This window comes from Pantoea trifolii (assembly GCF_024506435.1).
In the GTDB taxonomy this organism is placed as follows: domain Bacteria; phylum Pseudomonadota; class Gammaproteobacteria; order Enterobacterales; family Enterobacteriaceae; genus Pantoea; species Pantoea trifolii.
Map to the genome: position 1 here is coordinate 921425 of NZ_JANIET010000001.1, position 55292 is coordinate 976716.

At 55.7% G+C, this 55292-nt stretch carries 58 protein-coding genes, 1 tRNA gene and 4 pseudogenes (2 of these 63 running past the window's edge); 38 read left to right on the forward strand and 25 right to left on the reverse strand.

Annotated features, from left to right (window positions below):
- On the reverse strand, positions 1-745 hold the 5' portion of the coding sequence (gene gloB / locus NQH49_RS04105) for a hydroxyacylglutathione hydrolase (RefSeq protein ID WP_256695680.1). Its footprint begins 11 nt before the window's first position; the window shows 745 of its 756 coding nt (coding positions 1-745); the start codon lies at positions 743-745; the stop codon falls past the left edge of the window.
- 40 nt (positions 746-785) lie between these two features.
- On the opposite strand from gloB, the gene NQH49_RS04110 reads away from it, so the two are divergent.
- On the forward strand, positions 786-1520 hold the full coding sequence (locus tag NQH49_RS04110) for a class I SAM-dependent methyltransferase (RefSeq protein ID WP_008105214.1): 735 nt from the start codon (positions 786-788) through the stop codon (positions 1518-1520).
- Here NQH49_RS04110 and rnhA read toward each other — a convergent pair.
- Positions 1505-2072 (reverse strand): annotated as a pseudogene (gene rnhA / locus NQH49_RS04115) (ribonuclease HI). The gene NQH49_RS04110 and the pseudogene rnhA overlap by 16 nt on opposite strands.
- On the opposite strand from rnhA, the gene dnaQ reads away from it, so the two are divergent.
- Together dnaQ and NQH49_RS04125 are read left to right on the forward strand one after the other, a co-directional pair.
- Positions 2026-2757: a DNA polymerase III subunit epsilon gene (dnaQ, locus tag NQH49_RS04120; RefSeq protein ID WP_256695681.1), complete on the forward strand. Its 732-nt coding sequence runs from the start codon at positions 2026-2028 to the stop codon at positions 2755-2757. The pseudogene rnhA and the gene dnaQ sit on opposite strands and share 47 nt — an antisense overlap.
- 135 nt (positions 2758-2892) lie before the next feature.
- Positions 2893-2969, forward strand: a tRNA-Asp gene (locus NQH49_RS04125).
- A 91-nt stretch (positions 2970-3060) separates the two neighbouring features.
- Here the strand turns inward: NQH49_RS04125 and NQH49_RS04130 are convergent.
- Complete coding sequence (locus NQH49_RS04130; RefSeq protein WP_256695682.1) at positions 3061-4554, reverse strand: NCS1 family nucleobase:cation symporter-1; 1494 nt, start codon at positions 4552-4554, stop codon at positions 3061-3063.
- A gap of 145 nt (positions 4555-4699) precedes the next feature.
- Between NQH49_RS04130 and NQH49_RS04135 the strand changes: the two genes are divergently transcribed.
- Genes NQH49_RS04135 through puuE form a run of 3 tightly spaced genes read left to right on the forward strand, consistent with a single transcriptional unit; the run spans position 4700 to position 7139 of the window.
- Complete coding sequence (locus NQH49_RS04135) at positions 4700-5422, forward strand: GntR family transcriptional regulator (RefSeq protein WP_256695683.1); 723 nt, start codon at positions 4700-4702, stop codon at positions 5420-5422.
- Positions 5419-6150, forward strand: coding sequence for an allantoin racemase (gene hpxA / locus NQH49_RS04140; RefSeq protein WP_256695684.1), 732 nt, complete (start codon positions 5419-5421; stop codon positions 6148-6150). The genes NQH49_RS04135 and hpxA overlap by 4 nt, the downstream gene beginning before the upstream one ends.
- A gap of 29 nt (positions 6151-6179) precedes the next feature.
- Positions 6180-7139, forward strand: coding sequence for an allantoinase PuuE (puuE, locus tag NQH49_RS04145; RefSeq protein WP_008105220.1), 960 nt, complete (start codon positions 6180-6182; stop codon positions 7137-7139).
- Between the two features lie 108 nt (positions 7140-7247).
- On the opposite strand, the gene hpxZ is transcribed toward puuE, so the two are convergent.
- The 4 genes from hpxZ to NQH49_RS04165 are packed head-to-tail and all read right to left on the reverse strand — an operon-like array spanning position 7248 to position 10812.
- Positions 7248-7631, reverse strand: coding sequence for an oxalurate catabolism protein HpxZ (gene hpxZ, locus NQH49_RS04150; RefSeq protein WP_008105221.1), 384 nt, complete (start codon positions 7629-7631; stop codon positions 7248-7250).
- A 2-nt stretch (positions 7632-7633) separates the two neighbouring features.
- The gene (locus tag NQH49_RS04155) at positions 7634-9031 is read right to left on the reverse strand and encodes an AtzE family amidohydrolase (RefSeq protein ID WP_256695685.1); all 1398 of its coding nucleotides are present in this window, start codon (positions 9029-9031) and stop codon (positions 7634-7636) included.
- Complete coding sequence (gene hpxX, locus NQH49_RS04160) at positions 9028-9213, reverse strand: oxalurate catabolism protein HpxX (RefSeq protein ID WP_256695686.1); 186 nt, start codon at positions 9211-9213, stop codon at positions 9028-9030. Before hpxX ends, NQH49_RS04155 begins: the two co-directional genes overlap by 4 nt.
- Positions 9214-9225: 12 nt before the next feature.
- Positions 9226-10812 (reverse strand): gamma-glutamyltransferase family protein, encoded by a 1587-nt coding sequence (locus tag NQH49_RS04165; RefSeq protein ID WP_256695687.1) that lies wholly within the window; start codon positions 10810-10812, stop codon positions 9226-9228.
- A gap of 121 nt (positions 10813-10933) precedes the next feature.
- Here NQH49_RS04165 and hpxU point away from each other — a divergent pair, with 121 nt between their 5' ends.
- The 10 genes from hpxU (at position 10934) to katG (ending at position 20477) form a co-directional block, all read left to right on the forward strand.
- Positions 10934-11773 carry a MurR/RpiR family transcriptional regulator HpxU gene (gene hpxU, locus NQH49_RS04170; protein ID WP_256698372.1) on the forward strand — a complete coding sequence of 280 codons (840 nt, stop codon included), beginning with the start codon at positions 10934-10936 and terminating at the stop codon, positions 11771-11773.
- 192 nt (positions 11774-11965) lie between these two features.
- A complete protein-coding gene (locus tag NQH49_RS04175; protein WP_256695689.1) occupies positions 11966-12751 on the forward strand; it encodes a transporter substrate-binding domain-containing protein in 786 nt (261 codons plus the stop codon).
- Between the two features lie 3 nt (positions 12752-12754).
- The gene (locus NQH49_RS04180) at positions 12755-13420 is read left to right on the forward strand and encodes an amino acid ABC transporter permease (RefSeq protein ID WP_061717544.1); all 666 of its coding nucleotides are present in this window, start codon (positions 12755-12757) and stop codon (positions 13418-13420) included.
- Entirely contained in the window at positions 13420-14076 is a 657-nt protein-coding gene (locus tag NQH49_RS04185) for an amino acid ABC transporter permease (protein ID WP_097097590.1), read from the forward strand. The genes NQH49_RS04180 and NQH49_RS04185 overlap by 1 nt, the downstream gene beginning before the upstream one ends.
- A complete protein-coding gene (locus tag NQH49_RS04190) occupies positions 14057-14788 on the forward strand; it encodes an amino acid ABC transporter ATP-binding protein (protein WP_007887180.1) in 732 nt (243 codons plus the stop codon). The genes NQH49_RS04185 and NQH49_RS04190 overlap by 20 nt, the downstream gene beginning before the upstream one ends.
- A 21-nt stretch (positions 14789-14809) precedes the next feature.
- Positions 14810-16045 (forward strand): (S)-ureidoglycine--glyoxylate transaminase, encoded by a 1236-nt coding sequence (locus NQH49_RS04195; RefSeq protein WP_256695690.1) that lies wholly within the window; start codon positions 14810-14812, stop codon positions 16043-16045.
- Positions 16042-17307 (forward strand): allantoate amidohydrolase, encoded by a 1266-nt coding sequence (gene hpxK, locus NQH49_RS04200; protein WP_256695691.1) that lies wholly within the window; start codon positions 16042-16044, stop codon positions 17305-17307. Before NQH49_RS04195 ends, hpxK begins: the two co-directional genes overlap by 4 nt.
- A 2-nt stretch (positions 17308-17309) precedes the next feature.
- Positions 17310-17804 carry a 2-oxo-4-hydroxy-4-carboxy-5-ureidoimidazoline decarboxylase gene (gene uraD / locus NQH49_RS04205; RefSeq protein WP_256695692.1) on the forward strand — a complete coding sequence of 165 codons (495 nt, stop codon included), beginning with the start codon at positions 17310-17312 and terminating at the stop codon, positions 17802-17804.
- Positions 17801-18136: a hydroxyisourate hydrolase gene (gene uraH, locus NQH49_RS04210; RefSeq protein ID WP_256695693.1), complete on the forward strand. Its 336-nt coding sequence runs from the start codon at positions 17801-17803 to the stop codon at positions 18134-18136. The genes uraD and uraH overlap by 4 nt, the downstream gene beginning before the upstream one ends.
- A 142-nt stretch (positions 18137-18278) precedes the next feature.
- Positions 18279-20477: a catalase/peroxidase HPI gene (katG, locus tag NQH49_RS04215; RefSeq protein WP_154195080.1), complete on the forward strand. Its 2199-nt coding sequence runs from the start codon at positions 18279-18281 to the stop codon at positions 20475-20477.
- Positions 20478-20519: 42 nt separating this feature from the next.
- Here the strand turns inward: katG and NQH49_RS04220 are convergent, their stop codons facing one another.
- The 4 genes from NQH49_RS04220 to NQH49_RS04235 all read right to left on the reverse strand — a co-directional run bounded on the left by NQH49_RS04220 (position 20520) and on the right by NQH49_RS04235 (position 23295).
- Entirely contained in the window at positions 20520-20936 is a 417-nt protein-coding gene (locus NQH49_RS04220; protein ID WP_256695694.1) for a helix-turn-helix domain-containing protein, read from the reverse strand.
- A complete protein-coding gene (locus tag NQH49_RS04225; RefSeq protein ID WP_256698373.1) occupies positions 20933-21244 on the reverse strand; it encodes a type II toxin-antitoxin system HigB family toxin in 312 nt (103 codons plus the stop codon). Before NQH49_RS04225 ends, NQH49_RS04220 begins: the two co-directional genes overlap by 4 nt.
- 132 nt (positions 21245-21376) lie before the next feature.
- Positions 21377-22147 carry an amidohydrolase gene (locus NQH49_RS04230; protein ID WP_256695695.1) on the reverse strand — a complete coding sequence of 257 codons (771 nt, stop codon included), beginning with the start codon at positions 22145-22147 and terminating at the stop codon, positions 21377-21379.
- On the reverse strand, positions 22135-23295 hold the full coding sequence (locus tag NQH49_RS04235) for a pyridoxal phosphate-dependent aminotransferase (protein WP_256695697.1): 1161 nt from the start codon (positions 23293-23295) through the stop codon (positions 22135-22137). Before NQH49_RS04235 ends, NQH49_RS04230 begins: the two co-directional genes overlap by 13 nt.
- Positions 23296-23426: 131 nt before the next feature.
- Between NQH49_RS04235 and NQH49_RS04240 the strand changes: the two genes are divergently transcribed.
- Genes NQH49_RS04240 through NQH49_RS04250 form a run of 3 tightly spaced genes read left to right on the forward strand, consistent with a single transcriptional unit; the run spans position 23427 to position 25265 of the window.
- Positions 23427-24041: a methylthioribulose 1-phosphate dehydratase gene (locus NQH49_RS04240; protein WP_256695698.1), complete on the forward strand. Its 615-nt coding sequence runs from the start codon at positions 23427-23429 to the stop codon at positions 24039-24041.
- Complete coding sequence (mtnC, locus tag NQH49_RS04245; protein WP_256695699.1) at positions 24038-24721, forward strand: acireductone synthase; 684 nt, start codon at positions 24038-24040, stop codon at positions 24719-24721. Before NQH49_RS04240 ends, mtnC begins: the two co-directional genes overlap by 4 nt.
- 1 nt (position 24722) lies before the next feature.
- Positions 24723-25265: a 1,2-dihydroxy-3-keto-5-methylthiopentene dioxygenase gene (locus tag NQH49_RS04250; RefSeq protein WP_256695700.1), complete on the forward strand. Its 543-nt coding sequence runs from the start codon at positions 24723-24725 to the stop codon at positions 25263-25265.
- 56 nt (positions 25266-25321) lie between these two features.
- Here NQH49_RS04250 and mtnA read toward each other — a convergent pair whose 3' ends face one another.
- Entirely contained in the window at positions 25322-26341 is a 1020-nt protein-coding gene (gene mtnA, locus NQH49_RS04255; protein ID WP_256695701.1) for an S-methyl-5-thioribose-1-phosphate isomerase, read from the reverse strand.
- A 105-nt stretch (positions 26342-26446) separates the two neighbouring features.
- On the opposite strand from mtnA, the gene mtnK reads away from it, so the two are divergent.
- Both mtnK and NQH49_RS04265 read left to right on the forward strand, forming a co-directional pair.
- Positions 26447-27646, forward strand: a complete 1200-nt coding sequence (gene mtnK / locus NQH49_RS04260; protein ID WP_256695702.1) for an S-methyl-5-thioribose kinase — start codon at positions 26447-26449, stop codon at positions 27644-27646.
- A 9-nt stretch (positions 27647-27655) separates the two neighbouring features.
- Positions 27656-28033: pseudogene (locus tag NQH49_RS04265) on the forward strand (IS4 family transposase); the annotation flags it as partial.
- Positions 28034-28078: 45 nt separating this feature from the next.
- Here NQH49_RS04265 and NQH49_RS04270 read toward each other — a convergent pair.
- From NQH49_RS04270 to NQH49_RS04285, 4 genes and pseudogenes are all read right to left on the reverse strand, one after another.
- Entirely contained in the window at positions 28079-28306 is a 228-nt protein-coding gene (locus tag NQH49_RS04270) for a hypothetical protein (protein WP_256695703.1), read from the reverse strand.
- Between the two features lie 43 nt (positions 28307-28349).
- Positions 28350-28841, reverse strand: coding sequence for an Hcp family type VI secretion system effector (locus NQH49_RS04275; protein WP_101762526.1), 492 nt, complete (start codon positions 28839-28841; stop codon positions 28350-28352).
- Entirely contained in the window at positions 28842-29114 is a 273-nt protein-coding gene (locus NQH49_RS04280; protein WP_256695705.1) for a hypothetical protein, read from the reverse strand.
- Positions 29089-29609 (reverse strand): annotated as a pseudogene (locus tag NQH49_RS04285) (DUF2778 domain-containing protein). The gene NQH49_RS04280 and the pseudogene NQH49_RS04285 overlap by 26 nt, the downstream one beginning before the upstream one ends.
- A 214-nt stretch (positions 29610-29823) precedes the next feature.
- Here NQH49_RS04285 and NQH49_RS04290 point away from each other — a divergent pair.
- On the forward strand, positions 29824-29964 hold the full coding sequence (locus NQH49_RS04290) for a hypothetical protein (RefSeq protein ID WP_256695706.1): 141 nt from the start codon (positions 29824-29826) through the stop codon (positions 29962-29964).
- Positions 29916-30305: pseudogene (locus tag NQH49_RS04295) on the forward strand (IS4 family transposase); the annotation flags it as partial. The gene NQH49_RS04290 and the pseudogene NQH49_RS04295, both read left to right, overlap by 49 nt.
- A gap of 36 nt (positions 30306-30341) precedes the next feature.
- Here the strand turns inward: NQH49_RS04295 and fadE are convergent.
- Positions 30342-32786, reverse strand: a complete 2445-nt coding sequence (gene fadE, locus NQH49_RS04300; RefSeq protein ID WP_256695707.1) for an acyl-CoA dehydrogenase FadE — start codon at positions 32784-32786, stop codon at positions 30342-30344.
- A 243-nt stretch (positions 32787-33029) separates the two neighbouring features.
- Here fadE and lpcA point away from each other — a divergent pair, with 243 nt between their 5' ends.
- Complete coding sequence (lpcA, locus tag NQH49_RS04305) at positions 33030-33611, forward strand: D-sedoheptulose 7-phosphate isomerase (RefSeq protein ID WP_256695708.1); 582 nt, start codon at positions 33030-33032, stop codon at positions 33609-33611.
- 48 nt (positions 33612-33659) lie between these two features.
- Positions 33660-34427 carry a class II glutamine amidotransferase gene (locus NQH49_RS04310; protein ID WP_256695709.1) on the forward strand — a complete coding sequence of 256 codons (768 nt, stop codon included), beginning with the start codon at positions 33660-33662 and terminating at the stop codon, positions 34425-34427.
- On the opposite strand, the gene dpaA is transcribed toward NQH49_RS04310, so the two are convergent.
- Positions 34398-35141, reverse strand: a complete 744-nt coding sequence (gene dpaA / locus NQH49_RS04315) for a peptidoglycan meso-diaminopimelic acid protein amidase (protein WP_154153769.1) — start codon at positions 35139-35141, stop codon at positions 34398-34400. The genes NQH49_RS04310 and dpaA overlap by 30 nt on opposite strands.
- A gap of 315 nt (positions 35142-35456) precedes the next feature.
- On the opposite strand from dpaA, the gene NQH49_RS04320 reads away from it, so the two are divergent.
- Both NQH49_RS04320 and dinB read left to right on the forward strand, forming a co-directional pair.
- Complete coding sequence (locus NQH49_RS04320) at positions 35457-36254, forward strand: FkbM family methyltransferase (protein ID WP_256695710.1); 798 nt, start codon at positions 35457-35459, stop codon at positions 36252-36254.
- Positions 36255-36345: 91 nt separating this feature from the next.
- Complete coding sequence (gene dinB / locus NQH49_RS04325) at positions 36346-37398, forward strand: DNA polymerase IV (RefSeq protein ID WP_256695711.1); 1053 nt, start codon at positions 36346-36348, stop codon at positions 37396-37398.
- 78 nt (positions 37399-37476) lie between these two features.
- Here dinB and NQH49_RS04330 read toward each other — a convergent pair whose 3' ends face one another.
- From NQH49_RS04330 to pepD, 4 genes are all read right to left on the reverse strand, one after another.
- Positions 37477-38541: a sugar ABC transporter substrate-binding protein gene (locus NQH49_RS04330; protein WP_256695712.1), complete on the reverse strand. Its 1065-nt coding sequence runs from the start codon at positions 38539-38541 to the stop codon at positions 37477-37479.
- Between the two features lie 27 nt (positions 38542-38568).
- Positions 38569-39567: an ABC transporter permease gene (locus NQH49_RS04335; RefSeq protein ID WP_256695713.1), complete on the reverse strand. Its 999-nt coding sequence runs from the start codon at positions 39565-39567 to the stop codon at positions 38569-38571.
- Positions 39564-41069 (reverse strand): sugar ABC transporter ATP-binding protein, encoded by a 1506-nt coding sequence (locus NQH49_RS04340; RefSeq protein WP_256695714.1) that lies wholly within the window; start codon positions 41067-41069, stop codon positions 39564-39566. The genes NQH49_RS04335 and NQH49_RS04340 overlap by 4 nt, the downstream gene beginning before the upstream one ends.
- Before the next feature lie 347 nt (positions 41070-41416).
- A complete protein-coding gene (gene pepD, locus NQH49_RS04345) occupies positions 41417-42877 on the reverse strand; it encodes a beta-Ala-His dipeptidase (protein ID WP_061717590.1) in 1461 nt (486 codons plus the stop codon).
- A 255-nt stretch (positions 42878-43132) separates the two neighbouring features.
- Between pepD and gpt the strand changes: the two genes are divergently transcribed.
- The 3 genes from gpt to crl all read left to right on the forward strand — a co-directional run bounded on the left by gpt (position 43133) and on the right by crl (position 45468).
- Entirely contained in the window at positions 43133-43594 is a 462-nt protein-coding gene (gpt, locus tag NQH49_RS04350) for a xanthine phosphoribosyltransferase (RefSeq protein ID WP_008108942.1), read from the forward strand.
- A 121-nt stretch (positions 43595-43715) separates the two neighbouring features.
- Positions 43716-44963 carry an esterase FrsA gene (frsA, locus tag NQH49_RS04355; RefSeq protein ID WP_256695715.1) on the forward strand — a complete coding sequence of 416 codons (1248 nt, stop codon included), beginning with the start codon at positions 43716-43718 and terminating at the stop codon, positions 44961-44963.
- Between the two features lie 103 nt (positions 44964-45066).
- On the forward strand, positions 45067-45468 hold the full coding sequence (gene crl, locus NQH49_RS04360; RefSeq protein WP_256695716.1) for a sigma factor-binding protein Crl: 402 nt from the start codon (positions 45067-45069) through the stop codon (positions 45466-45468).
- 84 nt (positions 45469-45552) lie between these two features.
- On the opposite strand, the gene ompC is transcribed toward crl, so the two are convergent.
- Positions 45553-46644, reverse strand: a complete 1092-nt coding sequence (gene ompC, locus NQH49_RS04365; RefSeq protein ID WP_008108948.1) for a porin OmpC — start codon at positions 46642-46644, stop codon at positions 45553-45555.
- A 246-nt stretch (positions 46645-46890) separates the two neighbouring features.
- Here ompC and proB point away from each other — a divergent pair, with 246 nt between their 5' ends.
- The 3 genes from proB to NQH49_RS04380 all read left to right on the forward strand — a co-directional run bounded on the left by proB (position 46891) and on the right by NQH49_RS04380 (position 50343).
- On the forward strand, positions 46891-47994 hold the full coding sequence (proB, locus tag NQH49_RS04370; RefSeq protein ID WP_256695717.1) for a glutamate 5-kinase: 1104 nt from the start codon (positions 46891-46893) through the stop codon (positions 47992-47994).
- Positions 47995-48004: 10 nt separating this feature from the next.
- Positions 48005-49258 carry a glutamate-5-semialdehyde dehydrogenase gene (gene proA, locus NQH49_RS04375; protein WP_256698374.1) on the forward strand — a complete coding sequence of 418 codons (1254 nt, stop codon included), beginning with the start codon at positions 48005-48007 and terminating at the stop codon, positions 49256-49258.
- A gap of 353 nt (positions 49259-49611) precedes the next feature.
- Positions 49612-50343, forward strand: a complete 732-nt coding sequence (locus NQH49_RS04380; protein WP_305961163.1) for a S24 family peptidase — start codon at positions 49612-49614, stop codon at positions 50341-50343.
- A gap of 73 nt (positions 50344-50416) precedes the next feature.
- Here the strand turns inward: NQH49_RS04380 and NQH49_RS04385 are convergent, their stop codons facing one another.
- Positions 50417-50716, reverse strand: coding sequence for a hypothetical protein (locus NQH49_RS04385; protein WP_256695719.1), 300 nt, complete (start codon positions 50714-50716; stop codon positions 50417-50419).
- 42 nt (positions 50717-50758) lie between these two features.
- On the opposite strand from NQH49_RS04385, the gene NQH49_RS04390 reads away from it, so the two are divergent.
- The 5 genes from NQH49_RS04390 to NQH49_RS04410 all read left to right on the forward strand — a co-directional run bounded on the left by NQH49_RS04390 (position 50759) and on the right by NQH49_RS04410 (position 54273).
- Entirely contained in the window at positions 50759-51037 is a 279-nt protein-coding gene (locus NQH49_RS04390; protein ID WP_256695720.1) for a transcriptional antitermination N peptide, read from the forward strand.
- Positions 51038-51220: 183 nt separating this feature from the next.
- Positions 51221-51688, forward strand: a complete 468-nt coding sequence (locus NQH49_RS04395; RefSeq protein WP_256695721.1) for a lysozyme family protein — start codon at positions 51221-51223, stop codon at positions 51686-51688.
- Positions 51685-52035, forward strand: a complete 351-nt coding sequence (locus NQH49_RS04400; RefSeq protein ID WP_008108960.1) for a DUF7940 domain-containing protein — start codon at positions 51685-51687, stop codon at positions 52033-52035. The genes NQH49_RS04395 and NQH49_RS04400 overlap by 4 nt, the downstream gene beginning before the upstream one ends.
- Positions 52032-52325, forward strand: coding sequence for a hypothetical protein (locus NQH49_RS04405; RefSeq protein WP_256695722.1), 294 nt, complete (start codon positions 52032-52034; stop codon positions 52323-52325). The genes NQH49_RS04400 and NQH49_RS04405 overlap by 4 nt, the downstream gene beginning before the upstream one ends.
- A 202-nt stretch (positions 52326-52527) precedes the next feature.
- Entirely contained in the window at positions 52528-54273 is a 1746-nt protein-coding gene (locus tag NQH49_RS04410) for a putative phage tail protein (RefSeq protein WP_256695723.1), read from the forward strand.
- A 159-nt stretch (positions 54274-54432) separates the two neighbouring features.
- Here the strand turns inward: NQH49_RS04410 and NQH49_RS04415 are convergent, their stop codons facing one another.
- Positions 54433-55292 carry the 3' portion of an ABC transporter ATP-binding protein gene (locus tag NQH49_RS04415; protein ID WP_256695725.1) on the reverse strand. It continues 211 nt past the right edge of the window, so 860 of the gene's 1071 nt are visible here — the last part of the coding sequence; its start codon lies off the right edge, out of view; it ends in the stop codon at positions 54433-54435.

The following is a 55292-nucleotide window of genomic DNA, read 5'->3' on the forward strand; positions in this document are numbered from 1 at the left end:
CTTTCTTCTCGCGTAGAACAGCGAAAGTTTGCCATAACGCTGACGATGAGACATTAGTGCCTAAAGCCTTTTTTAAATCAGTATCTTGCGTGCGTAAAAATAAATTTATTTCCCGCTCTAAGGCCAGTTTTGTCGGTAAAGTAATGCGGTTTTCTGCGCGTAAGTCCTTAATTTGCTGATACCTTGCCAAAATTTTAGGGTCATGGGGCAGAATAGCCGCAGCAAACTTCATATTGGATAAAGTGTACTCATGCGCACAGCAAACAAGCGTATCTGCAGGGAGTTGATTAAGTTTTTGAAATGATTCGAACATTTGTTCCGCAGTGCCTTCAAATAAACGCCCGCAGCCACCGGAAAACATGGTGTCTCCACAGAAAAGATAAGGTGAGCTGAAATATGAGATATGTCCTAAAGTGTGACCGGGTGTTGCGATGACACGGAAATTTAGCCCAAGGACGGCAAATTCATCGCCTTCGGCCACAATACGCTTTGCTCCTTTATCTGCCGTTTCCTGAGGACCGAAAACCATCAAATCGGGATAGTGCTGCAGCAGTTCATCCACGCCTCCGACGTGATCGTGATGATGATGCGTCAGCAAAATCGCCACGGGTTGCCAATGATTGGCCCTGATTTTATCCAGCACGGGCTGTGCTTCGCCGGGATCGACAATCAAACACTTATTGTCATCATCTGTCAGTGTCCAGATGTAGTTATCCTGCAATGCGGGAATGCTGATAAGATTCATAAACACCTCTCAGGTCGTAGAAAAAGGAAAATGGTAGAGCATGAAGCCGGCTAAAACACGCCAAATCCTGACTGCACCGCGCTCCTGGCGCGATATGCCAATGGGAGACTATTTTCGCGACGCGCTCACTCAGCAACTGCAGCCTTATCTCGGCAAGCTGTATGGCTTCCATATGCTTAAAATTGGCAGCCTCAGCGCAGAAATCAACACCAGCCAGTGTGCCATATCGCATCAGGTGAATGTGGGCATTGAGGGCGATGAGTTACAGGTTATCGCCAATAACACGCAATTACCCTTTGAATCTAAATCCGTTGATGCCTGTTTGCTGGCGCACACGCTGGCGTGGAGTCAGGATCCGCACCGCGTGCTGCGCGAAGTCGATCGGGTATTGATCGATGATGGCTGGATGATCATCAGCGGCTTCAATCCTTTCAGTCTATTAGGGATCAGCAAAGGCATTCCGGGGTTACACTCGCGCGCGCCGTGGAGTGGACGCATGTTCAGCCAGGTGCGGCTGCTCGACTGGCTGAGCCTGCTGAATTATGAAGTGGTGTACCGCACGCGTTTTCAGGTGGTGCCGTGGCATCGGCAGGGCGGCAGGGTGATCAGCGCGCATTTACCGGCGCTCGGTTGTTTGAACATTGTGGTGGCACGTAAACGCACGTTCCCGTTAACGCCCACCAAAATGAAGAAGAATCTCAGTCAAAGCCAGCTACGGCAAACGGTTAACGTTACGCGCCAGTTTCGTGAAGTGAAGGATCAGGATTCAACCTGATAACCGATATCATCCTGAGTAGGATTTCCCGCCGCGCTGCGCGCCAGTTCGTCGCAGCGTTCGTTCTCCGGATGCCCCGCGTGACCTTTTACCCATTCCCACTTAATTTCATGGTTGCTGAGCGCTACATCGAGGCGTTTCCACAGATCGACATTTTTCACCGGTTTTTTATCGGCGGTTTTCCAGCCGCGCTTCTTCCAGTTGTGGATCCAGCTGGTGATGCCCTGACGAACATATTGGCTGTCGGTGCTAAGCACCACCTCACACGGCTGTTTTAACGCTTCAAGCGCCACGATAGCCGCCATCATTTCCATGCGATTGTTGGTGGTGAGGCGATAACCCGTACTGAACTCTTTTTCATGCGCGCCATAACGTAAAATGGCGCCGTAGCCGCCGGGACCGGGATTGCCCAGGCAAGATCCATCGGTGAATATTTCTACCTGTTTGCGCATCTCTGGTAGACTTCCTTCTGACAAAACGCCAAGTCTGACATAAAACGAGTCCTATGAGCACTGCAAATAACCGCCAGATCGTCCTCGATACCGAAACCACCGGCATGAACATGATCGGTGTGCATTATGAAGGACATCGCATCATTGAAATTGGTGCGGTTGAGGTGATCAACCGTCGCCTGACCGGCAACAACTTCCACATGTATCTGAAGCCCGATCGGCTGGTGGATCCGGAAGCGTTCGGCGTTCACGGTATCGCCGATGAATTCCTACTCGATAAGCCGATGTTTGCGGATATCGCCGACGAATTTCTCGAGTACATCCGTGGCGCGGAACTGGTGATCCATAACGCATCGTTCGATATCGGCTTTATGGATTACGAATTCGGCATGCTGAAGCGGGATATCGGCAAAACCGACACCTTCTGCCAGATCACCGATAGCCTGGCGATGGCACGTAAGATGTATCCCGGCAAGCGCAACAGCCTCGATGCATTGTGCAACCGTTATGAGATAGACAACAGCAAGCGTACGCTGCACGGCGCACTGCTCGATGCCGAGATTCTGGCCGAAGTGTTCCTGATGATGACCGGCGGTCAAACCTCGCTGGCCTTTTCACTCGATGGCGAGCAGAACAATCAGGGCGGCGGTGAGAATATTCAGCGCATTGTGCGTCCGAGTTCAGGTTTGCGCGTGGTCAGCGCCAGTGATGAAGAGATTATTGCGCATGAAGGTCGTCTGGATTTAGTGCAGAAGAAGGGCGGTAGCTGCCTGTGGCGTGTGTAAAAACGGCTGATTTTGCGTGGAAAATCGACGTTAAGCTGAAAAAAACGCCAAACGAAACATTCCCACATAAAAAGCGTTGACGGGTACGAGAGCTGCAATTAATATGCGCCTCGTTCTCGACGGGGAACAAAGCGCGGAGCGGTAGTTCAGTTGGTTAGAATACCTGCCTGTCACGCAGGGGGTCGCGGGTTCGAGCCCCGTCCGTTCCGCCAATCTATTTAAAGAAGCCGATGCAGAAATGCATCGGCTTTTTGCTTTTTCCAAACCGGCGTAGGGTCGCCATTCATGGCGACCATTACCAACTTAATCCTCCTGCACCGCCACCGTCGCGCGATACGCCGCCACTGACTCTTCGCGATCAGCACGCGCCAGCCAGCGATAGCAGCCTGCACCCAGCGCCACGCCGATAAACCAGCTAAAGTTCGCCACCGCATGCAGTGAAGGAATAAAGCTGATCACCAGACAAATGCCCACCGACGGCAGCAGCGCAGCAATTGCTTTCGGGTTAAAGCCGCCGCGATACCAGTAACGGCCTTTCGGCGTGTCATCAAACAGATCATCAACGTAGACTTTGCTGCGTTTAATCAGATAGAAATCAGCAATCAGGATGCCGAACAGCGGCCCAATAAACGAGCCGAGCACATCCAGCGTGTAGTGAATCAGTTCTGGCGACTGGAACAGGTTCCACGGCGTTAGTAACACCGATCCGACCGCAGCGATCATGCCACCAGTGCGGAAGCTGATTTTCTGTGGTGAGCAGTTAGAGAAGTCGAACGCTGGCGAGACAAAGTTCGCCACGATGTTAATGCCGATAGTGGCGATAATCATGGTCAGCAGGCCAATCGCCACCGCCACGTCGTTACCCACCATGCTGACGGTTTCAATCGGATCGGTGATCATTCTGCCGAACAGTGATTGCGTACCCGACACGATTACCACGGTCACAATTGAGAACAGCAGGAAGTTGAACGGTAAGCCCCAGCGGTTGCCGCGACGAATTTCGCCCATGCTTTTGCCATAGCGTGAGAAGTCACCAAAATTCAACAGCGGACCGGAGAAGTAGGAGACCACCAGCGCGGTGGCGGTGATCATCTGCCAGGTTTGCTCGCCGGTGCTCAACTGCTTGCTGGCCAGCGTGAAGGAGATACCGTCAAAACCGGTTTTGTATACAATCCAGCCCGCCAGCGCCACCATCACCACATACACCGCCGGACCGGCGACATCGATAAAGCGTTTGATCGCGCTCATGCCGTGCCAGAACACCATCGCCTGCAGCAACCACATCACGCCGAAACAGCACCAGCCCAGCTGTGATAAGCCGAGCCAGCTGCTTTGCGTCATGCTGCTCAGGGTGGGGAAGAACTTCAGCAGCACCAGCATCAGCGCGTTGGCCGCCAGATAAGTCTGGATGCCGTACCACGCGAAAGCGATCAGCCCGCGAATAATCGCCGGGATATTCGCGCCGAACACACCAAAGGCCTGGCGCGAAATTACCGCGTAGGGCACGCCCGCCATCTGGCTCGGTTTGGCCACCAGATTGGCACATAGCTGCACAATGCAGATGCCCACTAACAAACACAGCAGCACCTGCCAGCTCGCCAGTCCAAGGGTAAAGAAGCTGGCGGCCACCACATAGCCGCCCATGCTGTGCACGTCCGACATCCAGAAAGAAAAGATGTTGTACCACGACCAGTTCTGGTCGCGCGTCGGCGCCAGATCTTCATTACACAGGCGTGGACTGTATTGCGCGTTGGCTTCAGAGGCCACCGCAGAGGTCACTTCAGAATGATTTGGCATGAAACCTGCTCCTCTCTACATCATGGAATAATAATCACAGCGTGAAACGGTATTGCAGGATCCAGGCCAGAATTGATTTCTTGTATACAAAAATTTAATTTCACGTATACGATGTGCAACACCCAGTCACTTACCGGAGCAGGTAATGAAGAGTGAAACAGGCCAGAAAACGGCTGCCGATCTGAACGATCGCGATGAACCTATCTATCAGGCGCTGCTGACCGCCATCGTTGAGCATCAGTTGCCGCCGGGCAGTAAATTGCCGGAAGAAGCGTTATCAGAGGTCTTCGGCGTGAGCCGCACCGGCATCCGCAAGGTGCTGCAACGCCTCGCCGCGGTGCAAATGATCACCTTGTCGCCCCGACGTGGTGCACAGGTGGCGACGCCGGGCGTTGATGAAGCCCGCGACATCTTTGCCACCCGCAGTTTATTAGAGTGCGCCAATCTGCCGGCGGTGCTGAGCCACGTGCAGGCGCCACACTTAGCGGCACTCGGCGTGCTAATTGAAGAAGAGCAGCAAGCACACGACCAGCACGATGGTGCCGCCGCGATTCGTCTCTCGGCCGCTTTTCATATTCAGCTGCAGGCGATCTCCGGAAACGAAGTGCTCACCGATATGGTGACGCGCCTGACGCAGCGTTCGTCGCTGGTCATTGCCGCTTACGGTGCACCGTGGCAGCGCGGCTGCCGTTGCGATCATCACGATCGGCTGGTGGATCTGCTGCGGCAAAAAGATCTGCCGGCGCTGACGGCGGCGCTGCAGCATCACTTCGAACACATTGTTGCCAGCCTGCACTTTGAGCGCAGCGGCGAAACCTTGCCTGATTTCACCCGATTATTTGGCGGTAACAAAGGAGCGGCATCATGAGCCTGATTCAGGTTATCAATCCCAACACCAGCTTAGCGATGACGGAAACCATTGGCGCCGCCGCGCGCGCCGTCGCCGCACCGGGCACCGAGATTCTGGCGGTGTGTCCAACGCACGGTGTGGAGTCGATTGAAGGCCATTTTGATGAAGCCATCGCGGCAATTGGTGTGCTGGAGCAGGTGAAGCGCGGCAAAGCGCAAGGCGTGAGCGGTCATATCATTGCCTGCTTCGGCGATCCGGGATTGCTGGCGGCGCGTGAACTGGCGAGCGGACCGGTGATTGGCATCGCGGAAGCGGCCATGCACACCGCCACGCTGATGGCGACGCGCTTTTCGATTGTCACCACCTTGCCGCGTACGCTGGTGATAGCGCGCCATCTGCTGCAGCAATATGGCTTCACTCACCATTGTGCTGCGCTGCACGCCATCGATCTGCCGGTGCTGGCGCTGGAAGACGGCAGCGGCGTGGCGCAGGAGAAAGTCCGTCAGCGCTGCATGCAGGCCAAACGCGAAGATGGCAGCGGTGCGATTGTATTGGGCTGCGGCGGCATGGCCACGCTGGCGCAGGATCTCACCAAAGAGCTGGGCATGCCGGTGATCGACGGCGTCAGCGCCGCAGTAAAAATGGTGGAGTCGCTGGTGGCGTTAGGCTTTGGCACCAGCAAGCACGGCGATCTCGATTATCCCCTCGAAAAACCGCTCAGCGGAGCCTTTCAGCACCTAAACTAACCACTGGTTGAGCGACAGGAACTTACAGAATGAATGATGTATCTGGAAAGAAAGAGTACAGCTTCAACAAAAACTATCCACGCGATCTGATCGGCTATGCCGGCAACCCGCCGCATGCGCAGTGGCCGGGCAAAGCGCGCGTCGCGGTGCAGTTTGTTCTTAATTACGAAGAGGGTGCCGAGAACAACGTGTTGCATGGCGACGCCGGTTCCGAGCAGTTTCTTTCCGATATTATCGGTGCGGCCAGCTACGCCGATCGTCATATGTCGATGGATTCGCTGTATGAATACGGCTCGCGTGCCGGTTTCTGGCGTATTCACAATGAGTTTCAAAAGCGCGGTTTGCCGCTAACGGTATTTGGCGTGGCGATGGCGCTGGCGCGGCATCCGGAGATCGTCGAAGCGATTAAAGCGGCGGATTATGACGTGGTGAGTCACGGCTGGCGCTGGATCCACTATCAGGCGATGGATGCCAAAACCGAGCGCCAGCACATGCAACAGGCGGTGGACGTGTTAACCGATCTGTTCGGCAAAGCGCCAACCGGCTGGTACACCGGCCGCGACAGCCCAAACACCCGACGTTTGGTGGTTGAGCAGGGCGGCTTTAGCTATGACAGCGACTATTACGGCGACGATTTACCGTTCTGGACGCAGGTCACTTGTCAGGACGGCACGGTCAAACCGCATCTCATCATCCCTTACACGCTGGAGTGCAACGACATGCGCTTCGCCTCGCCGCAGGGCTTCAACACGGCGGAGCAGTTCTTTACCTATCTGCGCGACACCTTTGATGTGCTGTACGAAGAGGGCGAAACCGCACCGAAGATGATGTCGATTGGCATGCACTGTCGTTTGCTGGGACGTCCGGGAAAATTCCGTGGCTTGCAGCGCTTCCTCGATCACATTCAGCAGCATGAAGATGTGTGGGTGTGTACGCGGCAGCAGATCGCCGATCACTGGATCGAAACGCATCCGGCACCGAGCGCTTAGCCCCTCATCCCAACCTTCTCCCGCCCCGATTCAACAAATCGCACCACCTAATCATTCCCTCTCCCGCCTGCGGGAGAGGGCTAGGGTGAGGGACAAACCGCACCCAACTTAACTCATCAAACTCACCTGCGCCGCGACAATCCGCCAGCCGCACGGCAATCGCACCCATGTCTGCTGCTGGCGTCCAATCTTCTCGACACCTTCACGCGTAAACTCGGTGCTGCACACCGCATAGTCATCGCCAAAAGTGGTAATCACCGTATTACGTAACTCGCGCTCCAACCCTTTCGACGGACGCGCCGCGCGAAAAGCGCGAATCTCATCAATGCCATACAGATTCTCGCCCGCGCCCAAACGCACGGTGCGTTTGTCGTGCCAGAACAGTTCATCCAGCACTTCAACGTCATTGCTGATCAGCGCCTGCTCGTAGCGGTAAAAGGCGGCGGTAACTTCGGCGAGCACTGCCGGGCGATCGATATGTTCAGGTGTCATCTTCAGGCGTCCATTAAGGTGGTTTGTGGCAGTGTCAGCCCTTGCTGTTGCAGCGCCCAGGCGGCGCGCAGTGCCAGATGTTCTTTGAACGGTGCGGCGATCAGCTGTAAACCAATCGGCAAGCCGCTGGTGGTTTGCAGCGGCACGGTGCAGACCGGTAAGCCGAGGAACGAAATCGGCTGGGTCAGCATGCCCATGCTGGCGCGTGTCGGTAAATGCTGGCCGTTGATGTGAATGGTTTCCTGGCCGATGGTGGTGGCGGTGCAGGGCGTGGCGGGCGCAATCAGCACTTCGAACTGCTCAAACAGCGGCAGCACCTGCTGCTGGAAGTGACGGCGGAAACGCTGCGCCTGCACGTACCACGCCGAGGGCAGCATCGCACCGGCCAGCAAGCGTTCACGCGAGTTGGGCTCGAACTGCTCGGGCTGCGTGCGCAGCATCGGCAAGTAGTGATTTCCGCCTTCTGCGGCGGTCATGATAAAGGCCGCCGAACGGGCGATCTCTGCATTCGGTAAGGTTACTTCGTCGATGGCCTGCAGCGCCTTAGCCGCAACGGCCACGGCGGCACGCGCGTCACCGCTGCACCAGGTTGAGAAGAAGCCGCCGAGTACCGCGCTGCGCACGCCTTCTGCGCCCTTGCTTAGTCCCATGCTGACTGGCGCAACGGGCTGCGCGGCCTGGAAGGCATCGCTGGCATCGGCACCTTGCAAGGTGTCGTACACCAGGCTCAAATCTTCAACCGAACGGGCGAATGGGCCGATGTGATCGAGGCTGGCGACAAACGGATGGCTGCCGCTTCGCGACAGGCGGCCAAAGGTCGGTTTCAGACCGAAGATGCCGCACAGCGAAGCCGGCACGCGGATTGAGCCGTTGGTGTCGGTGCCGAGCGAGAAGTGCACCAAACCCGCCGCCACCGCCGCTGCCGAACCGCCGGACGATCCGCCCGCCACGCGGGTTAAATCGCGCGGATTGTGCGTCGCGCCGTAATGGGTGTTTTCGGTGGTAAAGCCGTACGCGTAGGCGTCCATATTCAGCATGCCGGAGAGCAGCGCGCCAGACTGGCTCAGTTTGCTCACCGCCCACGCATCCTCGCGGGCCGCCGCGCGTTCGCTGAACAGGCTGGCTCCGGCTAAGGTGCTGTGTCCAGCGACATCAAACAGGTTTTTCACCGCGTAAGGGATGCCGGCCAACGGCGGCAAGGTTTCGCCGCGCTGGCGCTGCTGATCGATTTGATCGGCTTCGCGCAGCATGCGCTGACCGGTGACTTCGGTCCAGGCGTTGATCGCCGGATTATGTTGTTCAATCGCCGCCAGCGTATGTTGCGCGATATCGCGGGCGCTGATCTCGCCCTGGCCCAGCGCCTGCTGCAACGCGTTAATCGATAAAGACGACAGTTTCATGGATGAAAGACTCCCGCCACTTCCAGCCGATCGTCGAGCGGCAGCGCCATCAGCGGCTGGGCCATCGCGGCGATAAGGTTGAACTGCGTCAGCAGCTCGGCGCGACGCGCATCATCCAGCTCCAGCGCCAGAATCTGCTCCATTTGGGCGATATAGGTGGCCCAGTCCGGTTGTGAACTCATCAATAATCTCCGTTAGAAACCGGCGGCGCTGCCGTTGCTGCGCGGATCGAACGCGCCTTCCAGCATGCCGTTGTTGTGTCTGACGATCGCGCCTGCATGGCCGACCACTTCACTGAAATCGGGCAGCAGTTCAACCTCATGGCCGAGTGCGCGCAGCTGCTGCACCGTTTCCGGTGCGATGCGCGCTTCGAGCTTAAGCGAATCGGATGATTGTCCCCACGTGCGACCCAGCAGCCAGCGCGGTGCGCTCACCGCCTGTTGCAGCGGACGCCCCTGAATCACGTGACGGGTGAATATCGCTGCCTGGGTTTGTGGTTGACCGTCGCCGCCCATCGAACCGTACACCATGGTGCGACCATCTTTGAGGCGCGCGGCGGCGGGATTAAGCGTGTGGAACGGCTGTTTGCCCGGCTGCAGCGCCAGCAAATGGTCGGGTTGCAGGCTGAAAGCCGCACCGCGGTTTTGCCAGGTGATGCCGGTGCCAGGCAGCACCACGCCGCTGCCGAATTCGTGATAGACGCTCTGGATAAACGAAACGGCCAGCCCGCTGCTGTCCATCACGCCCATCCACACGGTATCGCCCGGTCCGCGTCCTGTGCCCCACGCAGCGGCTTTGTGATCATCCACCTGCGCCGCCAGCGTGCTGAGATGTTCAGCATCCAGCAGGCTCTGCACATCAATGTCGATGTGGCGCGGATCGGTGATGTGCTTGTCGCGCAGCGCAAAGGCTTTTTTGGTGGCTTCGACGATGCGGTGCACGGTTTGTGCTTCATTGGCGTCAGCCATGTTAAGTCGATCGGTAATGCCGAGGATCGCCAGCGACACCAAACCCTGCGTTGGTGGCGTCATGTTCCAGATATCGCCTTCACTGTGCGCCAGATGCAGCGGCGTGCAGCGGCGCGCTTTATGCGTCTGCAAATCTTCCAGCGTAATTGGCATCCCCAGCGCGCTCATTTCGCGCGCCAGATGGTGCGCCAGTTCACCGCGATAAAAACTCTCGAGTCCGTAATCGCACAGCATGCTGAGCGTGTTCGCCAGCGCCGGTTGGGTGAAGCGGCTGCCTGCAATTGGCACGCTGCCGTCCGGTAAAAAGGTGGCGGCAAAACCGGGTTGATGCTGCAACTCGTGCTGTTTGGCGGCGGTAGCGGCGGCCTGCGAGGCGGTGACCGGAATCCCGTCGGCGGCATAGCGAATCGCATCGCGCAGCAAGCGGGTTAATGGCAGCGGCGTAGCGCCGAGTTCCTGCGCCAGCGTCAACGCTTCCTGCCAACCGCTCACGGTACCCGCCACGGTTAAGGCGGCTTTGGGGCCGCGATGCGGAATCTGCGTTTCGCCATGGTAGAAATCAAGATGTGCCAGCGAACCGGCTGCGCCGCTGGCGTCAATGGCGATGGGATCGCCGTTGGGCGGCACCACCAGCCAGAAGCCGTCGCCGCCCAAACCGTTCATGTGCGGGTAAACCACGGCGATGGTGGCAGCGGCGGCCACCATCGCTTCCAGCGCATTGCCGCCTTCGCGCAGCACCGCTAAGGCGCTTTCGCTGGCGAGATGGTGCGGCGTAACGGCCATGCCTAACGGCGCCATGTTGCTCTGTATCATAAAGAACTCTTTTTCTGGGTACGTGGTTAATGGGAAGCAAGAGCTGTTCCAGTTTTGAACGGACATCAATCTGGATCGATTTATGCTAGCTTGTGATGAAACGAAAGTTACAGGACCGATGATGAAACAACTTGATGAACGCCTTCGTAGTCACTATCCGCAACTGTCGCCGCAGGAGCAGCGCATTGCCGACTTCGTGTTTGACCATTTTGATGACCTGATCAGCTACAACAGCGCCGAGCTGGCGCGACTGAGTGGCGTGTCGAAGGCGACGGTTAGCCGTTTGTTCAAGCGTCTCGGTTACGAGAAGTACAAGGATATGCGCGATGAGCTGCGCATCCTGCGCCAGAGCGGCATGCCGCTTACCGACAACCGCGATGCGGTGCAGGGCAACACCTTGCTGTCGCGGCATTATAAGCAGGAGATGGCCAATCTGACGCAGTGGGTTAACAGCATCGATCCGCAACAGTTTGGCGAGGTGATTAGCGCGCTGGGCGCGGCAAAACGGGTGTTTATCATCGGCATGCGTAACGCCTATCCGGTGGCGCTGCACCTGCGTCAGCAGCTGATGCAGGCGCGTCCACAGGTGCATGTGCTGCCGCAGCCGGGTCAGACGCTGGGCGAAGAGCTAGTGGATATCACGCCCGACGATATCGTGGTGGTGATGGCGTTTCGCCGCCGACCACGCATCATTCGTCCGCTGATGCAGCAACTGCAGCAGAACAACATTCCCGTGCTGGCGCTGTGTGAGCCGCAGGCGCAGGGCATTATCACGCTGGCGCGCTGGCAGCTTTGCGCACCGCTCGACAGCGTTTCCGCCTTTGATAGCTACGCCTCCGCCATGAGTCTGGTTAACCTGCTGGCGAATGCGTTGCTGCATGAAATGTTGTCGCAGGGCCGTCAGCGCATCCATCAAATTGCCGATCTTTATCAACATCTCGACGAGCTGGAACACCGATAACGGGCGCCATCATGGTGCAATGCACTGTTTTTGATCGTTAATTCTAACGGGCGCGATGCCCGTTTTTGCTGCCTGCGACGCGGTAAATCCACGTTTTTTTCCCTTTCTTCTCCCGGCACTGCGGTTGGCACATTAGTTGCAGAATGATTCACTAAGAATCTTTTGTTTCACGTAAACTCACCGGGGTGCATAATGAAAAAAGTATTATTAGCGGTAGCGAGCGCGGCATTGCTGATGGCGCAGGTCGGAAGTGCGATGGCCGATCAGCTGCAGGATATCCAGAAGCGCGGCGTGATCCGCGTGGCGGTTCCACAGGATTTCCCGCCGTTCGGTTCCGTGGGTACTGACCTGCAACCGCAGGGCTACGATATCGACATGGCGAAGTATCTCGCCAAACAGATGAAACTGAAGTTGCAGCTGGTGCCGGTTTCCAGCGCCAACCGCGTGCCGTATCTGCAGACCGATAAAGTCGATCTGGTGATCTCCAGCATGGGCAAGAACGCCGAGCGCGAAAAAGTGATCGATTTTACCCAAGCGTATGCGCCGTTCTTCCTTGGCGTATTTGGCCCGAAAGGTGAAACCCTGAAAGATGCGGCAGCGCTGAGCGGCAAATCCATCGGCGTCACGCGCGGTGCGGTAGAAGACATGGTGTTAAGCGATACCGCGCCGAAAGATGCCCAGGTGAAGCGTTATGAAGATAACAACACCACTCTGTCGGCTTATCTGTCGGGACAAGTGCAGTACGTTGCCACCGGTAACCTGGTTGTCGCCGCCATTGCGCGTCAGAACGCCGCGAAAGCACCGGTTGCCCAGTTCATGCTGAAAGATTCACCGTGCTACATCGGCCTGAAAAAAGATGAGCCAGCGCTGAAAGAGAAAGTGAATGCGCTGATTGAGCAGGGCATCAAAGACGGCACGCTGAACAAGCTGTCGGAAGAGTGGCTGAAAGCGCCGTTGCCAGCCAACCTCGGCGCATAAAGCATGGCGCAACTTAACTTTGCCGATCTCTGGCCGCACTGGCCAGAGTTGCTGGCCGGACTGTGGGTCACGATTCAGATCACCGTGCTCGCCACCGTGGGCGGCGTCAGCCTCGGGATTCTCGGCGCGGCGCTGCGCAGCGGTAAACCGAGCTGGGCGAGCCGCATCTGGGGCCTGTATGTCGAGCTGATCCGTAATACGCCGTTTGTGGTGCAGCTGTTTTTTATCGTCTTTGGTTTGCCCAATCTGGGTCTGAAACTAACGGCGGGCGAAGCGGCGCTGCTGGCGATGTTGATTAACCTTGGCGCGTACAGCACCGAAATTATTCGCGCCGGGATTCAGGTGACGCCGCGCGGCCAGTGGGAAGCGGGGCGCGTGCTGGGATTGACCCGCACGCAAACCTTTATCCGCGTGGTGCTGCCGCCGTCGCTGCAGCGCATTTATCCGGCGCTGGTCAGCCAATGCATCATTGTGATGCTGGGTTCATCGGTGGTGTCGCAGGTGTCGTACGAAGAGTTGACCTTTGCCGCCAACCTGATTCAGTCGCGCACCTTTTTGAGTTTTGAAGTTTATTTCGTGACCACGCTGATCTATCTGGCGTTGTCGATCGCCATGCGCCAACTGCTGCTGGCGCTGGGACGTAAATGGTTGGGAGCGCAGCCGGCATGATGACGCAATTTACCGACTGGGACATCCTGCGCAACCTGCTGCTGGCAGCGCGCTGGACAATTTTACTCTCGCTGGTGGCGTTTTTTGGCGGCACGCTGGTGACTTTACCGCTGCTGTTTATGCGCCTGTTGAAACGCAAATGGCCGATGCGCCTGGTGCGCGCGTACACCGAGCTGTTTCAGGGCACGCCGCTGCTGATGCAGCTGTTCCTCGCCTTCTTCGGCGTCGGCTTGTTCGGCATCGATGTGGCGCCATGGACCGCCGCCTCGCTGGCCTTAACGCTCTACACCAGCGCGTTTCTGGTGGATATCTGGTACGGCAGTATTCGCGCCCTGCCAAAAGGGCAGTGGGAAGCGTCGCGCTGTCTCGGCCTGACCTTTGGTCAAACGCTGTTTCGCGTGGTGGCGCCGCAGGCGATTCGCATCGCGATCGCGCCGACGGTTGGGTTTGCCGTGCAGGTGATTAAAGGCACCGCGCTGGCTTCGATTATCGGTTTCGTCGAGCTCACCAAAGCCGGCACCATTTTGAATAACGTGACGTATGAGCCGTTCAAGGTGTTTGGCCTGGTGGCGCTCGGTTACTTCCTGATGTGTTATCCGCTGTCGCGTTACAGCCAGTACCTGGAGAAAAAATTCAATGCCGCTCATCACCATTAATCAGGTACAGAAGTACTACGGCGACAACCACGTCTTGAAAGGTGTCGATCTCGATGTCGATCACGGCGAAGTGATCTCGATTATCGGCCGCAGCGGATCGGGCAAAAGCACCTTGCTGCGCTGCATGAACGGGCTGGAAGGCTATCAGGAAGGCAGCATCAAACTCGGCGGCATGACGATTACCGACCGCGAATCGCAGGCGCGTGAAATCAGCCGTTCGGTCGGCATGGTGTTCCAGAACTTCAATCTGTTCCCGCACATGACGGCGCTGGAAAACGTGATGCTGGCGCCGCGCCGCGTGCTGAAGAAAAGCGAAGCTGAATGCCGTGAGCTGGCAACGCAGATGCTGGAGAAAGTCGGCCTCGGTGAGCGCATCAATTACTACCCGGCCAATTTGTCTGGCGGTCAGCAGCAGCGCGTGGCGATTGCCCGTGCGCTGGCAATGCAGCCCAAAGTTTTACTCTGTGATGAGATCACCTCCGCGCTCGATCCCGAGCTGGTCGGCGAAGTGCTGAAAGTGCTGGAGCAGCTGGCCGCCGAAGGCATGACGCTGATTCTCGTCACCCATGAAATGAACTTCGCCCGCGACGTGGGCGATCGCGTGGTCTTTATGCATCAGGGGCGCGTCTGGGAGCAGGGCGACAGCAAAACGCTGTTCGCCAATCCGCAAACCGCGGAGCTGAAGCAATTTATCTCCACGGTCCGCCTCTAAGTTTTCTTTAAGGAATACAACATGGATATCAGCCAATTTTCGCAAATTAATCCGCCACAGCGTCTGCTGATGGGACCGGGCCCGATCAACGCCGATCCGCGCGTGCTGCGCGCCATGTCGAGCCAGCTGATTGGCCAGTACGATCCGGCGATGACACACTACATGAACGAAGTGATGGCGCTGTACCGTGGCGTATTCCGCACTGAAAACCGCTGGACCATGCTGATCGACGGCACTTCACGCGCCGGTATCGAAGCGATCCTGCTGTCGGCGATCCGTCCGGGCGACAAAGTGCTGGTGCCGGTGTTTGGCCGTTTTGGTCATTTGCTGTGTGAAATCGCCCGCCGCTGCCGCGCGGAAGTGCACACCATCGAAGTGCCGTGGGGCGAAGTGTTTACGCCGGATCAAATCGAAGATGCGATCAAAAAAGTACAGCCGCGTCTGCTGCTGACGGTGCAGGGCGATACCTCGACCACCATGCTGCAGCCGCTGGAAGAGCTGGGCGCGATCTGCCAGAAATATGGCGTGCTGTTCTACACCGATGCCACCGCATCACTCGGTGGTAATGCGCTGGAAACCGATGCATGGGACCTGGATGCGGTATCGGCTGGCATGCAGAAGTGCCTCGGCGGACCGTCCGGCACCTCGCCAATCACGCTGAGCCCGCAGATGGAAGCGGTAATCCGCAAACGTAAATGCGTGGAAGAGGGCATCCGCACCGCCGATCATCAGGATGGCGATGACGAGATGATCTACTCCAACTATTTCGATCTCGGCATGATCATGGATTACTGGGGCCCGGAGCGCCTCAATCACCACACCGAAGCCACCACCGCGCTGTTTGGCGCGCGTGAATGTGCGCGTCTGATGATGCAGGAAGGATTAGATAACGGTATTGCGCGCCACAAGCTGCACGGCGATGCACTGCTGAAAGGCATTCAGGGCATGGGCCTCGAAACCTTCGGCGATCTGCAACACAAAATGAATAACGTGCTCGGCGTGGTGATCCCGCAGGGCGTGAATGGCGATCAGGTGCGCAAACTGGTGCTGGAAGATTTCGGTATCGAGATCGGTACTTCGTTTGGTCCGTTGCACGGCAAAGTGTGGCGCATTGGCACCATGGGTTATAACGCGCGTAAAGATTGCGTGATGATGACGTTAAGCGCGCTTGAAGCGGTGCTGAATCATGTTGGTTTCCGCACCACGCAAGGCGCAGCGATGCAGGCGGCGTGGGATCTTTACGGGAGCCGCGCATGAATAAAAGCCTGATGACCGCCAGCGAGGCGCAGATCGCCGCCGCTCGCGCCATGGCGCGCTGTGATGCGCTGGCTGAGATCAGCGAAAGCGAAGATGGCCTGACGCGTGTTTATCTGTCGCCGGAACAGCTGCGTGCTAACGCGCGCGTCGGCGAATGGATGCAGGCCGCGGGCATGACGACCTGGCAGGATGCGGTGGGCAACATTTGCGGTCGCTACGAAGCGGCGCAGCCGGGCGCGCAGGCGCTGCTGCTTGGTTCGCATCTGGATACGGTGCGTAACGCCGGTCGCTACGACGGCATGCTCGGCGTGTTAAGCGCCATCGAAACCGTGCAGTGGCTGCACGATCGGCAGCAGCGTTTGCCGCTGGCGATTGAGATTGTCGGCTTCGGCGACGAAGAGGGCACGCGCTTCGGCATTACGCTGCTCGGCAGCCGTGGCTTGACCGGCAGCTGGCCGGAAAGCTGGGTGACGCATCCGGATGGTAACGGGATTACCGTGGCGGAAGCGATGCAGGATGTCGGTTTCGATGCGGCGAAAATCCTCGATGCGGCGCGTGATGTCAATGAGATCGCCGCCTATCTGGAACTGCATATCGAGCAAGGTCCGTGCCTTGAGCAGGAAGATTTGGCGTTGGGTGTGGTGACAGCGATCAACGGCGCGCGTCGTCTGAATTGCAGTTTTATCGGTGAAGCCGGCCATGCGGGCACCGTGCCGATGACGCATCGCAAAGATGCGCTGGCCGCCGCCGCCGAGTGGATGGTGTTTATTGAACACACCATGCAGGAGCACGATCCGCAGCTGGTGGCGACCGTCGGCACGCTGAGCTGCTTGCCGGGCGCGGTCAACGTGATCCCTGGCGAAGTGCAGCTGTCGCTCGACGTGCGCGGTCCGCAGGATGAGCCGCTGGAGCGTTTGCTCTCCACGCTGCTGATGCAGGCGCAGGCGATTGCGCTGCGTCGCGGCTTAACCTTCAGCGCCAACGTGTATTACCAGATTGCCGCCACCGCTTGTGATGCGCGCTTGCAGCAGGCGCTGAGCCACGCGGTGGAAACCGTGCAAGGGCGCAGCCTGTCGCTGCCAAGCGGCGCGGGACACGATGCGATTGCCATCGCCGAGCGCTGGCCGGTTGGCATGCTGTTTGTGCGCAACCATCGCGGCATCAGCCATCATCCGGCGGAATCGGTACAAACAGATGATGTGGCGCTGGGCGTGCAGGCGTATCTGCAGGCGGTTTGCGACATTGCACGCGCTAAGGAATAAAGATGGATTTGGTCAGTTTTAATCAGTTGTCACCCGAAGCCGCGCAGGCGGCGATTGCCCACTGCGTAGCGATTCCCGGATGGCAACAGGCGCTGGTGGCGGCGCGGCCCTATGCCGACGTTGCGGCTTTGCAGGCACAAGCCGATCGTCTGGCGCAGTTTTGGCAAGCCGCAGAGCTTGAGCAGGCGCTGAGTGCCCATCCGCGCATCGGCGACAAAGTGGCAGGCGCGGATAAAGAAGCCACGCTGTCGCGCAGTGAGCAGTCGGCGATGCAGCAGGCGAACGGCGCGCTGCAATTGGCGATGCTGGCGGGCAATCAAACCTATGAGCAGCGGTTTGGCCGGGTGTTTCTGATTCGCGCCAAAGGGCGCAGCGGCGGAGAGATGCTTGCGGAATTGCAGCGTCGGCTTAACAACGATGCAGCGAGTGAGCAGCGTGAAGCGCTGGCGCAGCTGCGCGAAATTACCCTGTTGCGGCTAAAGGAGAGCATCACATGAGCACCATTACGACGCATATTCTCGATACCGCGCTGGGCAAACCGGCGATCGGCGTGGCGGTTTCGCTCGAGCAGAACAGCCCGGAAGGCTGGCTGCCGCGGGTGGAAGGCAACACCGACAGCGACGGACGCATTAAAGATCTGACGCCCGAACCGCTGGCGCCGGGTCATTACCGTTTGACGGCGGAGATTGGCGACTACTTTGCTGCCGAAGGGCGCGATGCGCTCTATGTGAGTGCGCAGATTGATTTCGTGATTGGCGCCACAGGCAGCCATTATCATTTGCCGTTTCTCATCTCGCCGTGGTCGTGGTCGACTTATCGCGGCAGCTGATAATGTGCGCCACTTCACGCGCTGCGCTTGAAAGCCAGTAACTATCAAAACCTTCGGTTCATCCAAATATATTCCTGGCGAAAGTGCGGCTAATCTTAGTCGCATATTAGAAAGCAATATGAAGCCAATGGAGCCGATAAACATGAGCACGCACGACAATAACGATAATGCAGCAGCCGCAGGCAAGTGCCCCTTTCATCACGGGGCGTCTGAAGAGAAAAGTGTACTGGCGCGTGGCGCCGGTGGCGGGACATCCAACCGCGATTGGTGGCCCAATATGTTACGCGTCGATCTGTTAAACCAACACTCCAACCGTTCCAACCCGCTTAGTGACAACTTCAACTACCGCGACGAATTCAGCAAGCTGGATTATTCCGCATTAAAAGCCGATATCCGCGCACTTCTCACCGATTCGCAATCCTGGTGGCCAGCCGACTGGGGCAGCTATATTGGGCTGTTCATTCGCATGGCGTGGCACAGCGCGGGTACTTATCGCACCATTGATGGTCGCGGCGGTTCTGGTCGTGGTCAGCAACGTTTTGCGCCGCTGAACTCGTGGCCGGATAACGTCAGCCTCGATAAAGCACGTCGCCTGCTGTGGCCGGTGAAACAGAAGTACGGTCAGAAAATTTCCTGGGCTGATCTCTATATCCTGGCGGGTAACGTCTCGCTGGAAAACGCCGGCTTCCGCACCTTCGGCTTTGGTGCCGGTCGTGAAGACGTGTGGGAACCGGATATGGATGTAGACTGGGGCCACGAAACCGAATGGCTGGCGCATCGCCATCCAGAAGCGCTCGCCAATGCACCGTTGGGTGCCACCGAAATGGGCCTGATTTACGTCAACCCGGAAGGTCCGGAAGCCAGCGGCGATCCGAAATCAGCGGCGCCAGCGATTCGTGCCACCTTCGGCAACATGGGCATGAACGATGAAGAGATCGTGGCGCTGATTGCTGGCGGCCATACCTTGGGTAAAACCCACGGCGCGGCAGAAGCCAGCCATGTCGGCGTGGATCCGGAAGAGTCACCGATTGAAGCGCAGGGCCTTGGCTGGACCAGCAGCTACGGCAGCGGCGTGGGTAAAGATGCCATCACGTCGGGTCTGGAAGTGGTGTGGACGCAAACCCCAACGCAGTGGAGCAACTACTTCTTCGAGAACCTGTTCAAATACGAGTGGGTACAGACGCACAGCCCGGCGGGCGCGATCCAGTTCGAAGCGGTTGATGCCGAAGCGATTATCCCGGATCCATTTGATCCGGAGAAAAAACGTAAACCCACCATGCTGGTTACCGATCTGACGCTGCGTTTTGACGAAGAGTTTGGCAAGATTTCGCGCCGCTTCCTCAACGACCCGCAGGCATTCAACGAAGCCTTTGCCCGCGCCTGGTTCAAACTAACGCACCGTGATATGGGACCAAAAGCGCGTTACATCGGTCCGGAAGTGCCGAAGGAAGATCTGCTGTGGCAGGATCCATTACCGCAGGCGATTCATCAGCCAACGCCGGCTGATATCAGCGAGATTAAAGCGCGCATTGCTGCTTCAGGTTTGAGCGTCAGCCAGCTGGTTTCAGTGGCCTGGGCTTCAGCTTCAACCTTCCGTGGCGGTGACAAACGTGGCGGTGCCAACGGTGCACGTCTGGCATTAGCGCCGCAGAAAGATTGGGCGGTGAATGCCAGCGTAATCAATGATGTGCTGCCAACCTTGCAGAAGATTCAGCAGGAATCCGGCAAAGCGTCGCTGGCAGATGTGATTGTGCTGGCGGGTAGCGTGGGTATCGAACTGGCCGCTTCAGCCGCTGGCGTGGCAACGCAAGTGCCGTTTACGCCGGGCCGTGTGGATGCGCGTCAGGATCAAACCGACGTTGAGTCATTCAACTTCCTGCAGCCGCTGGCCGATGGTTTCCGCAACTATCGTCGCAGCCCGAAAGGTTCTTCAACCGAAACACTGCTGTTAGATAAAGCACAGCAGCTGACGCTGAGCGCGCCAGAATTGACGGTGCTGATTGGTGGTCTGCGTGTTCTCGGCACTAACTTCGACGGCGGCCAGCACGGCGTGTTCACCGATCGCGTTGGCGTACTGAGCAATGACTTCTTCGTCAATCTGCTCGACATGCGCACCGCGTGGAAAGCCACCGACGAGAGCGAAGAGCTGTTTGAAGGTCGCGATCGTCTGAATGGTGAAGTTAAGTTCAGCGCCACACGTGCCGACTTAGTGTTTGGATCGAACGCTATCCTGCGTGCGCTGGCCGAGGTATACGCCAGCAGCGATGCGAAGCAGAAGTTCGTCACCGACTTCGTCGCCGCATGGACCAAAGTGATGAATCTGGATCGCTTCGAGCTGTAATCTAAAAAAGCCGCAGCGGACTCTCTGCTGCGGCTTAAACTTTTAATCTTCGCGAAATGCTTCGAAGGGCAGGTTAAAGCGTTTAGCCAGCGCGGCTTTGTGTTTGTCTGTCAACGAACGTTCTCCTTTCAAAATTCGGTTCACATAAGAACGCTGACCAATTTCATTCACAAAGGATGACTGGTTGAGGTTGTGTTGATCCATTAACACTCGCAGTAACGCTACACCACCAGGCAATGCGGTGATACGCGCGTTGAACGCAGCAAACTCCGGTGCACTATCTTCATATTTCGCCACTTTATCGGTGAGCATTTCAATCAGCGGATGATCAGGTTGATGTTCAATCAGATACTCCACCAGTTCTAACGCCTGTTCATAATCAGCTTTCGAGTTACTTCCGCCCAGCAACGGGACGACTTTAATCAAATTGTTGCTGGCCTTGATGGCTTCGGCGATCATTCTTTTTTCTCCCGATAATGCTTTACCCATTTGTCATACTCGGCATGCGTTACAACATGTTTAATGAAGATTCGTTGGGCTATAAAATCAGCAAAAAACATCACTCTGAGATTATTTCCACCTACATTAATCACCCACCATTTCGCCCGGTATTTCATTCGGTCAAGACTTGGAAAATAGGCTCTGAGCGCATCTGGATCGGCAAAATCGTTGCCATTTAAGGTTCTGTAAGTGGCATCCAATGCTGCTGCATCATTTGGAAATCTCCGTGTCGCTTCTGTGAACACTTTCCTTGAGATAACGTGCATCATTCCCTCGCCATGTTCCAACATGGAAACATGGTAGCGCAACAATGCCATGTTTCCAAGCAGGAAACAAAATTTTAGCGGGTTTTTAAGAGAGGGGAAAATGTGCCGCGCAGCGTCCACGCGGCAAAGAGGTTACTTCAGCGTATACCCATCCGCATCACGCCATGCCGGGAAGCGTTCACGGTAGGCTTGCAGCTCTTCAAGAGACAACTCCGCATCAAGACGTGCGCGCGCAAAAGGCTCACCGCTTACCAGAATCTCACCCAGCGGCGAAATAATGCGGCTGTCACCACTGTATTGATGTTGATTGCCATCGCTGCCGACGCGGTTGCAACCGGCAACGTAAGCCTGATTTTCAATCGCACGGGCTAACAGCAGCGACTGCCAGTGCAGCGCACGCGGAGCCGGCCAGTTGGCGACATACAGCGCCAAATCGTAGTCGTTGTGATTACGCGAAAACACCGGGAAGCGCAGGTCGTAGCAAATTTGCGGCATAATACGCCAGCCGCGCCACTCAAACACTTCACGCCTTTCGCCCGCCACGTAGTGCTGATGCTCATTGGCCATGCGGAACAGATGGCGTTTGTCATATTGATGCAGCGTGCCGTTCGGTTCGACCAGCAAGAAGCGGTTCACCGCGCCTTTTTCCGTCTGGATCGCCGCACTGCCGCCGACGAGCGCGTTGCTGGTTTGCGCGTGCGCGTGCAGCCAGGCGACGACTTCATCCTGCGGCAGCGAACTTTCGGCGGCTTCCATAGCAAAACCGGTGGTGAACATCTCAGGCAGCAGAATGATGTCGCGGCCTTCAATGCCTTTCAGCACGCCATCGAAATGACGCAGGTTGGCTGCGCCATCCATCCAGCTCAGGGTTTCCTGCAGAACGGTAATTTTCAAAGCTGACATAAGCGCTCCGCAGCGGCGTCGAGCGTCGCTTCCTGTTTGGCAAAGCACAGACGAATCAGCTTGTGCGGGAAGGGTTCGGCGCAGAACACCGACAGCGGAATCGCCGCCACGCCGACTTCTTTGGTCAGCAGCTGGCAGAAACTCACGTCATTCAGATCGGAAATCGCGCTGTAATCGACCAGCAGGAAGTAAGTGCCTTCACACGGCAGCACTTTGAAACGGCTGGCGGAGAGCTTCTGAATAAAGCGATCGCGGCGCGCCCGGTAGAATTCCGGTAGTTCACGGTAGTGTTCTGGCTCCTGACGCAGCATATCGGCAATCGCCAGTTGCGCTGGCGTGTTCACCGAGAAGGTCAGATACTGATGCACTTTACGGATTTCAGCGCTGATCGCCGCCGGTGCAATGCAGTAACCCACTTTCCAGCCGGTCATGTGGAAGGTCTTGCCAAATGACGACACCGCAATCGAACGCTGACGCAGTTCAGCATGCGCCAACACGCTGGCGTGGCCCTCTTCGGCGAAACAGATGTGCTCATACACTTCGTCGCTCAGCACGTAGATTTCCTGCTCAGCAATCGCCTGCCACAGTTCGGCATAATCGCTTTTGCGCCACACGGTGGCGGACGGATTGTGCGGCGTATTCAGAATCACTAAGCGGGTTTTGCTGCTAAGCAGGCTACGGAATTCGTGCCAGTCAACGCGGAAACCCGGTGGCTGCAGGGCGATGCGTTTCAACACGCCCCCCGCCAATTGCACGGCAGGCGCGTAGCTGTCGTAGCTTGGGTCGAAGCAGATCACTTCGTCACCGGCACGCACCAGTGCGGTAATTGCGGCGTAGAGCGCTTCGGTCGCGCCTGCGGTGATGGTGATGTCGCTGTTGACGTCAGGCGTGTGGCCGTAAAGCGCAGCGGTTTTCTCAACAATCGCTTCACGCAGTGGCAGTACGCCGATCATCGGTGCATATTGGTTGGCGCCCTCGCTGACGTGATGCGCCAGGCGCTGCTGCAAATAGCGCGGACCGTCAAAATCGGGGAAGCCTTGCGAAAGGTTGATGGCGTTGTGCTGCTGCGCTAACGCGCTCATTTGCGTAAAGATGGTGGTGCCGAGCGCCGGTAATTTGCTCTCGGGGATCAGGTTGTGCTGCGTCATTGTTTTGTGGCCTTAAGCGCGAATGTCGTTGCGGAGAAACCCTGTGTTGCTGCCACTATAAACAGGATGTTAACATTTGGCAATCGAGACGCTTAGACGTCTAAACTAACCTGCGGAGCCTGTATATCGCTATGACGGATTTTCTTCCACTGGAACATTTAGTGGCCGCCTGCCACTGGATTGGTGGCAAAGGCTGGGCACCCGCGACCGGCGGTAATATGTCGGTGCGGCAGGACGCGGAGTATTGTCTGCTGAGTGCGTCCGGCAAAGATAAAGGCAGCCTGACACGTGATGATTTTATCCAGGTTGAGATCGCCACCAACGCGGTGCCATCGGGCCGCACGCCATCGGCGGAAACCGGCCTGCATACTTTGATTTATCGTCTTTTTCCGCAGGCGGGCGCGGTGCTGCATACGCATACGGTCAACTCGACGGTGCTGTCGCGGGTGGAGAAGGGCGATGCATTGCTGCTCAGCGGCTATGAGATGCAGAAAACGCTGGCCGGGCAGCAGACGCATCTGAATACCGTCGCTATTCCCTTGTTCGATAACGATCAGGACATTCCGGCGCTGGCGCAGCGCATCGAAGCTTTTGCCGCCGATACGCCGCTGCAATATGGTTTTCTGCTGCGCGGCCACGGTTTGACCTGCTGGGGCAAGGACGTGAACGAAGCGCGTCGCCATCTGGAAGGTTTGGAATTCCTGTTTGAATGTGAACTGCAACGTCGCCTGCTGGAGGCCAAATGATTCGCGCCATTGTTACTGATATTGAAGGCACCACTAGCGATATCCAGTTTGTGCATCAGGTGTTATTCCCTTATGCGCGCCAGCATTTAGCAGCGTACGTGCGGGAATATCACGCAGATGAAAACGTCGCCGCCGCACTTAACGCGGTGCGTGAAGAGTCCGCTGCGCCTCAGGCCTCGCTGGAGGAGCTGATTACCACGCTCACGAATTATATCGATGAGGATCGCAAATCGCCGGGCCTTAAAGCCTTGCAGGGCATGATTTGGCGCGCCGGCTACGTGGAAGGCCAGTTTACCGGTTACCTTTATCCCGACGTTCTGCCGGCTTTTGAGCGCTGGCAGCAGCAGGGGATTGGCCTGTATGTTTATTCCTCGGGATCGGTCGCCGCGCAAAAACTGTTATTTGGCTACAGCGATGAAGGTGATTTAACCTCGCTGTTTAGCGGCTATTTTGATACCGGCGTCGGCGCGAAACGTGAGGCGCAATCGTATCGCAATATCGCCGAAAAAATCGGCCTTGCGCCTGCGTCATTGCTGTTCCTGTCAGATATTCATCAGGAGCTGGATGCAGCAGCGGATGCGGGCTGGCATACCGTGCAGTTAATTCGTGGCGAGGCGGATAACGCCAGTCGTCATCACCAGGTCACCGATTTTTCCCAGATTAAACCGGAGTCGATTTAACATGAGTGCATTGACCATTTTTACCGATACCGAAGCCCATCAACCGGTGTGGCACAGCACCGATGCCGAGGCGATTCGCGATCGTCTCAACGCGAAAAACGTGCGCTTTGAACGCTGGGAAGCCGATCGCGATCTGGGTGCGAATCCCGATGCAGAGACGGTGATCAAAGCCTATCAACATGCGATTGATCGTCTGGTGGCCGAGAAGGGTTATCAGAGCTGGGATGTGCTGAGCATGCGGGCGGATAATCCGCAGAAAGAGGTGCTGCGCACCAGGTTCCTCAACGAACACACGCATAGCGAAGATGAAGTACGCTTCTTTGTTGAAGGTTCAGGGCTGTTCTGCTTGCATCTGGATGGCGAGGTGTATCAGATTTTGTGTGAGAAGAATGATCTGATCTCAGTGCCTGCTGGCACAGCGCACTGGTTTGATATGGGTTCTGAGCCGCACTTTACCGCGATCCGTATTTTCGATAATCAGGAAGGTTGGGTGGCGAATTTCACCGGCGACAAGATTGCCGATGCGTATCCGCGCTTAGCGTGATTGTAGGGTCGTCATTCATGACGACCTTTTTTCTCAACCGCACATTACCCATTACCCTACGGCTGAAAAATCCCTTCCTTTACCTGCGCTGGCGTCACCACGCCAGTATCCAGCACCCAACCGCTAATCAACGCAGCTGGCGTCACATCAAAGGCCGGGTTATAAACCGCCGCATTCTGCGGTGCCCACTGCACGATACCAAAGCTGCCTGATACGCCGGTCACTTCGTTAGCGGAGCGCTGCTCAATAGGGATGGCGTCGCCGTTCGGACATTGCCGATCCAGCGTGGTGTGCGGTGCGGCGACGTAGAACGGAATGCGGTGATAGTGCGCCAGCACGGCCAGGCTATAGGTACCAATTTTGTTCGCGACATCACCGTTCGCCGCGATACGATCCGCGCCGACCCAAATAGCATCGACCACGCCGCGCGCCATTAAACTGGCGGCCATCGAATCGGTAATCAGCTGATAAGGAATATTTAGCTCACCCAGCTCCCATGCGGTTAAGCGACCACCTTGCAGCAGCGGTCGTGTCTCATCCACCCAGACATTTTTCACCAGACCTTGTTGATGAGCGTAGGAGATGACGCCGAGCGCCGTGCCGACGCCCGCAGTCGCCAGCCCGCCGGTATTGCAGTGCGTCAGCAGTTGGCTGCCCGGTTTCACCAGCGTGCTGCCCGCGCGCGCGATGTTGTCACACAGTTGCTTATCTTCGGCCACCAGGCGCAGCGCTTCGCCGCTCAACGCCGCGACGAAATCACTTTCGGCCAACGCCACTTTCATGCGATCCAGGTTATTCATCAGGTTCACGGCCGTTGGCCGCGCTGCGCGTAGCACCTCCAGCGCCGCTGCTAATTCCTTGCGCGGTGCGCCATGCTCGCCCAGCAGCGCCAGCAGCAAACTGGCTGATAGACCAATCAGCGGCGCACCGCGCACGCGCAAGGCGTGAATATGTTCAACCAACTGCGCGACACTGTGCGCAGGCAGCCAGTTTTGTTGCTGTGGCAGCGCTTGCTGGTCAAGGATCCACAGTTGATTATCGCGGACCTCAAGGCTGGTGGTACGAAGTGTTTGCATGGTGTGAAATCCCTGTTGCGTTAATGCTGGCTATTGTGCCAACATGCGTAACGGATGTATAGACGTCTGAACGGCTTATTACTATCGATAATCGAGGAACAGGCAATGTCGCAATACCGTACGTTCAATGCTGCCGATGCTGTGGAATATGCGAAACAATTTGGCGGCGTGGACGATCCGTCTGCGCTGGTGCGCGCCGAAGAGATCGGTGATGGCAACCTTAACCTGGTGTTTAAGATTTTCGATAATCAAGGCCGCAGCCGTGTGGTGGTGAAGCAGGCATTGCCGTATGTGCGCTGCGTCGGCGAATCCTGGCCGTTGACGCTGGATCGCGCGCGTCTCGAAGCGCAGACGTTGATTGAACACTACAAACACTGTCCGCAGCACACCGTCAACGTCACCCATTACGATGCCGAACTGGCGGTAATGGTGATGGAAGATCTCTCCAGCCATCGTATCTGGCGCAGCGAACTGGTGAAGGGCGCTTATTACCCGCAGGCTGGCCGCCAGGTTGGCGAGTATCTGGCGCAGACGCTGTTCCATACCTCCGATTTCTTCCTGCATCCGCATAAGAAAAAAGCCGAAGTGGCGCGTTTCATTAATCCGGAAATGTGCGAAATCACTGAAGACCTATTCTTCAACGATCCGTTTATCGATCATGAGCGCAATCAATATCCTGCGGCGCTGGAATCGCTGGTGGTCAGCCTGCGCAGCGACGATGCGCTAAAAATCGCCGTGGCCGGTCTCAAGCATCGCTTCTTCGCTGATGCGGAAGCCTTGCTGCATGGCGATGTGCACAGCGGTTCGATCTTTGTCGCCGATGGCAGCCTGAAAGTGATTGATGCGGAGTTCGGTTACTTTGGGCCGATTGGTTTTGACGTTGGCAGCGCGATTGGCAATTTGCTGATTAATTACTGCTGCCTGCCGGGCCTGCTGGCACCGCGTGAGGCGGCAGAAGGGCGTGAACGTCGTTTGAGCGATGTACAGGAAGTGTGCAATCAATTTGCCAGCCGCTTTTTGGAATTGGCGAAAGAGAAAACCCGCGATGTGGCGCTGGCTTATCCCGGTTATGCCGAATCCTTCCTGCGCAAAGTGTGGCGCGATACCTTGGGTTATTGCGGTACTGAGTTGATTCGCCGCACGGTGGGGATGTCTCACGTTGCGGACTTCAAACAGATCGAAGATCAGACCATGCGCACCGAGTGTATTCGCAGCTGTATCACGCTAGGACGCACGCTGATTCTGGCTGCCGATCATATTGCCGATGTGGATGCGCTGATTGCGCGGATTCGTCAGGCGGGTTGATGCTGGTGTCGGGAAATCAAGCAGGGGCTGCAGAATAACCGGCTGACGCTGCGCAGCAAAAAACCGGAGATGGTGCGTCAGGAGCTGTGGGGCGTGCTGCTTGCGTATAATCTGGTGAGATATCAGATGATAAAAATGGCGTCGACGCTTAAGGGATACTGGCCTAATCAGCTGAACTTCAGCGAGTCTGCGGCCTGGGTAATGAAGCTGCTCTGGACGCTTGAGGGCGCGTTACCGGGGCGGATCCCGGAACTGGTGAAAAATGTGGGCGCGATGGCGCAGATAGTCAAACTGCCGGGGTGACGGGAGAGGTCGTTCCCGAGAGTGGTGAAAGAGAGGCCCTGGAAGTACCCGGCAGCCAAAAGAAAAAATGCCAGTCAGACTTAACTGACTGGCATTAGCCCCGTTTCCGGGGCTTTTTTTATTTCACGTTTAAGCTGGATTTTTTAGCTTCATAACGATGTATTCAACACCCGGCTCATTCGGTAACAGCTGAAGGGACGATTCAATGACAGTAATTTTCCCTGCGTTGATGTCATCCAGGCGGCCACGCACAATCTTATCGGTGTGAACGTTTAAGTCGATGCTAAAAACATCAGGGCTTGCGATCATTTTGTCACGTTCAGACTGTGGCAAGGCATAAAATTCTTCGAAGTTCATTGGAAAAACTTTATTTGCTGAGTGAAAGTTAATTACTAACGGATTACGCAGAAGGACGTTCGTTCCATGCGTCCGTGTACTGGATATTACCATCCACAATACGCCAGGTGATTTTTTCATACTGCAGGCTAACGCTTTCCGTGTGGTTCAGCTTGTCATTGCCCGACAGTTTTGTGTTGGCCACGCCGCAGTTAACGCCGGTGACTTTCACGTTTTCCATCAGCACGGTGTAATAGCACACCTCTTGGCCCGCATCGCTGATGTTGTAGAAACGAATTTCGGCGCTTTTCAACGTCTGGCCGGTGGCCGCTGCTTTATAGAGATAAGGCGTTGAGCTATCCACCTCTTTCTCGATCATCATTGATGAATGCTGGCGCGTGCCGGTTATTTTGCCGTTAGCGGTGTCTACCGGCAGGTTAATACCGTGGCTCAGGCCGATAATTTCAATGCTGCCTTCACGTTCGTGAACATCGACAGAACCTCTAATATCCGCGCCACCATCGTCTTTAAGCCACATATACGGAGGAATTGGCATTTATTTGCTCCTTATTTTTTTGATTAACTTCATTGTTAAAATGTAAATAACAACCGTGATGGGAATCACTGTGCATACGGACATGTAGAAATAGATGTCGTAAAAACGATCCGCTCCAATCTCTTCATTCCCGTAGATCATTTGGCCGATTTTCAAGGCTAATTGTTCGTTAAACCATAACTCTGGCGGGCCCAGAGTACGGGCGACAACTAGCATCAGCGCGAGAAAACAAGCGACTTTGGCCGCTCTACGGGCAAGTGTTTGAATAACCACTGGCAATCACCTCAATGTATCCGCGCGCCATTAAATTTTTCATGCAAGGAACCGGGATCGGCGCTGTTCTCAGAAGGGCATTACGACTTAGCGCATAGTCTGAATTAAGGTGGAGAGTTATACATCCTTCAGATACGCGGCCGGGATGGAGGCGAAATAATCCGCGTCTGACGTCATTAATCCACGTTTCATCATCAATGCTCAGATCGTCACGATATAAAGCAAACCATTCATCGCGATCAAATTCAGCACCGTTAAAAACGCGGTTATATAAATCCTGTGACTTTGCCTTAGCCCATGAAAGCAGGCCACCCCTCCCACGCTCAACAATCCAGTATTACCCGGTGGGATAGGCCCAACGTTTGGGACGGCCATACATGCAGGAATATTTCTGTAGGCACCTTTCCCGGAAAACGCCATGAAGACGCCCACGCCATACAGATTCAACGGCACGAAATCTGCGCCGTTCAAAATCATCTTACCGATAATTGGCATCGTTAATCCCTAACCTTTAATCCATGTAGTAACTGAGGTTTATGTTACATCCCTCATATTGTCAGAACCAGAAATAATTAGAGTTGGTAATCAATACAGCTTTTACGATCACGCTTTGCCATTGGCGTTGTTAAAACAACAACGAGAGACATAGAATCTCAACGAACAACCCCCCCTTTGGCGCAAGACGTGCGACACAAACAGGATATTCGTTATGTCGCAGACGCTAACCGATCAGGATTTTAAGAACGCCGCCACCAAACTCAGCTGCAGTGAAGCCGCCGTGCGCGCCGTCGCCGAAGTAGAGAGCTCCGGTATCGGGAAATCAAGCAGGGGCTGCAGAATAACCGGCTGACGCTGCGCAGCAAAAAACCGGAGAAGGTGCGTCAGGAGCTGTGGGGCGTGCTGCTTGCGTATAATCTGGTGAGATATCAGATGATAAAAATGGCGTCGACGCTTAAGGGATACTGGCCTAATCAGCTGAGCTTCAGCGAGTCTGCGGCTTGGGTAATGAAGCTGCTCTGGACGCTTGAGGGCGCGTTACCGGGGCGGATCCCGGAACTGGTGAAAAATGTGGGCGCGATGGCGCAGATAGTCAAACTGCCGGGGCGACGGGAGAGGTCGTTCCCGAGAGTGGTGAAAGAGAGGCCCTGGAAGTACCCGACAGCCAAAAGAAAAAATGCCAGTCAGGCTTAACTGACTGGCATTACTCCCTGCGGAGGCTTTTGTGTTTTATGCGGCTTCACTGGCTCGCGAATTGGTTTTCGTCTGCGTCTTTGGCACCGCCAGCGCTTCCGGCGCAAAATCATCGACGTTAATCGCTTTCAGGCGGCTGGCCTCAGCTCGGATCAGCACCTGCGCTTCGCTTTCATCAATCCAGCCCTCTTTCAGACCACGCTGCGCCAGCGCATCCAGACGGGTGAACGACAGGTGTTTTTTCTGCTGCTGGCACAGACGATCGTGAATCACTTCGGCGGCCATCACATCCTGCAGCGCCTGCTCCAGCTGACCCGCCGGATTATGTACGCTTGGTGTCAGATACTGACCACGGCCCAAACGGGTGCGCGTCGCGGAAGGTAATTGCAGCAGTTTCGCCAGTTTGTGATCCAGTTTATCGGACGGTGCCGGGCAGTGATGACCACCGGCGAAAATCACCATTCGCAGCGCACCGGCCACCATGCGGTTCGGGAAGTTGCGCAGCAAATCATCCATCGCCACTTCGGCCTGATGCAGCGCATCCTGCACGCCCCAATGCACCAGCGGCAAATCAGCTTCGTTGCGGCCTTCATCCTCATAACGTTTCAAGGTAGCCGACGCAAGATACATCTGGCTCAACACATCGCCGAGACGCGCCGAGATGCGTTCACGACGTTTCAGGCTGCCGCCCAGCACCGCCATCGACACATCTGACAGCAGCGCGAGGTTGGCGCTTAAACGGTTGATATGCTGATAGTAGCGGCGCGTGGCGTCGCGGGTTGGCGTGGCGCTGGTGCGACCGCCGGTCAAGCCCAGCCACAGGCTGCGCACTTTATTGCTGCCAACGTGGCCGATATGGCTGAACAGCGCGCGATCAAAAGTTACTAGATCGTTTTTCGCTGCGGCGTTCATCTCTTCCAGCACCCACGGATGGCAACGGATGGCGCCCTGGCCGAAGATGATCATGCTGCGCGTCAGGATGTTAGCGCCTTCTACGGTGATGGCGATCGGGGCGCCCTGATAAGCACGCGCCAGGAAGTTGTTTTCGCCCAGCATAATGCCTTTACCGCCAGCGATATCCATCGCGTCGATAATGGCGCGCTGACCGCGATGGGTGCAGTGATACTTCACAATCGCCGACAGCACCGCCGGTTTTTCACCGAGCATAATGCCGCTAGTGATCAGCGTCGCGGCAGCGTCCATCACGTAAGCGTTACCGGCAATGCGCGCCAGCGGCTCTTCGATCCCTTCCATTTTACCGATAGAGACTTTGAACTGACGGCGGATGTGCGCATACGCACCGGTTGCCAGCGCAATGCTTTTCAGGCTGCCGGTTGAGTTCGAAGGCAGCGTAATGCCGCGACCCACTGACAGACACTCCACCAGCATGCGCCAGCCTTGACCGGCCATCGACGGGCCGCCAATGATGAAATCGATGGGTACAAAAATGTCTTTACCGCGCGTCGGACCGTTCTGGAACGGCACGTTAAGCGGGAAGTGGCGCTGGCCAATTTCTACGCCTGGCGTGTGCGTTGGGATCAGTGCACAAGTGATGCCGAGCTCTTCGGTATCGCCCAGCAGGTGATCCGGATCCGAGAGTTTGAACGCCAGGCCTAACACGGTGGCAATCGGTGCCAGCGTGATATAGCGCTTGTTCCAGGTGAGGCGCATGCCGAGCACTTGCTGACCTTGCCATTCACCCATGCACACCACGCCGGTATCAGGAATGGCGCCCGCATCCGAACCCGCTTCCGGGCTGGTCAACGCAAAGCACGGGATCTCATCACCGCGCGCCAGACGTGGCAGATAATGATCTTTCTGCTCATCGGTACCGTAATGTTGCAGCAATTCGCCTGGGCCGAGTGAGTTGGGTACGCCGACGGTGATCGCCAGAATGCCTGAGACGCCCGCCAGTTTCTGCAGCACACGCGCCTGCGCATAAGCGGAGAATTCGAGGCCGCCATACTCTTTCTTAATGATCATGGCGAAGAAGCGATGCTGTTTCAGATACGCCCACAACTCCGGCGGCATATCGGCCATTTCGTGGGTGATTTCGAAGTCATTCGCCATGCGGCACGCTTCTTCTACTGGACCATCAATAAAGGCTTGTTCCTCTTCGGTCAGGCGTGGCTGCGGGTAGTTATGCAGCTTCTGCCAGTCCGGTTTGCCGCGGAACAGATCCCCTTCCCACCAGGTGGTGCCGGCGTCGATCGCCTCTTTTTCGGTGCGTGACATCGGCGGCATCACTTTCTGGAAGCTGTGCAGCGCCGGCTTCGAGAACATGCTGCGGCGCATCACTGGCAGGTTGAACGGCAGCAGGATGATCGCCAGCGGCAGCAGCATCCACGGTGTCCACACGTCAGCGGCCGCCAGCGCGCCGGTCCACAGCAGCAGAATCACGCTGCTCAGCTGAAGAGAAATTTGGTGGTAGAACAACACGCTAAGCAGGATTAGCGTCGCAACGATTGAGGCAACCAACATAATGAACCACTCCATAAGTAGTAAGAGGTCTGACCTGTTATGGGTGTAGGTTTAGAATATGGGGCAAAATTTATCAATCTGTTTACATCGCAATTACAACACATCTCACAAATTCGTTGCACGATGCGCAACAACTGCCAAACTTCCTCAAAGCGCCGCGCTTTTACTGGATGCAGGCGCTTTGCGACATAGCCCCATTCCGTTAAACTTGCCGGGTCAATCTTTCCTCTAAAGGACATCCCTATGTATCAGGACATTATTCGCTCAGAGCTCAATGAAGCAGCCGATACGCTTAACAACTTCCTGAGTGACGACGCTAACATTCACGCGATTCAGCGCGCTGCAGTTTTGCTGGCCGACAGCTTTAAAGCGGGCGGCAAGGTGCTCTCCTGCGGTAACGGCGGCTCGCACTGCGATGCCATGCATTTTGCTGAAGAGCTGACTGGACGCTATCGTGAAAACCGTCCTGGCTACCCGGCGATTGCCATTTCTGATGTCAGCCATCTCTCCTGCGTTAGCAACGATTTTGGCTACGACTATGTGTTCTCGCGCTATATCGAAGCGGTTGGTCGCGAAGGCGATGTGCTGCTGGGGCTTTCTACTTCCGGGAACTCTGCCAACATCATCAAAGCCGTAGAAGCTGCGCGCGCGAAAGGCATGAAAGTAATTACTCTGACCGGCAAAGATGGCGGCAAGATGGCAGGTTCAGCGGATATCGAAATTCGTGTGCCGCACTTTGGCTATGCCGACCGCATTCAGGAGATCCACATCAAAGTGATCCATATCCTGATGCTGTTGATTGAAAAAGAGATGGTTAAGTCATGATGCGTTCCTCTCGCCGCGTGCGAGAGGATCTAACTTAAGGCGGTTGCTATGTGCGAATTGCTCGGGATGAGCGCCAATGTCCCCACGGACATCTGTTTCAGTTTTACCGGTCTTGTGCAGCGTGGCGGTGGAACCGGGCCGCACAAAGATGGTTGGGGCATCACGTTCTACGAAGGAAAAGGGTGCCGCACCTTCAAAGATCCGCAGCCGAGCTTTAATTCGCCGATTGCCCGTTTGGTGCAGGAATACCCGATCAAATCGCATTCGGTGGTGGCGCATATCCGCCAGGCGAATCGCGGTGAAGTGTCGCTGGAAAATACCCATCCGTTCACGCGTGAGCTTTGGGGCCGCAACTGGACCTACGCACACAATGGTCAGCTTAAAGGTTACCGTCAGCTGGATACCGGGCCGTTCCGTCCGATTGGTGAAACCGACAGCGAGAAAGCGTTCTGCTGGATGCTGCACAAACTGACCGAGCGCTATCCACGCACGCCGGGCAACTGGCCAGCGGTGTTCCGCTACGTTGCCGAGCTGGCAGCGGAAATGCGTGAGAAGGGCGTGTTCAACATGTTGTTATCGGATGGGCGCTACCTGATGGCGTTTTGTTCGACCAATCTCTACTGGATTACGCGCCGTGCGCCGTTTGGCAAAGCCACGCTGCTCGATCAGGATGTGGAGATTGATTTTCAGCAGCAGACGACGCCGCAAGATGTGGTGACGGTGATTGCCACGCAACCGCTGACAGGCAATGAAACCTGGCACCGGATAGTGCCAGGCGAGTGGGCGTTATTTTGCCTGGGTGAGCGCCAGGAATGATTTCGAAGCAGCATCCGGTGTAGAGATCACCGGTGTGCTGTTCACCGCATATTGGCCGGTGGCCGTCACATTCACCGTTGGCGGCACGCGGTACTTGGCAAAGTACGCATAGCCCGGCTGCAGTTCACGCCAGAAGTTAATGTACGTCGAGTATTTATGACGTTGCATATTGCTGTCGGTCATGCGGAACGGATAGATGTTGACCTGAATTTCCTGCTGGCCATTGCGCAGCGCGGCATTGGTGTAGGTGAAGATCTCATCCATTGACGCATTGGTCATCGCATAGCAACCAATTGATACGCAATCACCGTGAATCATTAAATAATTGCCGTCATAACCTTTAGCGCGATCGTATTGATTCGGGAAACCGGTATTAATAGCGCGATAGAAACGGCTATCCGGTTTCAACTGATTCAGCTTGACGTTATAAAAGCCTTCCGGACTTTTGAAATCGCCCTGACGACGTTTAGGTCCTAAACCGCCAGAGAAATTACAGATGCGATAGCTGTCCAGCAGACGATATTCATTACCGATTTTGCCGTACAGTTCCAGCGTACGCTCTTCCTTGAAAATCTGAATAAAAACGGGGGTGCCAATTAGTTGTTTCTTTAACTCTTTGCTCACCGGAGCCAGCGGTTGCGTCGGCTCGGGGTTAATTGCCCAGCTAAGGACCGGCATAAGAATCATCGCAAGCGTTAATGCGATTCTGCCCATTCTGTAGATACCTTGAATTGAAGAGAGACGATGACGCTAAGCGTCCGGGTATTGCATTATCGGAAATATCCGCTATCGCAGCGCAACATTAACATTGTCTGGCTTTTAATCAAGCCAGTGTCCGAGAAAATGGCGCGTTCCTAAAAGGAATACGACCACTAATTTGTAAACTTTAATTAGATGGACAAAAAAAATCGCCTTTTTACGCTTGGCTTCAAAACGATTTAATCCTGACGAGTAATAAGACATGTCTTGGGTGTTGAAAACGATGGCGTATCTATACTGCGCCAGTCATTTTCAACAGGTAAAAAACTCATGGATCTCGTCACTCGCCCGTCCCTTTATCAGGTGGAAAACCTGCACTACATGTTGTCGTCCGGTCCTGACATGATCAATGCACACTTACGCAGCGGCAAAGCATGGGAGCCAACAACGCTGCAAATTGCACAATTGCTGATTGAAGGTATTGAGCGTCCGGTATTGGTCGATGTGGGGGCGAACTTAGGTGCCTGGTCGGTACCGATGGGCGATCATATTCGCACTAAAGGTGGCATCTTGTATGCCTTTGAACCGCAACGCCAGGTGTACTATCAACTGTGTGCCAATCTGTTCAGCAATCAGCTGTTTCACTGTCATGCTATGCAGATGGCAATTGGTGATGTCAATGGGGAAATTGACGTTCCGGTATTGGATATGCAAAACGAAGTGAATGTTGGGGCGCTGTCGCTGGATGCTGATATTCGTGCGCAGCAGAAGATGCTCAGCACTGACATCACCACGTGTGAATCCGTGCGCATTGCTACCATCGATAGCCTGAAATTGCCCGCGGCGCACCTGGTTAAAATCGATGTCGAAGGGCTCGAATTGGAGGTGCTTAAAGGTGCACGTCTGTGGCTGGGGAGCTCAGGTTATCCCGCCATTTTGTTCGAAGTCTGGGGCGATTATCTGCCAGGCCTGATCCCCAAACGTAATCGTCTGCTCAATTTGCTAAAGCGTGCTTTAGGCTATGAAGTCGATATGTTCGGTGAACTCGGTATCGCTCAGCACCCGCAAAATAAACGTCTTGAGATAAAGAGAACCGATAAGGGCATGGAGATTCGTCGCCTGTTTTAATCTTGCTTTTTAGCATTGCCAATACTTTTGCATCTGTACAAATATCCAGTACTATATTGAGGTCTCGATTGATACTGGATTAGTGGCAAACGTGAAAATCATTCATGTCGATATGGACTGCTTTTACGCAGCAGTGGAAATGCGCGATGATCCGTCATTGCGCGATATCCCCATTGCGATTGGCGGCAGCCGTGAACGGCGTGGCGTGATCAGCACCGCGAACTATCCAGCACGTAAATATGGCGTGCGTAGCGCGATGCCAACCGGCATGGCGTTGAAACTTTGTCCGCATCTGCGGCTGCTGCCTGGCCGCTTTGATGCGTATAAAGAAGCCTCGCACCAAATCCGCGACATCTTTTCGCGTTACACTTCGTTGATTGAACCGCTTTCACTCGATGAAGCTTATCTGGATGTGACAGATAGCCTGCACTGCCAGGGTTCGGCCACATTAATGGCGCAGGCAATTCGTGCCGATATTCTGCGTGAAACCGGGTTAACCGCTTCCGCCGGGATCGCGCCGATCAAGTTCCTCGCCAAGATCGCTTCCGATCTCAACAAACCCAACGGGCAATTTGTGATTACACCTGATGCAATGTCCGATTTTTTACTGACGCTGCCGCTAAGCAAAATTCCTGGCGTGGGTAAAGTGGCGACCAAAAAGTTGGAAGAGATGGGATTGCGCACCTGCGCCGATGTGCAACGTGCCGATCTGGCTTTGCTGCTTAAACGTTTTGGCAAGTTTGGCCGTATCTTGTGGGAGCGCAGCAATGGCGTGGATGAGCGCAATGTGGTGGTCGAGCGCGAACGCAAATCGCTCGGCGTTGAGCGCACACTGATGGAAGATATTCACAGCTGGGAACAGTGTCTGGAGATTATTGATTTTCTCTATGCCGAGCTGGATCGTCGCTTAACCGCCATCAAGCCGGATAAGCAGATCGCCCGGCAAGGGGTGAAACTCAAATTCAATGATTTCCAGCAAACCACGCAGGAGCACGTCTGGCCGGTGCTTAATAAGGACGACATGATCGCGGTTGCGCGCCAGGCATGGGATGAACGCCGAGCTGGGCGCGGCGTACGACTGGTGGGATTGCATGTCACGATGGTGGATCCGCAACTGGAACGGCAGTTGGTATTGGGGTTGTGAGATTGTGCGCGCCTGAAAGCAAAACGCGCCGATGGGTTCCCTCTCCCACTTGTGGGAGAGGGTTAGGGTGAGGGAAAACTACTTCTTACCGTACTTCGCTTCCAGCGTCGCAAACCACGGCGCAATGAAATCGCTGTTCTCGCCCCAGCCTGGAATGATCTTATTCAGCGACGCCACATTGACCGCGCCTTGCTGGCTGTTCAGCTGCTGCTGGGAAATTGATGACGCTTTAAACTCGTAAGTCGCCGGTGTGGTTTCGCCTGCAATCTTGTTCGCTACCAAACGCATATTCACCGCGCCAATGGTTTTTGGATCCACCGCCACGGTTTGCACCCAAGGACTGTTTTTCTCGTGCATCAACTGCAGATCCTGATTGGATACGTCGATGCTATACAGTTTGATCTCGGTACGGCCATTCTCCTGCAGGGCTTTATATGCGCCCTGGCTAAAGGCATCCCATGCCCCCCAAATTGCATCAATCTTACCTTTCGGGTATTTCGCCAGAATTGCGCCAATCTTATTGGCGGTGTCGCCTTGCACGTCAGAGGAAACGGCACCAATGGTTTCCAATTGATGGATGCCTGGATTCTCCTTGAGCACTTTTTCATACACTACCTGACGACGCTCCATCGGTGGGAAACCTGCCACCCACAGCTTGACGATATTGGCTTTGCCGTTGAAATCTTTAACGATCTGTCCCAGCGATTCCTGAGCCAAAGAAGCATCATCCTGCGCCGTCACGGTGACGCCTTCTACCGGTGTATTAACCGGCGTATCAAACACCGACAGCTTGATGCCCGCAGCGGCGATACGCTGCACCAGCGCAGTCGAATAGGGATCTTTACCGTGCGACAGAATAATGCCGTCATATTTCTGGCTAATCGCCTGGTTAACGAAATCCTGGAAACGCGCATCGTCGCCATTGCTGAGGAAAGTGCTGACCTTAAAGCCCAGCTGGCGGCCTTGCTGAATCGCACCGGCAACAAACTGCGTGGTGTTATCGTCGGAGCCCAGGTTGCGAATGATGGCGATACGTACCGGGCCTTGATGGTTAGCGATAACCGCAGGCACAGTGGCATCGGCGAAGGCGGCGCTGGCGTTGAGCAGGCTAACCGCCAGCAGCGAACGGGTAATTTTTTTCATTATGATCTCTTTCTGATTAAACGCGCCTTAACGGCGCTGGATGTAAGTCATCGCCAGCGCCAGCGCCAGTACCAGACCTTTAATAATGTCCATCGCGTAATAGGGCACCGACAACATCACCAGCCCGTTCTGCAACACACCAAGAATGATGGCGCCCACCAAGGTACCCAGCGCATTGGGTTTACCCGAACCGGCCAGCGAGAAGCCGATCCACGCCGCGGCTACGGCATCCATCAGATAACCGCCGCCGGCATTCACCTGCGAAGAGCCGATACGTGACGCCAGCAGAATACCGCCCAGACCAGCCAGCAGCGAGGCCAGCACATACGCCAATACGCGATAGCGCGTGGTGCGAATGCCGGAGAGACGCGCCGCTTCAGGATTGCCGCCCAGCGCATACATACGACGGCCGTGCTTGGTCAGCGACAACGCCAGCTGCGCCACAATGGTGACCACCAGCATGATAATGACGATGGTCGGCACCTGGCCGAGCAGGCCAAAGGTTGCAGGAATGGTGCCTTCGGCCATGTCGCCGCTCGGCAGCACCATATTCTCGGTAATGGAGCCGCCAAAGCTGTAGGTCATCGCCACGCCCTGAATCACAAACAGCGTGGCGAGGGTGGCGAGCATGTCGGGAATGCGCAGCACCACAATCAGGAAGCTGTTGAACAAGCCAACCAGGGTGCACAGCAACAATGTGATGATAATGGCTTCAGTGGTGCCAAAGCCGTGCCAGACGAACAGCGAAATCACCAGCGCGTTGGCCAGCGAGGCGGTGGATCCCACCGACAAATCAAAGCCGCCCACTGTCAGCGAAATCGACACGCCAATCGCAATCACCGTGACGATGGCGATGGAACGCAGGATGTTGATGATGTTGGTCGGCTCGAGGAAGCTGTCCGAAGCGAGACCAAATGCGGCAATCAGAATCACCACCGTCAGCAACATGCCCCACTTATAAAGGAAATCAAACAGCTGATGGCGCAGAGAAGGCTGCGGGTTTAGGGATAGTTCTTTGCTGCTCACGCAGGTGTTCCTCCGGTGGAATAAAGCAAAAGTGCCTCTTCTGTGGCTGTTGTGCCCTCCATCTCTGCCACAATGCGCCCATCCCAGAGCACACAAATGCGGTCGCATAGACCGACCAATTCAGAAAACTCGCCCGAAGCATAAATGATGCCTTTGCCTTCGCGCGCTAAGCCATCGATCAGCGTGAACAGATCGGTTTTGGCTTTGATATCGACGCCTTTCGTCGGCTCATCAAAAATCAGCACATCGGCGTTGTTGCGCAGCCATTTGCCAATCGCCACTTTCTGCTGGTTGCCACCCGACAGGCGACGCAGAATTTGCCCCGGTCCGGTGGTGCGTACATTCAGGTGCTGAATTACCTTTTCCGCCCAACGCCACGCCTGACGATGACCAAACAGGCTCCAGCGCGAGAAGCTATTATCTGCGCTGATGCTCAGGTTCATGCTCACCGGTTCATCGATGAAAATGCCCTCTTTGCGTCGCTCTTCCGGCACCAGCGCCATGCGGTTTTCTACTGAATCATGCGGTGAACGCGGTCGCCACGGCTTGCCGTGCAGTTCACCCTGCGTCACGCGGCTTTTGCTGGCACCAAACAGCGCTTTGCACAGCTCGGTTTTACCTGCGCCCGCCAGACCAGCAATGCCAAGGATTTCGCCTTTATGCAGACGCAGCGAAATATCCTGCAGTAACCGATCGTCGTGTAAGCCTTCCACCGACAGCAGCAGCGGCTGCGGCGTACGGGCGCGACGCGGCGGAAAGACATCGTCGAGCCGATGTCCCAGCATTTTCTCCACGATCTGCTCGCCGCTCAGCGCCGCCATCGGGCTGCTTTCGATCAGACGACCATCGCGTAGCACCGTTAAGCGGTCACAAATCGCTTTCAGTTCGTGAATGCGGTGCGAGATGAACACCACGCCAATGCCGCTGGATTGCAAGCGGCGCACCACGGTAAACAGGCGCTCGCTCTCATGCTGGTCGAGTGGCGCGGTGGGTTCATCCAGGATCAGGAAGCGGCAGTGATGGGAGAGGGCGCGCGCCAGCAGGATTTGCTGTTTCTCCGCCAGCGAGCAACGCTCCACTAAACGATTAACGTCAATGTTCACTTCCAACTGCGCCAGTAACGTACGCGCCTGGCGGCGAATCTCGCGCCAGTTATAGGCGTGACCTGGCTCCGCTAAACGATCGAGCAGAATGTTTTCTGCCACGCTGAGCTGTGGCACCAGCGCCACATCCACTTCCTGCTGCACCAGATGAATGCCGAGCTTTTTGGCATCGCGCGGTGAACGAATATTTACCGGCACATTATCCAGGAGAATCTCACCGCTGTAATGATCGTGTGCGCCAGCCAGCACCGCCATCAGCGTGGATTTTCCGGCGCCGTTAGCGCCGGTTAACGCGTGCACCGAGCCGCCTTCGGTCAGAAAATCCACCTGCGCTAACGCGGCGAAACCGCCAAAGGCGATGGAGATATTACGCATCTCCAGGCGGTTGATCGCACTCATTGAGCCGGGCCTTTAATTAATTGAGTTGGGGGCATTTTTTCCTGAACCATCACGCTGGGCAACGAACGAAAGGGCATAAGCTAGCACGGAATGTTATTAGCCATCCAGACATCTGGATATACCGATAGCTAAAACTGGCGGGCGAGTCAGCGCTGGTGAAATGCGCGGGTGGTAAGACAACTCTTAGAGGATTGTGCTGGCGATTGGCATGGCATTAAAAAGGCGGTCACCCTAAATGGCGACCCTACGACAGTTTTGTAGGGGCGCCATTTAGGGTGACCAAACAATCTTGACCCGCAGGCATAAAAAAACCAGGCCGCAGCCTGGTTGTCATCATCGCGTAAACTTTACGCTTTTTCTGGCACCACGCTGAGCAGCGCGGTCAGCAGTTTCCAGTACAGACCCACGCTTTCGATGTGAACCTGTTCATCCGGCGAATGCGGGCCGGTGATGGTTGGGCCAATCGAAACCATATCCATGTTCGGATACGGCTTCTTGAACAGACCGCACTCCAGACCGGCGTGAATCACCTGAATGTTGGGCGTTTTGCCAAACAGCGCTTCGTAGGTTTTACGCGTCAGCGCCATTACCGGTGAATCGGCATCAGGCTGCCAGCCCGGATAACCGCCTTTAGGTGCGCTTTTCGCCCCGGCCAGATCGGCCAGCGAGGTCAGCACTTCAACCACCCAATCTTTGCCGGTATCGATCAGTGAACGAATCAGGCAGATGATTTCGGCATTGCTCTGATCCATAGTCACCACGCCAACGTTGAGCGAGGTTTCCACCACGCCTTTCGCTACGTCGGAGTTACGGATTACGCCGTTTGGTGTGGCGTTGAGCAGGTTGAGGAAACGATCGCGGCTGTCAGCGTTCAGCGCCTGGCCTTGATGCGCCAGCGACTCAGCGACGACGGCGATGTTCTTCTCTTTCACGCCCAGTTCGTTCAGCAGCGTTGCCTGGAAATGGGCCGCAGCCGATTTCAGTTCGTCAACTTTATGGCTGTCGATCGCCAGCGTAGCGAAAGCTTCACGCGGGATGGCGTTACGCAGCGTACCGCCGGTGAATTCGATCAGACGCACATCGAGTTCACGCGCGTGCAGCGCCAGGAAGCGTGCCAGCAGTTTGTTGGCGTTGCCGAGACCATGATGAATGTCGGCACCGGAGTGACCGCCTTTCAGGCCTTTCAGCGTCAGCTTCAGGGTTTCATAGCCCGCAGGAATCGCTTCACGCGTCAGCGGCAAGGTGGTGATGAAGTCGATACCACCGGCGCAACCCATGTAGATCTCACCTTCCTCTTCCGAATCGGTGTTGATCAGAATGTCGGCCTGCAGCCAGTTCGGCTGTAAACCAAAGGCGCCATCCATACCCGATTCTTCGGTCATGGTCAGCAGCACTTCAATCGGGCCGTGGATCAGGCTGTTATCAGCCAGCACCGCCAGCGCAGACGCCATACCAATGCCGTTATCCGCGCCCAGCGTGGTGCCGCGCGCTTTCACCCATTCGCCATCAACGTACGGCTGAATCGGATCTTTGGTGAAGTCGTGCACCGTGTCATTGTTCTTCTGCGGCACCATATCAAGGTGCGCCTGCAGCGCCACCGGCGTGCGTTTTTCCATACCGGCGGTCGCGGGTTTACGAATCAGGATGTTGCCAACCTGATCGCGCTCAACCCAAAAACCTTGCTCTTTTGCCCAGCCGACAACGTATTCGGCCAGTGCTTCTTCGTGGTAAGAAGGGTGCGGAATGGAACAGATTTTGGCAAAAATATCCCACAGCGGTTGGGGTGAAAGTTGCGACAATTCAGACACCATGCATCTCCTGTGTCAGCGTGGCGGACAGACCGCACGCACGCGGGTTTCCAGTAAAAATCGTCGTCAGAGCATCTGACGTGATGGGCCTGAGAATATCACTGTTTCTCGCCGGGTGCGTAATCAGGCGCGCTAAAAACCTGCAACCAGTAAGACAGATGCTGGTTTTTGAGGCGTCAGATCCTTATAATCTCGCGCAACCTTTTCCCCCTTGCATATTTTTTAAGCCAAGTTTCTTGGCCGGGATTCCTTTATATGAGCGAAAAATACGTCGTAACCTGGGACATGTTGCAAATCCATGCCCGTAAACTGGCCCAGCGCCTGCTTCCTGTGGAACAGTGGAAAGGTATCATCGCGGTAAGCCGTGGTGGTCTGGTTCCGGCATCGCTGCTGGCGCGTGAACTCGGTATTCGCTATGTCGATACCGTGTGCATCTCCAGCTACGATCACGATCATCAGCGCGAAATGAAAGTGCTGAAGCGTGCTGAAGGCGACGGTGAAGGCTTCATCGTCATTGACGACCTGGTGGATACCGGCGGCACCGCGCAGGCGATTCGCGATATGTATCCAAAAGCGCGTTTCTGCACCATCTTCGCCAAGCCAGCTGGCCGCGCGCTGGTGGACGACTACATTGTCGATATCCCGCAGAACACCTGGATCGAGCAGCCGTGGGACATGGGCGTGGTCTACATCCCGCCAATCGTCAAAGGCGCCTGATTGATGCATCGCAAACAACGCCCGGTTATGCCGGGCGTTGTGCTTTCTGCGCCTCGCGCGCGTATCACGGGTGCAGTACACTCTTAGCCATCGCCACGTTGTTGGCAGGAGAATAGCTGAGATGTCTGATAAAAACCTGAGCGAAGAACTGTTCAAACCGCGTTTTAAACACCCGGAAACCTCCTCATTAGTGCACCGCCAGCATCACGCCGCCGTGCAGGTGCACAACGCCCTCGAAGGCGATACGCAGCGCGGCTGGTATCGCATGCTGAACAAGTTGCTGTGGACGTGGCGCGGGTTGTCGCCGCAGGAGATCAGCGAAGTGCTGGCGCGTATTGCGGTGAGCGAGTTTGAGCGCACCCATGAAGCCCTGCTTGATACTGTGATTGGTTATCGCGGTGGCAACTGGAATTACGAGTGGTCGAAGCAGGCAGCCATCTGGCAGCAGCGCGCGTTAGAAAGTGAGAACCATGACGACGCCGGTCAGCATTGGTTGCACGCCGCCAATCTGTTCAGCCTCGCGGCTTATCCTTATATTAAAGGCGATGAGCTGGCGGATCAGGCGCAGGTGCTGGCCAATCGCGCCTACGAAGAGGCCACGCAGCGTCTGCCGGGCGAACTGAAATCCCTGACCTTCCCCATGAGCGGCGGGAGTCCGGTAACCGGCTTCCTGCACATGCCAGCGCAGGCCGAAGCGCCATATCCCACGGTGCTGCTGTGCGGTGGGCTTGATTCGCTGCAAAGCGATCACTATCGCCTGTTCCATGACTATCTCGCGCCGCGCGGTATCGCCATGCTGACGCTGGATATGCCGTCGGTAGGCTTCAGCAGCAAATGGATGCTCAATCAGGACACCAGCCAGGTGCATCAGCAGGTGCTGCGTGAACTGAGCAATGTGCCGTGGATCGATCACACCCGCGTGGCGCTGCTGGGCTACCGTTTCGGTGCCAACGTGGCGACGCGTCTGGCTTATCTGGAAGTGCCGCGAGTCCGCGCGGTAGCGACGCTGGGGGCGATGGTGCACAGCGTGTTTGTCGATGCGCAGCAACAGCAGCAGCTGCCGGATATGTATATGGATATGCTGGCGAGCCGCCTCGGTATGTCGTCAACTTCGGACAGCAATCTGCGCATTGAGCTCAATCGCTACTCTCTGAAGGTGCAAGGTTTGCTCGGCCGCCGCACGCCAACGCCGATGCTGGCAGCTTATTGGCCGGATGATATTTTCGGTCCGGAAGCGGACGCGCAGTTGATCGCCAACTCCTCCTCGCAGGGCAAGACGCTGGCGATTCCGGCCAAGCCGGTTTTTGCCAGTTTTGACAAAGCGCTAAATCAAATTTGTGACTGGCTGGCAAAACAGTTGAAAAGCTAGCTGGCGAAATCCCTGAACTCTGCTACTACTTATATCCGGGATTTTCCATTTTTTAATTTAATGGAAAGCTGGAAGTGCAATTTAAAGGGTTAAGGGAAAAGAGATGACATTACCGAGTGGTCACCCCCGTAGTCGCCTGCTTAAGCGCTTCACCGAATTGGGGCCGTATATCCGTGAAGGCAAATGCGAAGAGACACGCTTCTTCTTCGATTGCCTGGCAGCGTGTGTCAATGTTAAGCCTGCACCAGAGCTACGTGAGTTTTGGGGCTGGTGGATGACGCTGGAAGCCTATGAAGATCACTTTACTTACGAATATCATTTTGGCCTGTTTGATAAAGCGGGTGATTGGGGCACGGCAACCATCAAAGGCAAAGAGAACAATGCCAAAGTGGAAAGCACGCTGCGTAATTTCCATGAGCGCTTGAAGGCGATGCTGCTGGAACAGAAACTCGATCTGCGTCCGGCGGAAGGCTTTAAAGAAGAGCCGGTGAAATTGAGCGCCTAATCAGTATTTAAGGGTTTAAACAGGAAAGAGCCGGTGATGAGCCGGCTCTTTTTTTATAGACACAGCGAGGGTACAGCTTACAGCTTAGAACTGATACGTCAGGCCAACCGCCACAACGTCATCGTTGTTCAGGTTCAGCTTGTTGTTGTCATCCAGCTGGTTGATTTTGTAATCCACGAAGGTCGACATGTTTTTGTTGAAGTAGTAAGTCATGCCCACGTCGATGTATTTAACCAGATCCTCGTCACCGATCCCTTCGATGTCTTTGCCTTTGGTCTGGATATAGCCGAGGGACGGACGCAGGCCGAAGTCGAACTGATACTGCGCGACCACTTCGAAGTTCTGCGCTTTGTTAGCAAAACCACGCGTGCCGATTGGCGTCATGTTGCGGGTTTCGGTGTAGATAGAAGCCAGGTAGATGCTGTTAGCATCGTATTTGATACCCGCGCCCCATGATTCCGCTTTATCACCGCTACCCAGCGCTTGCAGCTGCTGCTGGTTAGTACGGTCAGAAGAGGTGATGGCAGACATAAGGCTGATGCCGGTGTCAGCGATGGTGTAACCCAGTGACGCACCGTAACCGTCGCCGTTCTGGCGCGAAGTATCGGTGATGCTGCCACGGGCGTTGGCGCTGGTGGAGTCGTTTTTGCCCTGATATTGCAGCGCGAAGCGCAGGCCATCAACCAGACCAAAGAAGTTGCTGTTGCGGTAAGTGGCCACGCCAGTTGCACGCGCAGTCATGAAGTTATCGGTACGCGCCGTGCCGTCACCGCCGAACTCTGGGAATACGTCAGTCCAGGCTTCTACGTCGTAAAGTACGCCGTAGTTACGACCGTAGTCGAATGAACCGTATTGACCGAATTTCAGACCGGCAAAGCCCAGACGGGTTTTGTTGCCAGCGTTGGCGTCTGAACCTTCAGAGTTGTTCACGTTGTACTGATATTCCCACTGACCGTAACCGGTCATCAGGTCATTAATCTGCGTCTGGCCTTTGAAACCGATACGCACGTAAGATTTGTCGCCGTCGCTTGACGCGTTATCGCTGAAGTAGTGTTCAGCTTTAACACGGCCGTAGAAGTCCAGTTTATTACCGTCTTTGTTATACACTTCTGCGGCGTTTGCGGTGGAAGCCAGTGCCAGCGCTGATACAACTAATGCCAGTGTGCTCTTCTTCATTTTGCTATCAATCCCAATGAGTAAAATTTGTTGTACCCGTGAAAGGTTTTGTAAAACACGGAACTTTTTACCGGGTGGTGATGAACGTTTTATGACAGTTTTTCGGATTTCTTGTTAATCGCGAACTTTTGGTCTACCGCATTGTCAGGGGATTTTTGTGCTTTTCCCCTTGCTGTTGTTGGCTTCCTTGCTCACTCCTGATAAAACGTCCCTTCGCAGATTTTTTTCTTACATGGCAGGAAAAACATGAGTGGCAGTCAGACCCTTGTGGTCAAGTTGGGAACTAGTGTCCTCACCGGCGGTTCGCGTCGGTTGAATCGGGCGCACATGGTGGAGTTGGTTCGTCAGTGTGCGCAGTTGCACGCGGCAGGCCATCGCATTGTTATCGTCACCTCTGGCGCAATCGCTGCCGGACGCGAACACCTTGGTTACCCCGAACTGCCACCTACCATCGCCTCAAAGCAGCTGCTGGCTGCGGTGGGGCAGAGCCGTTTGATCCAGCTGTGGGAACAACTGTTCTCGATTTACGGCATTCACATCGGGCAGATGCTGCTGACGCGCGCCGATATGGAGGACCGTGAACGTTTTCTCTACGCGCGTGACATGCTGCGTGCGCTGCTCGACAACCACATCGTGCCGGTGATTAACGAGAACGATGCGGTGGCGACTGCCGAAATTAAAGTGGGCGACAATGACAATCTGTCGGCGCTGGCGGCTATGCTCGGTGGCGCAGATAAACTGCTGCTGCTGACCGATCAGCAAGGGCTGTTCACCGCCGATCCGCGTACCAATCCGGAAGCGGAGTTGATCAGCGACGTGCAACAGATTGACGATGCGTTACGCACCCTCGCGGGCGGCAGCGTATCCGGCTTGGGAACCGGCGGCATGGCAACCAAACTGCAGGCGGCGGACGTCGCTTGCCGCGCCGGCATTGATGTGATCATCGCCGCCGGCAGCCGTCCGGACGTGATCAGCGATGTGCTGCATGGCAAACCGGTCGGCACGCGTTTCCACGCGCAGCAGTCGCCGCTGGAGAACCGTAAGCGCTGGATCTTCGGCGCACCGCCGGCAGGCGAAATCACCATTGATGATGGCGCGCTGGCCGCGATGCTGGAGCGCGGCAGTTCGCTGCTGCCAAAAGGCATCCGTGACGTGCAGGGCAATTTCTCGCGCGGTGAAGTAATCCGTATTCGCAATCTGCAAGGGCGCGATATCGCCCACGGCGTCACGCGTTATAACAGCGATGCCATGCGCATGATTGCCGGTCATCACAGCCAGGAAATCGGCGAGATCCTCGGTTACGAATATGGCCCGGTAGCGGTGCACCGCGACGACATGATCGTCAGTTAAGGAGCGGATGATGTTAGAAGAGATGGGTAAAGCGGCGCGTGCTGCGTCGTACAAACTGGCGGAACTCTCCACCGAACAAAAAAATCAGGTGCTGCTGAGCATCGCCGATCGTCTGGAAGCGGAAAGCGCGGACATTCTGTCGGCCAACGAGCAGGATCTGGCGGATGCGCGCCAAAACGGCATGAGCGAAGCGCTGCTCGATCGCCTGACGCTCAACCCGCAGCGCCTGAAAGGCATTGCCGATGACGTGCGTCAGGTGTGTCGCCTGGCGGATCCGGTTGGTCAGCTGATTGACGGCGGCCAGCTCGATAGCGGCTTGCGCATCGAACGTCGTCGCGTGCCGCTCGGCGTGGTTGGCGTGATTTACGAAGCGCGCCCCAACGTGACTGTTGATGTGGCATCGCTGTGCCTGAAAACCGGTAACGCGGCGATTCTGCGCGGCGGCAAAGAGACTTATCGCACCAACGCCGCCACGGTGCGCGTGATCCAGAATGCGCTGACCCAGCACGGTTTACCGGCGGGGGCGGTGCAGGCGATTGAAAACCCGGATCGCGAGCTGGTGAATCAGCTGCTGAAGCTCGATCGCTACGTCGATATGCTGATCCCCCGCGGCGGCGCGGGTTTGCACAAGCTGTGCCGTGAAAACTCCACCATTCCGGTGATCACCGGCGGCATCGGCGTGTGCCATCTCTATCTTGATGAAACCATGGAGACTGAGGCCGCGCTGGAAGTGATCGTTAATGCCAAGAAGCAGCGTCCAAGCGCCTGCAATTCGCTGGAAACGCTGCTGATCCATCGCGGTCAGGCGGACAACTTCATTCCGGCTTTCCTGCAACGTATGGCGCAAGAGAAGATTGCGCTGCACGCCGACGAAAATGTGCTGGCGCTGCTGCAAAACGGTGCTGTCGAGGTGGTGGCGGTGCAAGCAGAAAATTATGATGACGAATGGTTGTCCAACGATCTGAACGTTAAGCTGGTGGCGGATATCGATGAAGCCATCGCGCATATACGTGAACACGGCACGCAGCACTCTGATGGCATTCTGACGCGCAGCATTGGCAACGCCAATCGCTTCGTCAACCAGGTTGACTCATCGGCGGTATACGTTAACGCCAGCACGCGCTTCACCGACGGCGGCCAGTTTGGTCTGGGTGCCGAAGTGGCGGTGAGCACGCAGAAGCTGCACGCGCGCGGTCCAATGGGACTTGAAGCGTTGACCACCTACAAATGGATAGGTTGGGGCGACGATACGCTGCGTCGTTAATGTTCGCCTCTGCATGACAATGGGCACCGAAAACGGTGCCCATTTTTTTTGCTTTCGATCCACTCATTCCAAGAGCTTTTTGATTTATTTCTGTCATCTATGGCGGGCTCGCGGCTTTTCACCCATTTTTTCCTTTAGATGCTGGTCTTATAGTTACAGAACAATCCTGAAAACTCCTGACAGAACAAGCGATATAGCACTGAACACTGGTTTCGGCCTAAGCGAAAGCGATAATGATTGTCCAGCTTCATTGATAAAAGCGGTTGGGTAGTAAACTGCCGGTAATATAAAATGAACTGGTAGCAAAAATGAAAATAACATTCAGTCTTTTACTGAAGGCAGATTATTAACTGATGGTTAAAAAAGAGAGTACGAGACAAGCATTCACTGCCAGGCTGATTGCCGCATGCGAAAGCGCGGGAATTGTCGGACATGGACGAAACAAACAGGTTGCGCTTGCGCTGCAAGAAAGGGGATGCAAGATCTCAACGCCGGGGGTGTGGAAATGGTTTAACGGACAATCGATACCTGATGATAATAATTTACTGGCGCTTAGCCAGTTACTCGACGTGCGCGTTGAGTGGCTGCAATTTGGCATGGAAAAACCGGCCGCGTTGCTGACGCAGCGCAGTTTAGTCGATCCACAGCAGCTGTTTCGCGTTGAGAGTTTGGATATCGGCCAGCACGGCGTGCGCAGTAGTTCTACGCGCGATGAACTGGTGGAGACCATTCAAGCCATTGAATATGGGTTGGAAGAGGCGCGGGTGCTGTTTAACGGCCGCCCGGCCGAGAATATTCGCCTCATCGCACTCAACAGCGATTCGATGGCCGGCACCTTCGCGCCGCGCGATCAGCTGTTTGTCGATATCAGCGTGCATCGCTTCGACGGCGATGGCATTTATCTGTTCACGCTTGACGATCAGCTCTATCTCAAACGCCTGCAACTTCAGCACAAAAAGGTCGCGGTAATCTCCGATAATAAGCGCTATGAAACCTGGTATCTCACGCTGGAAGAAGCCAGGACGCTGCAAGTGGTGGCGCGGGTGATCATGAGCCAGGCGCGGGATTATCAAATACTGGGCTGATCACAAAACGCCAGATTGCGACAAAAAAATATTTTGGCTGAAATCATAAATTTAACTGCTGGTAAATAAAAAATTAACCATTGGTGTTTGCCAATGCATTAGAACCTGTTAATAATTTGAGCATGGATGGACAACATATCTGCTCACGGATGAGCCCGCTCTTAAACAATTGAGGCGCTGCACAAGCGCGATACATACCATCCAAAGTTAGTGAACTTTGGGATGGGGTGGATACGCACTTTGCAGCGTTGTCAGTTGCCCTCTGTTTTTCACTCTCCTCTACTTCACCCTGGCCGCGAATGCAGCCGGGCGAGTTGACGTCGAGTATTTTCCGGAGGAACAGCGAACGCGTCGGCATCAGCCGCATCGCCATGCCTGCCACCCCATCGCCTAAGACTCATTAACAGGAGGAGTTATGGCGATTATCCAATATGGGAAGTCAGTATTTACCGGCAATGCACGCACACGCCGCCATCGGCGACGTCAATCCCTCAGCCGCCTTAAGCGCAGCATCGATAGCGCACTCGGCATCGAATACGAAAATGTCACCCTACGTACTGCTGAACGCATCTGCCAGCGCCAGACGCTGTCGCGCGTGGATTGCGCCGTGTTAGCGCCTGCCCGCGTTCAGCAGGCGCAAGCGAGCGTCGATAACTGCTGTTTGCCCCACGTTTACTTGTACGCCGTGCGCTAAACCTGCATCACTTTCCCCAGTTTTAAACGGAACGTTCCATTGTTGCTCACTGTTTAACCATTCTTGAGCGTTTCGCTTACCAAACAACGCGCTCAATGCTGTAAACGATCAGCGGAATTTATGTTTTTTTGCTGTTTTGCGCAGCCATTTTCGGACTGTTGCGCCCGTCAAAGAGGAATTTCTATGAGCCAGATTATTGCCATCCTGAATTTCGAAGAGGGTTACCGCGAAGCGCCTTATCTCGACACACTGGGTTTTCCCACGGTCGCGGGCGGCATTCGCATCGGCCCAAAAGGTGCCTCGCTCAGCAACTACATCTTCCAGGTGCCGCGTCCGGTGGGCGATGTGTGGAAGCAGTGCATTGTTGAGGGCAAGGTGCAGCAGATGCATCAACGTGCGCTGGTGCAGCAGGCACTGGCCAAATGCAATGAAGCGCGCTGCGATGTGCTGATCAGCATGGGCTATCAGCTGGGTATTGATGGATTGGCGATGTTTCGCAGCATGCTCACCGCGATTACTCAGGGCGACTTCAATAGTGCGGCGAACGCGATGCTCGATAGCCTGTGGGCGCGTCAAACCTCGGGCCGCGCACGGCGCCATGCCGAAGTGATGCGCAGTGGCACCTATGACATCTATCGGGGACTGCTATGAATCTGAAATTGCTGATTTTTATTATTGCGGTGCTGCTGGTGATTATTGTGGTGCTGATCATGCAGCGTTTCACCACGCTGGAGTTCGTCAAACATGCGCGGCTGTTATTCAAAACCTGGTCGGTGTGGCTGGCGTCGCTCGGTTCGATGCTTAGCGCATGGGTGCAATCGTTTCCCAGCGCTGCGCTTGATGCCTGGAACAGCATGCCGCCCGATGTGAAAGAGATTCTGCCGCACAACTATTTGGGGCTGATTGGGGCCTTTATGGTGGCGATGGGCGTTATTGCTCAGTTCGTCCGCCAGAAAGGCCTTAACCAGCAGAAAATCGCCATGGAGGAAAAAGCATGACAATTCTCACCACATTGCTCGGCGGCAGCTGGCATTGGCTGGCCGCGCTGGCGGGCGTGATTGCCGCGCTGGTCGCCAGCTACTTCGGTGGCAAGAAAATCGGCAAGGTACAGCAAGCATCCAAATCCGCCGTCGAGCGCGCCGATAAAGCTGCGGCGCAAGCGGTAGCGGTTAACCAGCAGCAGCAACAGCTGCGCGAGGAGGCCAAACGTGTGGAAGCCAGCAACCTTAATCTTGATGACGCTGCTGCTCGCGACAAGTTGCAGCAGTCGAAATACCACCAGCCCTGAAGCTCCCGCCGTCATCGACTCAGCCTGCACCCTTTTTTCCCCGATTTACACCCACGGCAATGACGCCGAGCGCATGGACGTTCGCACCGTGCGCGCCATCAACAATCACAACGATCTTTGGGATCAGCACTGCGGCCAACCGGCTCACTAACGCTGCTCACTTGCATTTGCATTACCTACCCGAAAAGCCGAGGAGGCTATAATGATCGAAGTTAACTCTTACGCAGAACTGCGCACCACTGTTCCGGCCAAAAACGGCGATCTGGCATTCTTACGTCGTTACAACGCGGACTCCACCTTCCACGGTGGCGGTGATTTTACCGGTTTTATCGGCACCACAACGGCGGTGGAAGATGGCGGTACGCTGGTGATCGGTAACGGTTTTTACTGGAAACGCGTGATTAACGATCCGTCGGAGATCAACGTGTATCACTTCGGTGCCAAAGGCGATGGTTACGCCAACGATACCGACGCCTTTAACCGCATGCTGGCGTGGACGCAAAGCTATTCGGGCAATATCACCGCGTTGCCGGTGCGTTTCCCTGGCGGTAAATTCCTGATCAGCCCGATCGACATCAGCGGCACCGAGCGCGCCTTCTTTGGTTTGCAAGGCGATGATGTGGAGCTGGGTTCGTTGCCGCGTACCACCATTATTTCCGACAAAAGTGCCAACACGGTGTTCAAGGTGAAGGCGCGTCGTACCTCCATCCGAGGTATTGCGTGGAACGGCCAGGCATCGGCCGATATCACCACCAACAAAAGCACCATCACCTCCGATATGTGCAGCAACGTGCAGCCGTTCTTCGAAAACACCTGCATCGAAGGCACCACCGTCAATATCTACTGTTTCCGCGCGCAGAATAACGGCGGTACGGTGATTAAAGTACTGGATACCCTCGACAGTAAATTCGACCAGATTTACACCCTGTATACCTATGCGCGCGTGTTTGATGTTGGCTGGTCAAACTCGCCTAAAGGCGCGTGGGATCACTCCACGGCGATTGAACTGTGTAACTGTAACTTCCAGACCGGTTACGGCGACGCCACGCTCTACATGCCGCGCGTGACGCAGGGGATTATTCGCAACGTGTGGATCGAACACACGCGTAATCCGGGCGATCTCTCTGACGGCGGCTGGACGGTGGATACGCTGAACATTGAGGATTGCGGCACGCCGTTGAACCTCAACAATGCGCGCGTGGTGATCCGCCAGCTCAACCTGCAATCCGGCGCGAAACTCAGCCTGGATGCCGCCGCCGGACGTTGGTTGTCCACCTTTGAATATGGCTATCGTCGCGACGAAAACTACGGCACCTTCATGACCGGATCGCTGCGCGCCGGCTATTACAGCGGCTACAAAATTACCAATAACACCGATACCGATAATTGGTACCGCGTCGGGCAGCTGTTCTTCCCGAACGCCAACCAGCAGTGGGTGATGGAGTTTATTGGTAAAGCGGATGCCACCCAGCCCACCGGCACAGCGGGTTCGCCGGTCAACGTGGCGGCGACCGGCAAAACCTGGGTCAATCTGCAGCGCCTGGAAACAGTGTGGGCCGATGCCTATCACATGGGGCAACCTGCGGTGCTGGATATTCGTTACAGCCGTGTCGGCACCACCTATGCGGCGGTGTGGGTAAAACTGCGCGCCAACAGTGGCGATACCATGCTGAACCTGAAATGTACCGGTCCAACGCGTTTCGATACCGGTTCCTGCTCGCTGTTCCAGCAGGACTTCTCGGTGGTGACCGATACCACCAAGCTGGGTGGATTCAAGCCGGCGGCGCGTTTTGGTTTGCATAATGGATTGGCGGGAATTGGGGCGAATGAGAAAGGGGTGCTAACTGTCGCGACGGCAGCCGGCACACCGACCAACAAAACGGCGCCGACGGGCTTTGTGCTGGTCAACATTAACGGTGTCGATCGTAAACTTCCTTATTACGATTGAGGGCTGGCATCTTTTTGGCGAGGCTTCGGCCTCGCTTTTTTTTTTGCAAAAATTGTTTGAAAAGTGTGCGGTGATGAATAAGGTCGCCATAAATGACGACCCTACGGTTATATGGAGAGGTTTTCGTAGGGTCGCCATATATGGCGACCTGGTTGAACATTACCCTTTCGGGAAGATCCACACATGGTTTTCCGGCAACGCCAGATGGCAGTGCTGCGGATCGCGCACCTCGGTGCCGTAGGCGCGAATCACAAAATCATCGCCGGAGGTGCGGAACAAATATTCCCAACGATCGCCGAGATACATGCTGGTGAGCAGCGGCAGTTCCAGCTGGTTTTCGCCCGGCCCCTCAACAAGTTTCACGCGCTCGACGCGGATCACCGCCGTGGCATCCTGACCGCTTTGCACACCTGCGCCTGCCAATCCCCACAATGCCCAGCCTTTGCCCTCGATGCGCGCTTTGCCGTCGCGCAACTCGGTGATTTTGCCGTGCAGCCGATTATTACTGCCCATGAACTCGGCGGTGAACAGGGTTTTTGGCGAGCCGTACATCTCCTGCGGCGTGCCTTGCTGTTCGATTTTGCCGTTATTGAGCAGCAAGATACGGTCGGAAATCGCCATCGCCTCATTCTGATCGTGCGTCACCATTAACGCCGATAAGCCCAGCTTGATAATCAACTCGCGCAGGAACACGCGCGCCTCTTCGCGCAGTTTGGCGTCGAGGTTCGACAATGGTTCATCCAGCAGGATCACCGGCGGGTTGTACACCAGCGCACGGCCAATCGCTACACGCTGCTGCTGACCGCCAGAAAGCTGGTGCGGATGGCGTTTGCCGAGGTGGCCGAGGCCAAGCTGGTTCAACACATCCTGCACGCGTTGAGTGATCTCCGCCGCCGCCACTTTGCGCAGCTTCAGCGGATAGGCCACGTTCTCGAACACGGTTTTGTGTGGCCACAGCGCGTAGGACTGGAACACCAATCCCAGATTACGTTCTTCCGCTGGGATCTCGCTACGCGGCG

Excerpts from the sequence above, each read along its gene's own strand:
- NQH49_RS04270 (WP_256695703.1), bottom strand. The coding sequence starts at position 28,306 with ATGAACTTCGAAGAATTTTATGCCTTGCCACAGTCTGAACGTGACAAA.
- NQH49_RS04400 (WP_008108960.1), top strand. The coding sequence starts at position 51,685 with ATGAATCTGAAATTGCTGATTTTTATTATTGCGGTGCTGCTGGTGATT.
- uraD (WP_256695692.1), top strand. The coding sequence starts at position 17,310 with ATGGATTTGGTCAGTTTTAATCAGTTGTCACCCGAAGCCGCGCAGGCG.
- NQH49_RS04155 (WP_256695685.1), bottom strand. The coding sequence starts at position 9,031 with ATGAAACTGTCGTCTTTATCGATTAACGCGTTGCAGCAGGCGCTGGGC.
- NQH49_RS04135 (WP_256695683.1), top strand. The coding sequence starts at position 4,700 with ATGAAGAGTGAAACAGGCCAGAAAACGGCTGCCGATCTGAACGATCGC.
- NQH49_RS04130 (WP_256695682.1), bottom strand. The coding sequence starts at position 4,554 with ATGCCAAATCATTCTGAAGTGACCTCTGCGGTGGCCTCTGAAGCCAAC.
- uraH (WP_256695693.1), top strand. The coding sequence starts at position 17,801 with ATGAGCACCATTACGACGCATATTCTCGATACCGCGCTGGGCAAACCG.
- proA (WP_256698374.1), top strand. The coding sequence starts at position 48,005 with ATGTTAGAAGAGATGGGTAAAGCGGCGCGTGCTGCGTCGTACAAACTG.
- NQH49_RS04180 (WP_061717544.1), top strand. The coding sequence starts at position 12,755 with ATGGCGCAACTTAACTTTGCCGATCTCTGGCCGCACTGGCCAGAGTTG.
- NQH49_RS04290 (WP_256695706.1), top strand. The coding sequence starts at position 29,824 with ATGTCGCAGACGCTAACCGATCAGGATTTTAAGAACGCCGCCACCAAA.
- NQH49_RS04195 (WP_256695690.1), top strand. The coding sequence starts at position 14,810 with ATGGATATCAGCCAATTTTCGCAAATTAATCCGCCACAGCGTCTGCTG.
- NQH49_RS04225 (WP_256698373.1), bottom strand. The coding sequence starts at position 21,244 with ATGCACGTTATCTCAAGGAAAGTGTTCACAGAAGCGACACGGAGATTT.
- fadE (WP_256695707.1), bottom strand. The coding sequence starts at position 32,786 with ATGTTGGTTGCCTCAATCGTTGCGACGCTAATCCTGCTTAGCGTGTTG.
- hpxX (WP_256695686.1), bottom strand. The coding sequence starts at position 9,213 with ATGAGTTCACAACCGGACTGGGCCACCTATATCGCCCAAATGGAGCAG.
- frsA (WP_256695715.1), top strand. The coding sequence starts at position 43,716 with ATGTCTGATAAAAACCTGAGCGAAGAACTGTTCAAACCGCGTTTTAAA.
- NQH49_RS04110 (WP_008105214.1), top strand. The coding sequence starts at position 786 with ATGAAGCCGGCTAAAACACGCCAAATCCTGACTGCACCGCGCTCCTGG.
- NQH49_RS04410 (WP_256695723.1), top strand. The coding sequence starts at position 52,528 with ATGATCGAAGTTAACTCTTACGCAGAACTGCGCACCACTGTTCCGGCC.
- NQH49_RS04165 (WP_256695687.1), bottom strand. The coding sequence starts at position 10,812 with ATGATACAGAGCAACATGGCGCCGTTAGGCATGGCCGTTACGCCGCAC.
- NQH49_RS04240 (WP_256695698.1), top strand. The coding sequence starts at position 23,427 with ATGACGGATTTTCTTCCACTGGAACATTTAGTGGCCGCCTGCCACTGG.
- NQH49_RS04310 (WP_256695709.1), top strand. The coding sequence starts at position 33,660 with ATGTGCGAATTGCTCGGGATGAGCGCCAATGTCCCCACGGACATCTGT.
- NQH49_RS04330 (WP_256695712.1), bottom strand. The coding sequence starts at position 38,541 with ATGAAAAAAATTACCCGTTCGCTGCTGGCGGTTAGCCTGCTCAACGCC.
- puuE (WP_008105220.1), top strand. The coding sequence starts at position 6,180 with ATGAATGATGTATCTGGAAAGAAAGAGTACAGCTTCAACAAAAACTAT.
- proB (WP_256695717.1), top strand. The coding sequence starts at position 46,891 with ATGAGTGGCAGTCAGACCCTTGTGGTCAAGTTGGGAACTAGTGTCCTC.
- hpxU (WP_256698372.1), top strand. The coding sequence starts at position 10,934 with ATGAAACAACTTGATGAACGCCTTCGTAGTCACTATCCGCAACTGTCG.
- hpxZ (WP_008105221.1), bottom strand. The coding sequence starts at position 7,631 with ATGACACCTGAACATATCGATCGCCCGGCAGTGCTCGCCGAAGTTACC.
- ompC (WP_008108948.1), bottom strand. The coding sequence starts at position 46,644 with ATGAAGAAGAGCACACTGGCATTAGTTGTATCAGCGCTGGCACTGGCT.
- katG (WP_154195080.1), top strand. The coding sequence starts at position 18,279 with ATGAGCACGCACGACAATAACGATAATGCAGCAGCCGCAGGCAAGTGC.
- NQH49_RS04235 (WP_256695697.1), bottom strand. The coding sequence starts at position 23,295 with ATGACGCAGCACAACCTGATCCCCGAGAGCAAATTACCGGCGCTCGGC.
- NQH49_RS04320 (WP_256695710.1), top strand. The coding sequence starts at position 35,457 with ATGGATCTCGTCACTCGCCCGTCCCTTTATCAGGTGGAAAACCTGCAC.
- hpxK (WP_256695691.1), top strand. The coding sequence starts at position 16,042 with ATGAATAAAAGCCTGATGACCGCCAGCGAGGCGCAGATCGCCGCCGCT.
- lpcA (WP_256695708.1), top strand. The coding sequence starts at position 33,030 with ATGTATCAGGACATTATTCGCTCAGAGCTCAATGAAGCAGCCGATACG.
- NQH49_RS04380 (WP_305961163.1), top strand. The coding sequence starts at position 49,612 with ATGGTTAAAAAAGAGAGTACGAGACAAGCATTCACTGCCAGGCTGATT.
- mtnC (WP_256695699.1), top strand. The coding sequence starts at position 24,038 with ATGATTCGCGCCATTGTTACTGATATTGAAGGCACCACTAGCGATATC.
- NQH49_RS04405 (WP_256695722.1), top strand. The coding sequence starts at position 52,032 with ATGACAATTCTCACCACATTGCTCGGCGGCAGCTGGCATTGGCTGGCC.
- NQH49_RS04395 (WP_256695721.1), top strand. The coding sequence starts at position 51,221 with ATGAGCCAGATTATTGCCATCCTGAATTTCGAAGAGGGTTACCGCGAA.
- NQH49_RS04220 (WP_256695694.1), bottom strand. The coding sequence starts at position 20,936 with ATGATCGCCGAAGCCATCAAGGCCAGCAACAATTTGATTAAAGTCGTC.
- crl (WP_256695716.1), top strand. The coding sequence starts at position 45,067 with ATGACATTACCGAGTGGTCACCCCCGTAGTCGCCTGCTTAAGCGCTTC.
- mtnK (WP_256695702.1), top strand. The coding sequence starts at position 26,447 with ATGTCGCAATACCGTACGTTCAATGCTGCCGATGCTGTGGAATATGCG.
- dpaA (WP_154153769.1), bottom strand. The coding sequence starts at position 35,141 with ATGGGCAGAATCGCATTAACGCTTGCGATGATTCTTATGCCGGTCCTT.
- gpt (WP_008108942.1), top strand. The coding sequence starts at position 43,133 with ATGAGCGAAAAATACGTCGTAACCTGGGACATGTTGCAAATCCATGCC.
- NQH49_RS04185 (WP_097097590.1), top strand. The coding sequence starts at position 13,420 with ATGACGCAATTTACCGACTGGGACATCCTGCGCAACCTGCTGCTGGCA.
- dnaQ (WP_256695681.1), top strand. The coding sequence starts at position 2,026 with ATGAGCACTGCAAATAACCGCCAGATCGTCCTCGATACCGAAACCACC.
- NQH49_RS04175 (WP_256695689.1), top strand. The coding sequence starts at position 11,966 with ATGAAAAAAGTATTATTAGCGGTAGCGAGCGCGGCATTGCTGATGGCG.
- NQH49_RS04385 (WP_256695719.1), bottom strand. The coding sequence starts at position 50,716 with ATGGCGATGCGGCTGATGCCGACGCGTTCGCTGTTCCTCCGGAAAATA.
- NQH49_RS04230 (WP_256695695.1), bottom strand. The coding sequence starts at position 22,147 with ATGTCAGCTTTGAAAATTACCGTTCTGCAGGAAACCCTGAGCTGGATG.
- NQH49_RS04250 (WP_256695700.1), top strand. The coding sequence starts at position 24,723 with ATGAGTGCATTGACCATTTTTACCGATACCGAAGCCCATCAACCGGTG.
- mtnA (WP_256695701.1), bottom strand. The coding sequence starts at position 26,341 with ATGCAAACACTTCGTACCACCAGCCTTGAGGTCCGCGATAATCAACTG.
- NQH49_RS04340 (WP_256695714.1), bottom strand. The coding sequence starts at position 41,069 with ATGAGTGCGATCAACCGCCTGGAGATGCGTAATATCTCCATCGCCTTT.
- NQH49_RS04275 (WP_101762526.1), bottom strand. The coding sequence starts at position 28,841 with ATGCCAATTCCTCCGTATATGTGGCTTAAAGACGATGGTGGCGCGGAT.
- NQH49_RS04390 (WP_256695720.1), top strand. The coding sequence starts at position 50,759 with ATGGCGATTATCCAATATGGGAAGTCAGTATTTACCGGCAATGCACGC.
- hpxA (WP_256695684.1), top strand. The coding sequence starts at position 5,419 with ATGAGCCTGATTCAGGTTATCAATCCCAACACCAGCTTAGCGATGACG.
- NQH49_RS04190 (WP_007887180.1), top strand. The coding sequence starts at position 14,057 with ATGCCGCTCATCACCATTAATCAGGTACAGAAGTACTACGGCGACAAC.